The organism is Oceanobacter sp. 4_MG-2023 (assembly GCF_030689165.1).
In the GTDB taxonomy this organism is placed as follows: domain Bacteria; phylum Pseudomonadota; class Gammaproteobacteria; order Pseudomonadales; family Oceanobacteraceae; genus Oceanobacter.
Map to the genome: position 1 here is coordinate 57672 of NZ_JAUYVV010000010.1, position 57671 is coordinate 115342.

Consider the following 57671-nt stretch of genomic DNA (forward strand, 5'->3'; position numbering starts at 1 on the left):
TCTTTTTGTATTTTAGTGGCATCAATCGCATAACGCTGATCATGTCCAGGCCGGTCTTTTACAAAAGTAATCAGGTCTCGGTAATATTGCACTTCTGCTGGTTTTTCAGGTGCCAGCTCTTCCAGCAAACTGCAGATTGTTTCCACTACAGTCAGATTGGATTTTTCGTTATGACCACCAATATTATAGGTTTCATTAATTTCCCCCTGGGTCGCAACGGTTATTAGAGCTCTCGCATGATCTTCCACATAAAGCCAATCTCTAATTTGAGCCCCTGTTCCATATACAGGCAATGATTTCCCTTGCAATGCATTTAAAATTACATGTGGAATTAATTTTTCAGGAAAATGAAAAGGTCCATAATTATTAGAGCAATTGGTGACAACTACTGGCAAGTTATAGGTACGGCCCCACGCTCTCACCAAATGATCAGATGATGCCTTACTGGCTGAGTATGGAGAGCTGGGAGAGTATGGTGTATTTTCGGTAAACAGGTCATCCGTACCTTCCAGGTCACCATATACTTCATCAGTGGATATGTGATGGAACCGGAACTGTTGCTGCCGTTCCTCTGGGAGTGTTGAATAAAGCTTTCGAGCGGCTTCAAGTAAGTTGAATGTTCCAATAACATTGGTTTGAATAAAGTCATCGGGGCTGTCGATTGAACGATCGACATGACTTTCAGCAGCCAGGTGCATGATGATGTCTGGCTGGTATTTTTCGAGTGTGTCTTTTACCGCGTCGGCATTTCTCAAGTCTACTTTTGTGAATGTGTAACGTTCATTCTGAGATATTGAATCCAGTGAATTCAGATTGCCAGCATAAGTGAGGCAGTCCAGATTAATGACAGTGTGGTCTGTTGCATTGATCAGGTGTCGGACGACGGCACTTCCGATAAAACCGGCTCCGCCAGTGACTAGAAATTTCATTGTGCTTGACTCAAGTTAGGTATATATTTTGCTGTTTTAAGGCGTTGTCTTTTTTGATCTTCTCTGCTTTCCATTATCCGAAAACAATCATACAAGTTAAAGATACTGCATCGGCTAGTCAATTTCATCTTGATTGGTCTGCCAATAAATGTAGCATACATGCTCATAAAATACATTTGGAGAGAAAATGAGTTCATATAAAGGCATTATCTTGGCTGGAGGTTCCGGGACACGATTGCACCCCATCACACGAGGTGTCTCCAAACAATTGTTACCAATCTATGACAAACCAATGATTTTTTACCCCATCTCTGTACTTATGTTGGCAGGTATCAGAGAGATTCTTATTATTTCCACCCCAGAAGATATGCCATCTTTCCAGCGCATGCTAGGGTCTGGTGAAGCATACGGAGTGCGTTTTAGCTACGCGGTGCAGCCATCCCCTGATGGATTGGCCCAGGCATTCCTGATCGGGGAAGAATTTCTGGCTGGAGCACCGGCTGCATTGGTGTTGGGCGACAACATTTTTTATGGTCAGCACTTTAGTGATAATCTTATCAATGCCGCCAAGCGTAAAGATGGAGCCACTGTTTTTGGCTACCACGTAAGTGATCCTGAGCGCTTTGGGGTGGTCGAGTTTGATAGTAATGGCAAGGCACTTTCCATTGAAGAAAAACCAATCAAGCCAAAGTCCAGCTATGCCGTTACCGGTTTGTATTTCTACGATAACAATATCGTCGATGTCGCCAAAGCCGTGAAACCTTCTCCTCGTGGTGAGCTTGAGATCACAGATATCAATAACATGTATCTGGAAGCCGGCAAGCTGAATGTTGAAGTATTGGGCCGAGGCTTTGCCTGGCTGGATACTGGTACTCATGACTCCTTGATTGAAGCTGGTATGTTTGTGAATACCATTGAACAGCGCCAAGGCTTCAAAATAGCATGCCTGGAAGAAATTGCATTTGATCATGGCTGGATCACCGCAGAACAACTGGAAGCCGAAGCTACTGCTTTGAAAAAAACAGGTTATGGTCAATACCTATTCAAAATTCTGAAGGAGGCACAAGCCTGATGAATGTGATTCAAACCTCGATTGACGGTGTTGTTGTGATTGAGCCTAAAGTTTTTGGGGATGAGAGAGGCTTTTTCCTGGAGACATTTCAGGACAATCGTTACCGTGATATGGCAGGTATCAATGCAACCTTTGTACAGGACAATCATTCCCGGTCCCGAAAAGGGGTATTACGAGGGCTTCATTTTCAGAAGTCAAAGCCTCAAGGCAAGCTCGTACGGGTTATTCGCGGATCAGTCTTCGATGTAGCCGTTGATATACGCCCAGGTTCTCCCACGTTTGGGCGGTGGGAAGGCGTTATTTTGAGCGAGGAAAACAAGCGCCAATTCTGGGTTCCACCTGGATTGGCTCATGGCTTTCTGGTGCTTTCAGACGCTGCAGACTTTGAATACAAATGCACCGACTACTATGATCCTGCCGATGAAGGCAGTCTTATATGGAACGACCCGGAGGTCGCTATTGAATGGCCTTTGAGCGAGCTGGGTGATGTAGAAGTCCAGCTGTCTGGTAAAGATGCAGTTGCCCCTACGCTGGCTCAGCTAGCAGCAACAAGGAGTGTTTGATGCGCTGGTTGATTACTGGAGCCAATGGTCAATTGGGGCAGAGTATGTCCCGCTTATTGACAAGCCATGGTGAAGAGTTTCATGCCTTGTCATCGTCAGAACTGGATATATCCGATGAGGCAGCTGTCAATAACGTACTAAGTGCTATAAAGCCCGATGTTGTTGTTAATGCCGCGGCCTATACCGCAGTTGATAAAGCAGAATCAGAACATGATTCAGCCTACAAGGTTAATGAAACCGGCCCTGCTTTATTGGCTTCCTGGTGTGCCGGCAATACTGCTCATTTTATACATGTGTCCACCGATTATGTGTTTTCTGGCGAAGGACGCATTGCATGGAAAGAGACTGACGCAGTCGACCCTCAGTCTGTCTATGGCGCATCCAAGCTAGCTGGCGAGCAGGCGGTGTTCAAGATTTGTCCGGAAGCGATCATTCTCAGAACAGCTTGGGTATTCAGTGAGTACGGAAATAACTTTGTCAAAACCATGGTCAAGTTAGCCCAGCAACGAGACCAATTGTCGGTGGTGGCAGATCAAATAGGTTGCCCTACCTATGCCGGTGATATAGCCCGGGCAATTTACTCACTGATGCAACAACGTGAGAAAAAAGGGAAGGTTGAAGTGAAAGGCCTTTATCATTTTGCCGGTGATATCGCAGTGTCATGGTGGGCATTTGCCAGAGAAATTCATCAACAGGCTTTGGCTGTCGGCTTGATTGAGCGATGCCCTACCTTGGGAGCGATTCCCTCTTCCGAATACCCGACTCCGGCGACCAGACCCGTATTTTCGGTACTTGATTGCTCTAAAGTGGTGGCAGCAGGCGTCGAGCCGTCAAACTGGAAAGCTGGGTTACAAGCAGTGCTTGAAAGTATTAAAGCGGAAGGGGTGAGATAACATCTTGTTACTCAATCAGTACCGTTAGACCCAATTACTTTTTCGGCATCAGCGTACCCTACGTTTGAAACTCGCCGTATGCAGACCAAAGCTCAGGCGTCTTTAGCCTCTTTGCGGATCGGATCATAAAGCCTTTTATGATCCGTTCGGTCTCGCTCAGGAAGCATCAACAACCAGCACAGCTGACCCAAGGCCAGCGTAACAGTACACTCATCTAGAAAGCAACGCTGTGTACCCATTGCAGCTGCGTTCTTGGTAATGCCAAAGCATCCGCCAGCGGCACGTTATATTGCAAACGCAGCTTGCTGCCAGGCAAGGGCAGATGCCAGGCCACCAGCATATTCAGGTAACTTGGGCTACGGTCTTCGTGATTCAGAATCGAGTCTTCAAGGTCATCACTGGATAATTCGCTCAGCGCAACATCACTGCCTATCATCTGCCAACGCAGGCCCGCTTCCAATGTGCGTTGTTGCCATGACAAATCCAGATAGGCCCCCCAACTGCGTAAATCCAGCGCCGCACTGGCATCCGTGGTTTGTCCGTCAGCACTACTGAGATCACCTTCTTCCTGTCGCTGCTGATACTCGCCCTGCAACTGCCACACACCCAAGGTGTTTTTCCATTCACTGCTCCAGCCAAGAGCAATATGGCTCACTTGACCATCAAAGTATTCGGTCGCCGTTGAGTCATGAGTATGGCTTTCCGAACTGGTGGCAAATAGCTGCATGCCTCGCTGACCAACCTCAGCACCATAGACATCCAGCTTGAACAGGTGTTGCCATTGGCCGTAACGCGTACCGACTTGAGCGGTGATCATGGCAGCACCACCATCATCGGTGGTAGCCATCTGGCTGGTACCCAACACACTGGCGGTAGTTCGCCACTGCCAATGCTCCGACCACTGCCCCTGATAAGCCAACCGGGCTTCGCCTTCTGACCACTCACCACCCCACAATGCCTGATACACCAGAGGTAATTCCGTAAAACGACGAGCATGACTGTGCTGTCGGTTCAACCAACCGATATCCACCAGCTGCTGCCCTGCCCGCATCTCCCAGTTACCATCTTGATGACCAAGCCAGGCTTCATGCACCTCGGTACTGCTGCTGTGATATGACAACACTGCTCGCCCATACAGATGCTGATCCGGCAATTGGAAAGACCGACCAATATCCACATGCTGCAAGCTGATCCCAGCACTGAGATAATGTGTGTCATAGGGCAAAAAACCGGCAATGACTGGAGAAGACATATTCTGATAGCCCATCATCACATCCAGCTGCCACGGCGTAGCATTATCCCCGCTCTCGCTGGCAGCAGCATGTCCGTGCTGATGACCGCTGTCGGCGACTGCCGGGAGAACCACCAGACCGGTAGCTGCCATAACGCAGCAGATATTATTCAAACGGGTTGGAAAAACGCTCATCGCTAATAAATTCCTGGTCAGTCAGGCTGTGAAGAAAATTGATCAGATCTGTTTTGTCATCGTCCGACAGGTCAAATCCGCTGACAAAACTGCTTTTATACGGGTTATCACGTCCATCTCCGCTGTACTCACCAGAGGTGATATTACGTCCACCATCAGCATAAAATTCCAGAACTTCTTCCAGTGTTTCCATGGAACCGTCGTGCATATAAGGCGCTGTCAGCTCGATATTGCGTAGCGTCGGTGGCCGGAAAGCACCCATATCATTCCAGTCCCCGGTAACCTGATATTTGCCGGTATTGTCCTCAGGGTAACTGCCCTGATTATCGATATTGTACAAACCGGTATTAAAAAATGGTCGTTCCGGGAAGCGGGTATTGGTGGTAATGGTTGAACTGGAGAAATTGAAACCATTATGGCAGTGGAAACATTCCAGCTCTTCCGAGAAGAACAGGGTCTCTCCCCGACGAGCCGAATCGGACAGCTCATTATTGTCGTAAGGTGAGCGGTCAGACACCATCGTCCGGGTAAAAGAAGCCAATGCGTAGGTTATATTGGTCAGGGTAAAGGGGTCACTTTCCGATGGAAAGGCATCGGTAAACAGGGTCTGGTAGTCTTCATCATTACGGAAGCGATCCAGCACTTCCGTCAGATTGGCGTCGTTAATCCCCAACTCTTCCGGTGTATCACCCGTCAGAGGAATAGCCAGTTGCAGCTCGATACTGGTAAAAATCGAGTTCCACCAGGTGTAGGTGCCGTTGTACGCCACGTTCGTCAAGGTCTGGGAATTACGCACCAGATCATCACCGGTCGATCCGGTCGGCACGACCTTGCCATCCGTAAAGGCCAGTTCCTGAAAGTGACAGCTTTCACAACTCTGGGTCTGGTTGCCCGACAGTCGGGTATCGTAAAACAAATAACGTCCAAGGGTGATCTTGGCATCCGTCAGTGGGTTGTCATCCGGAATCGCGGGCAGCACAAAGCCACCCTCACTGCTGAGTTGCAGCAGGGTGACCCCTTCGGCTTCCTGCTCCAGCTGCAGATCAAAATCGGATGACTGGCAACCCACCAGAAGTAGCCCACAGGCTCCCAGCACCCCGGCATACCAATGACTCAGTGCCATTTATTCAACCGTAACCCAGGTTTGTGAATCACAGTCATCATCCAGGCATTGGCCCGTGGTGACATCCAGCCCCAGATTGGTGAAGATCTCGGCACACTCAGGGTCGGTAGCGCTCGACATACAGCCCGTTGCACCACCTTCATCGGTTGTGATATCCGAGTCAGCAACCAGCGCAGCATAATCAAAGTTGATGGTGCTGCTTGCCAGCGTCACATTCGAAAAGGTGTAGGTCGGGCGGTTGGGACGTGAGTCGGTACAATCCAGATTGTCGTTATTTTCATCCAGTGTGCAACCGGTGGTACCCAGGTGAATATTCCAGTCAACCACATCCAGGCGGGCATGTTTGTAGCCGCCAGCCCAACTCCAGTGCAGGCCGCTGATATTCAGTGGTGAAACCGCTGTGTCACTATCCAGGTGGTTCAAGTCTTCTGGTACACCCACGGTAAAGCGCACCCGGCTATAGTCGGCTTCAGGAGCTGTCCCTGTGATCACACTGTTCATGGCAGTGGTGGATGAAGTACAGGTATCACTACCATCCTCAAAGTCCAGCAGAGCTACGTTTTCATACTGCCAGTCACTGCTATCCAGCGTCAGGCTGACAAACTCACCATCGTCAGTCGCGACTTGAACATCCGAGACATACAAACGGAAATCCTTGATTGAAGGCAGGCTGCCGTTGCCATCGTCTGCGGTACCAACCAGAGTTGTATGCTCCCCACACGCCATCTCTTCAGCACCGACTGACGCCGAAAACTGCAAGCTGTAGCTGACGGTCTCAGCACTGGCGTCCGAGTCGCTATCACTGCTGCTGTCGCTACCGCAACTGGCCAGTAGTACGCTGGTAGCCATAACGCTTAGAGTGGTTAGTAGTCTGGTGCCAGGAGTTGTGGAGATAATGCGCATAAATGTGTCCTTACCGGATAAGATTTATAATTTGGTGCTGGTATGCTCCAGCTGGCAAGCGATAATGCCGGGAGCATCCAAGCAAATCCATACCGTGCGACACTGTGTCACAGCAAGGGAACTTGTGAGCCAAAATGGAATACAGCGCTTTTCACTCGCATAACGCCATGGGTTATATTCACAATCTCCGGCGATATTGAAACATCATGACTTGATGATACCCATATCTCCTTCTACCCTTATTTACAGAGTCGTCAGCGGGCTGATCAATATCGTGCGCCTCTGCTTTGATATAAACTGTTTTGGTGGCTTTTGCTCGTATTCCAGATTCAATATTTTTTATTTATAAATCGATCAATATATCCGACACCTGGCATCGTACAAGATACAAGCAGCAAGAATTCTGTCGAGATAAAATCAAGCCGTATGTATCTTCGATCGGCAATGGCAAATTGATGCTGTTATCCAGCCTCCGGGCTCACACTGGATTATCAATATCGATAAATGTGACCTTGATACCCAACTCGGCTTCCAGCTGCTGCCCCAGCGCCAGCACACCATAACGCTCGGTGGCATGATGACCGGCACTGTAGAAATGGGTACCGGTTTCCCGTGCCAGATGCACCGCCGGTTCGTTGATTTCACCGGTAATATAAGCGTCAACTCCGGCATCGATGGCCAGCTGCAAATACCCCTCGGCACCACCGGTACACCAGGCAACGGTTTCGATGATGTCTTCATCTTCGCCAATATGTAACGGTGTCCGATCCAGACATTCGCCAATCCACTGGGAAAATTCACTGGCAGTCATCGGCTTGGGTAGATGGCCAATCAGACCCGGCGTGGCGGCATCCAGCGGATCAATGGGGCCAGTAATGGTCAGTTCCAGTATATCGGCCAGCTGAGTGTTATTACCCAGTTCCGGGTGAATATCCAGCGGCAAGTGATAAGCCAGCAGGTTGATATCATGGGCCAGCAAGGCTTTCAGTCGTTCGCGTTTGATACCGGTTATGCAGGCATTTTCGCCTTTCCAGAAGTAACCATGATGCACCAGCAAGGTATCTGCACCGAGAGCAATGGCCTCATCGATCAACGCCTGATTGGCCGTTACGCCGGTAACGATATGTCGGATACGATCCCGGCCTTCGACTTGCAGACCGTTTGGGCAATAATCCCGAATGTGGCGGTTTTGCAACAATTGGTTCAGATACGTCAGCAGTTGCTGGCGTTCAATTGCGCCATCGAACATGATGCACCTCACTTATTTCTGTTAAATTTGTTAGCCAGCAATAATAGCGCTGATTGTTTGAACCTGCGGCTTGCTCGCAACCCCGTGGAGACTTGCTTACATGCCTCGATATTCTTTTGTCCACACCATGCTGGTGCCATCACTGGTCGGCCTGTGTGTTGCCCTGATGATTCTGCTTTGGGCCCCACAATGGGTAACCAGTACAGCGCGTGAGTCAGGACAACCAGCCGCCGCCATTCAACACAGTGCCCAATCATCCACCGGCATGGTCACCAGTTATGCCGATGCCGTGGAGCGAGCAGCCCCCGCTGTCGTCAACATTTACACCAGCAAGGTAGTCAAACGCAAACAGCACCCTTTGTTTGATGATCCGCTGTTCCAGCGTTTTTTTAATACGACGCCGGAACCTGACGAACGCTTGCAGTCCAGCCTGGGTTCTGGCGTGATCATGACCACCGAGGGTCATATTCTCACCAATAATCATGTTATCAAGGACGCCGACCAGATTGTGGTCGCCCTGCACGATGGCCGCGAAGCCAGTGCCACCCTGATCGGCTCTGATCCAGAAGCCGATCTGGCGATTCTGAAAATCGACATGCCAGATTTACCGATTATCCCGGTCGCTCATGATGAACACCTGCGGGTCGGCGATGTGGTGCTCGCCATTGGTAATCCGTTTGGTGTCGGCCAGACCGTGACACTGGGCATTGTCTCGGCAACCGGTCGTAACCAGCTGGGGCTGAATACCTACGAAAACTATATCCAAACCGATGCCGCCATCAACCCGGGCAACTCCGGTGGTGCACTGATCAATGCCAAAGGTGAGCTGGTCGGTATCAATACCGCGATTTATTCCCAAAGCGGTGGCAGCGAAGGCATTGGTTTTGCAATCCCTGTTGCCGTTGCCCAGCGAGCACTGACGGATATCTCGCAGCACGGTATCGCGATTCGGGGCTGGCTCGGTATCGAAGTCCAGGAAGCAACACCGAAGCTGCTGGATGCCCTGGCATTACCGGAGGCGTTGGAAGGCTTGATAGTGACGGGGATCTATCAGGATGGCCCGGCGGATCTTTCCGGGCTGACGGTCGGCGATATCATCGTCAAGATCAACCAGATGGATACCAAGGACGCCCGCAAGGCGATGAACCAGATTGCCATTCTGCACCCCGGGGACAAAATCCTGCTGGACTTTATTCGTGATGGCAAACTGGCTCAAACCGAAGCGATTGCCGGTCAGCGTGGTACCCAGAACAGCGACGCCATACCGGCTGCTGACTGAGTACCGACCACTGCAACGGCATCAATCCTTGATGCGGTATTCCGCTGAGCGGGCATGGGCAGTAAGAAACTCCCCACGCGCCAGGGTAGAAGCCACTTGACCCAATTCTGAAGCGCCGTCAGCTGAGCACATGATCAGCGAAGAGCGCTTCTGGAAGTCGTACACACCCAGTGGGGATGAAAAGCGCGCCGTGCCCGAAGTCGGCAAGACGTGGTTTGGCCCTGCGCAATAATCCCCCAGCGCTTCTGCGGTGTAACGACCCATAAAGATAGCCCCCGCATGCCGAACTGACGGCAGCCAGGCTTCCGGGTCAGCCACCGACAATTCCAGATGCTCTGGTGCAATGCGGTTGATAATGGCCACGGCATCGTCTTCGGAGCTGGCATGAATCAGTGCGCCACGGTTGGTCAGAGAGGTACGGATAATATCGGCCCGCTCCATGGTCGGCAGCAACGTGTTGATGCTGGCAGTCACCTGATCAAGGAAATCGCTATCGGTAGATACCAGAATCGATTGGGCATCTTCGTCGTGCTCTGCCTGCGAGAACAGATCCATGGCAATCCAGTCCGGATTGGTTCCACCATCACAGACCACCAGGATTTCTGACGGCCCGGCAATCATGTCGATACCGACCTGACCAAACACCATACGTTTGGCGGTGGCGACATAAATATTGCCCGGCCCAACAATCTTGTCCACGCCAGGGACGGTCTCAGTGCCATAGGCCAACGCAGCGACAGCCTGGGCGCCACCAATGGTAAAGACACGGGACACACCCGCCGCCGCCGCCGCCGCCAGCACCAGCTGGTTCAGTTCACCGTCGGGAGTTGGTACCACCATGATGATTTCCTGCACTTCCGCCACGTGGGCCGGAATCGCATTCATCAACACCGAAGACGGATAGGCTGCCTTGCCGCCGGGAACGTAGATACCAACACGATCCATCGGAGTGATTTTCTGACCCAGTACCGTGCCGTCGGTTTCGCTGTAACGCCAGGAATCCTGCTTCTGGTGTTCGTGGTAAGCCCGGACACGTTCCGCGGCGGCCAACAAGGCACTGCGCTGATCGTCGGGCAGGCCGTCCAGAGCGGTTTGCAACTGCTCCTGGCTCAATTCCAGATCAGCCATGGCGGTAACGTCCATGCGATCAAACTTGTTGGTGTATTCAATGACGGCGGCATCACCACGACGACGCACATCGTTAACGATGTCGGTAACAGCCTGCTGGACGCCGGTATCGGATACCGATTCCCACGACAACAGCGCATCCATCTGGCTGGCAAAATCGTCCTGCGCAGAGCTGAATCGACGAATAGATAAGGTCATGCGGTTCTCCCCGGTTATTTGGCTTGCTGCTGTTGACGCTCAACCGCTGCGCCAATCAAATCGATAATGGGTTGAATCTGGGCATGTTTTACTTTCATCGCCGCACGGCTGGCAACCAGTCGTGAACTGACCGGTGCAATCAGATCACGTGCTTCCAGACCATTGGCCTTGAGGGTGTTACCCGTATCAACAATATCCACAATCAGATCGGCCAGCCCCATAATCGGAGCCAGCTCCATACCACCATACAGCTTGATAATATCGACCTGGCGCCCTTGCTCAGCAAAATAACGCTTGGTGACATTAACAAATTTGGTCGCTACCTTGAGTCGCCCTTCGGGTAGCTCGGTTCCCTTGATGGCGGCGGTCATCAAGCGACAAGTCGCAATATTCAAATCCAGCGGCTCACACAGATTGTCGCTGTTGTATTCCATCAGCACATCCTTGCCGGAGACACCCAGATCCGCGGCACCGTATTCCACATAAGTCGGCACGTCCGTCGCACGAATAACCACCAGCTTGATATGCGGATGATTGGTATCAAAGATCAGCTTGCGGCTTTTTTGAATATCTTCCGCCGGATGAATACCTGCCTCGGCCAGCAATGGCAGAGTGTCATCCAGAATGCGTCCCTTGGAGAGTGCAATGGTAAGCGGTTGGGTCATGATGTCCTCAATCTAGTGTGATGTGCCTGTCAGCCGGAAATTCGACGGATATGGGCACCCAGCTGCTGAAATTTTTCTTCGATGCATTCGTAACCACGGTCGATGTGGTAGATGCTGTTGACGTCGGTGGTGCCGTGAGCGACCAGTGCCGCCAGTACCAGCGAGGCCGACGCCCGCAAGTCGGTGGCCATCACCGGAGCACCACTCAGGGTTTCACGGCCGGTAATCGTTGCGGTATTGCCTTCGACATGAATGTCCGCCCCCATGCGCACCAGCTCCTGGGCATGCATAAAGCGGTTTTCAAAGACAGTTTCAACAACAGTGCCGACCCCTTCGGCCACGGCATTCAAAACCACAAACTGGGCTTGCATATCGGTGGGGAAAGCCGGGTGTGGTGCGGTACGGATATTCACCGCCTTGGGGCGACGGCCAGTCATATCCAGTTGGATCCAGTCCTCACCCGTAGTGATCTCGGCACCGGCTTCCTGCAGTTTCAGCAGTACCGCATCCAGTAATAACGGATCGGTATGGTGGGTTCTGACACAACCACCAGTAACCGCTGCCGCGACCAGATAGGTGCCGGTTTCGATACGGTCTGGCAAGACATCGAAGCTGCAGCCATGCAAGGTTTCTACACCATCGACAATCAATGTCTCACTGCCTGCACCCTGAATCCTGGCCCCCATGGCAATCAGGCAGTTGGCCAGATCCACCACTTCCGGTTCCCGGGCCGCGTTTGTAATGACGGAGCGCCCGTCTGCCAATACTGCCGCCATCAGGATGTTTTCTGTGCCGGTAACGGTCGGCATATCCAGAAAAATATTCGCTCCGTGCAAGCGGCCACCGGGCACGTGGGCCTTGATGTAACCATCCATCACGTCCACGTGGGCACCCATTGCTTCCATACCGCGCAAATGCAGGTCGACCGGGCGGCTGCCAATCGCACAGCCTCCGGGTAATGACACCTCAGCTTCCCCATAACGGGCCAACAATGGCCCAAGTACCAGAATCGATGCTCGCATGGTACGCACCAGGTCGTAGGGAGCGACGCAGCTTTTGATATTGCGACAGTTGGTTTCTACCGACATGTCTTCGTTGATTGCGACCTCAACGCCCATGCAGCCCAATAGCTCCAGCATGGTCGTGATATCGTGCAGATGAGGCAGGTTGCCAACCCGCATGACGCCTTCGGCTAACAGGGTAGCCGCCAGAATCGGCAGTGCGGAGTTCTTGGCTCCGGAAATCCGGACATCGCCAGACAGCCGATTACCGCCAACAATTTGCAATTTTTCCATGTATTTTCCAAAAATCAGCGCGCAGCATACTCAGCGCTGGTGAAAGTACGGATGGTCACTGCGTGCAGTGAGCCAGCGGCGATCAGAGGGTTCAACACCTGGTAAACCACTTGTTGGCGTTTGACTGCGTTAAGGCCTTCAAAATGATCACCGACTCCTTCAACCAGATATTGATAGCCATCGCCATCAACATGCCATTGAATATCGGGCAATTGGGTATTCAACAAGGTCAGAATCTCGGATATTGCAGACGGCGCCATAACACTCCACCAGTCAGGGAATTGGAAAGCGGGGAATGATAGCGGATTTAGAGGGCCAGAATAAGTGGAAGGGGGAACCTCCAGCGATATTCGGCCATAGTTCGTGTGCCGTGTTCACTATTTCTGGCGGACTTTGTAACCCAGCCCACCGCTCCAGACACGTTCACCAGGATGCCGTCGTTATGCTTCGGCCACCAGAATCTCAGCAAACAGCCCTTCGAGATCACTGATTCGCAGAATCGGCAATAAACGTTCCGGTACCGCACGGACAGTCATGCTGACATCCACCTGCTGTGCCGTTCTCATCCAATCGAGCAATAACGCCACCGCGGCACTGGAAACCCGATCGACATCGGCCATATCCAGACACCACTCACCACCGCTACGGCGGATCATGTCACGCCCTGGCTCCATCAGCTCGACCACGGTGGAGGCTAGCAAGTCTCCACCAATACAGGCCAGGCTGGCTGATACTGCGTCAAGTCGGGTCATGATTGCGTACCATTTATCACGGCGCGTTTACGCAGCTCGCGGCCCTGTTCTTGTAAATCATCAATCCACTGTTCAATCGCGGCACCGATATTGCCGTTTTTATCATCAACCAACTGGGTGAACTGTTCATTGAATAACTGGCCGATATTAATGCCATTCACAATCACGTTTTGCGCTTTCCAGGAGTAGGCGGAAAGGTCGTAATACATGCTTTGGGTAATCGGGAATATCCGACCACTGGGAGTGATTACTTCAAGATCGACCAGGGTGTTGGAAGAAGTATGTTCAAAATCCTTGCGCGGAGGCAACATACGCACTTCATAATCGGTAAATTCAATCAGCCCCGTCGCATAAGAACTCAGCAAACTGCGCTTGAAGGCACGGGCAAAACGCTGACGCTGCGCCTTGCTGGCATCGAAGTAATGCCGTCCCATAATCTTGCGAGTCAAACGACGAAAATCCACCATTGGACCCAGTACGTCTTCCAATTCCCAGTAGAACCTGGCGTTGTCACTTTCGTACAAGTCGCGATTGGTGTTGATATTTTCCATAACCCGGGTTGTTACTCTGCGTACCACTTCATGCGCGTGTTCACCCAGTGCTTCCGATTCCAGAGCCTGTACTCCAGACACAGGGGACAGCAAAACCATAGCCATTAATAGCCACCGAATCATGATATTTCCCTCTCTTCATGTAGTGCCAGTTTATTGTTATGTCATGACCTGAAAATGACAGCGACCATCAGATCAAAGCATTTGTCAGCCTTCTTCCGCCTTGCTGAACAGGAAACGTCCGATCAGCTCTTCAAGCACCAGAGCTGACTGGGTATCTTCTATCCAATCGTTTTCTTGCAGATAATCGTCTTCAGCCCCAACAGTCAGGCCAATATACTTCTCGCCCAGCAAACCCGCGGTCAGAATGGCTGCGGAGGTGTCGCTGGTCAGGGTACTCATATCCTTGGTGATTTCCATTTCAACCACTGCAGAGTACCATTCCTTATCCAGATAAACCCGGGTAACCCGGCCAATGGTCACACCGGCCATGGATACCTTGGCTCGCTCATTCAGCCCGCCCAGATTTTCAAAACGGGCCTTGATGGTATAGGTATCTCCGGCATCGCTCATCGACAAGCCACTGACGCGGAGAGCCATCAGTACCAGCGCCAGAATACCAATCACCACAAAAGCCCCAACGGTGAGTTCTATAGAACGCTTTTGCATAATTAAACGCCTCCAAACATGACTGCTGTCAGTACAAAATCCAGTCCCAATACCGCCAGCGAGGAAATCACCACCGTCTGGGTTGTTGCCTTACCAATACCTTCAGACGTCGGCATTGATGCGTAGCCTTGATAGACTGCAATCCAGGTCACCACCCAGCCAAATGCAATTGACTTGATCACTCCCTTGATCACATCGTTATAAAATTCAACCGATGCCTGCATATTGCCCCAATAGGCACCTTCATCAATGCCCAGCATATCGATTGCGACAAACGCCCCGCCCCAGATGCCGACGGTGCTGAAAATCACCGCCAACAATGGCATAGAGATAATACCGGCCCACAAACGTGGTGTGATCACGCGTTTCAGTGGGTCAACCCCCATCATTTCCATCGCCGACAGCTGCTCGGTGGCTTTCATCAAGCCGATTTCCGCCGTCAGGGCAGAACCTGCTCGCCCGGCAAACAACAGAGCGGTCACTACCGGTCCCAGCTCGCGTAACAGGGTCAGCGATACCATCGTCCCCAGTGCGGCTTCGGAGCCGAAATCAACCAGAATGGTGTAACCCTGTAGCCCCAGCACCATGCCGACAAAAAAACCGGCCACGGCGATAATGCTCAGCGAGCGTACACCAACAGCAAAAAGCTGACGTATAAGATCGGAAAAATTAGCACTGCCCGGCCCACCCCAGGACAGGGAGTGCCATAACAGCAGCGAAGCGGAACCGAGGGCTTCAATTGAAGACAAGCCTTTGCGGCCCAGCAACTGCAATCGCTCAAGCATGCTCAGTTACCTCCTGCCAAAATATCCTCACGATAATCATTTGCCGGATAATGAAACGGCACAGGCCCATCCGGGTCGCCGCTGAGAAACTGCCGAACTTCATCGGAGCCTTCATGTAACAGCTCATTTGGTGAACCGAAGCCAATTACTTTGCCTCCGGATACCAGGCAGAGGTAATCGGCAATGCCACAGCATTCCTCTACATCGTGGGAGACCAGCAAGCTGGTCAAGCCAAGGGCTTTGTTCAGTCCCCTGATCAATTTGACAATCATACCCATCGAAATAGGATCGAGGCCGGTAAAAGGCTCATCGTACATGATCAGTTCCGGATCCATGGCGATGGAACGGGCCAATGCCACACGACGCGCCATACCACCGGACAATTCAGCAGGATTCAAATTACGGGCACCGCGTAAACCAACGGCTTCCAATTTCATCAGTACCAGATCCCGAATCATGGATTCCGGCAAATCAGTGTGAACACGCAAAGGAAATGCGACGTTGTCGAAAACGTTCAGGTCGGTAAACAGGGCACCGGTCTGGAACAACATCCCCATCTTCTGTTTGCGTAATTCGAACAATTGCGGGCGCTTGAGCGTGGTGATTTCCTCCCCCGCCAGCACGATCGAGCCCTGGTCTGGGGTCAATTGTCCACCGATCAAACGTAACAGGGTTGTTTTCCCGGTACCGCTCGGGCCCATAATAGCCGTCACCTTGCCACGGGGGAAATCAACAGACAGGCCGTCATAGATCAGCCGGTCGCCGCGTGTAAAGACCAGATCACGCACCGAAATGTAGGGTTGCTCAACCACCATGAAAGCGTCCTTTCCCGGGCCGGAAATACGGGATTTAAAGTGAGCGCTAGCATAGCGGATTGATCCTTCAGAACCAACGCCGCTTTTGTGATGTCTTTCACCTGCAACAAAACGCATTGTTCCAATTGCGCCTCTGCGCCCCTCCGGTACAATGCGGCCTCTTCTATCATCAAGTACGTCTGAGCAGAGTCTGTCTGCAGGAGCATCATGATCACAGCACTGGTTGCCGTCTTAATCGGCTTGGTTGTCCTGGTATGGAGTGCCGACAAATTTGTCCTTGGAGCTGCAGCAACAGCTCGCCGCCTTGGCATGTCACCGCTAATGGTGGGGCTGACGATTGTTTCCATTGGCACATCCGCTCCTGAATTGTTTGTCTCTGCCGTCGCAACCCTGGATGGTGTTGGCAACCTGGCTGTGGGTAATGCCCTCGGCTCCAACATCACCAACATTGGCCTGGTACTGGGGATTACGGCGCTGGTCAGCCCGATTCCGCTGAAAAAGAAATTACTGCGCAAAGAACTGCCACTGTTGTTGCTGGTCAGTATTCTGGCGGGCTTGACACTGGCCGACCTGGAATTGAGTTATGTTGATTCCCTCCTTCTGCTGGCCGGTCTGGTCGCCACCATGTACATCCTGTTTCAGGAGTCCGATGAGAGTGGTGAACCCATTGTCGACGAAGATGAAGCCGCAGAAATTGAATCGCTGCCCACCAAAATGGCTGTTTTCTGGCTCGTCTCCGGACTGGTCTGCCTGATGGCCAGCTCCAAGGCTCTGGTCTGGGGCGCAACCATCATTGCCCATAACTTTGGGGTCAGTGACCTGGTGATTGGTCTGACCATCGTCGCCATTGGCACCAGCCTGCCAGAACTGGCGGCCTCTGTTGCCAGCGCATTGAAAGGACATCACGACATTGCCATCGGTAACGTGATTGGCTCCAACATTTTCAACCTGCTCGCGGTAATGCCAGTGCCTGGCCTGATCGCTACCGTAGCGGTCGAGCCGATGGCTCTGCATCGCGATCTGCCTGTTATGCTGTCATTAACGCTGGCATTGCTGGTGCTGTTTGTACTCAATCGCCGCAGTGGCGTGATGGGACGATTCAGTGGCAGCCTGTTAGGACTGAGTTACCTTGGCTACCTGGCCACTCTGTTTGTAATGACAAGTAATGGATAACAATGAACACTGAATTTGATTTCCTGTCGTCGGCGCTACGTACCATAGAACTGGAACAACGTGCGATTCGTAACCTGTCCCCCATGCTGGACAACAATTTCAAAACTGCTTGTCAGCTGATGCTGTCCTGCAAAGGCCGGGTTGTTGTGTCAGGCATGGGCAAATCCGGCCATATTGGTCGCAAAATTGCGGCTACACTGGCCAGTACAGGAACCCCGGCATTTTTTGTCCACCCTGGCGAAGCCAGCCATGGGGATATGGGGATGATCACATCCGTCGATGTGGTGATTGCCCTGAGTAACTCCGGCGAAACCGCCGAAGTAACCAGCTTGTTGCCCCTGTTGAAGCGCCTGGCAGTGCCCCTGATCAGTATCACCGGCAACCCGCAATCCACCCTGGGCCTTGCCTCGGCCGCTCATTTGAACGCCAGTGTGGATTCTGAAGCCTGTCCGCTGGGCCTGGCGCCTACCTCATCAACCACCAGTGCCCTGGTACTGGGAGACGCCCTGGCAATTGCGTTACTGGAAGCCCGTGGGTTCACGGCAGAGGACTTCGCCTTTTCCCACCCCGGTGGCAGCCTGGGTCGACGCTTGTTATTAAAAGTCGAAGACATCATGCATAGCGGCCGGGAAATCCCGGTCGTCAGGCCCGAATCCAGCCTGTCACGCTCCCTGTTGGAAATGACCACCAAGGGTCTCGGTATGACCACCGTACAAACGGCAGCGGGTGAATTGGTGGGTATTTTCACCGATGGCGACCTGCGCCGTACCATTGATCATGGTGTCGATATCCACTCCGCCCTGATTTCAGACCTGATGACCCGCCAGGCCAAAACCATCATCCCGGGTATGCTGGCTGCCGAAGCGTTAAAAATCATGGAAGACGGCAAGATCAATGCCCTGGTCGTTACCGACGGTCAGAATATTTGTGGTGTTGTCACCATGCACGACTTGCTGCGTGCTGGAGTTATCTGATGCGCAAGCGCTATGTGCTGCTGGTCTTGGCAGTGGCCGTTGGCCTCGCCTTGCTGGCGGTAGAGCGCTATACCACTGAGCTGGTCACGGCAGCAACGCCGGTGACCAGTCTTGAACCGAATTATTACGGCAAACAATTACAACACCGTCGTTACGATGCGGATGGCCAGCTACAACAGATGTTATCGGCCGATGGCTCTCGCCATATTCCGTCATTATCGGAAACCCGGCTGGAAAACCCGGTGATTACGACACAAACAGACCCGCAGCAACACTGGCAAGTCAGCGCTCAATCAGGCCGCATTATGGATACCGACAGCCAGGTTGAACTCAGCCAGCAGGTGGAAGTACGCTCTCTGGCCACGGCAGCAGAAAACGCTGATACATTCAGCATCACCACCAGCCTGTTGCTTTACCAGCCCGCATCAGCCACCGCTTCAACCTCTGAACCTGTCATCATTCGTCATGGCAATAACATCACCCATGCAACTGGTATGACGCTGGATATCAAGCGCCAACATCTCGACCTTCAAGCACACGTGAGTACCCGGTATGTACAATAAACTGACCGCCCTGCTGTTTTTTGGCAGTGTCTTGGCGACCACGGTCGAGGCTTTGCCTGAAGACTGGCAACAAGAAATGATCATCGAATCCGACCGCGCCGAACTCGATCGCAAGACCGGTATGGTCGTCTACGAAGGCGATGTCGTACTGAAGCAAGGCACACTGACCATCGAGTCCGATCGTCTGACACTGATACTGGATGGCAAGGCGCTCAAGCAAGCGATTGCCGAAGGTCAACCGGCTCGCTACCAGCAACAGGTCAGCAGCGACAAACCGATCACCAGAGCGACGGCCAAACGTATTGATTTTTACGCCGACCGCAAGGAAATTGCCTTCAAGGGAGACGCCGCCTTGCGTCAGGAAAACAACCTATTCAGTGGCGAATTGATCCGTTATGACATTGAACAGGAAACCGTCTCAGCCAGTGGCTCAGAAACATCCGGCAGTGGCACTGGCGGCGCTGACGACAACCAGCGTATTCAAGTGATTATCCAACCCCAGCCCAACACGGACGTACAACCATGAAAACGCTCAAGGCTGAACATCTAGCCAAAAGCTATAACGGCCGCGAAGTCGTCAAGGACGTTTCCCTGGCGGTCAGCAGCGGACAGATTGTCGGCTTGCTGGGCCCTAACGGCGCAGGTAAAACCACTTGTTTCTATATGATTGTCAACTTGGTACAGGCCGACAAGGGGCGTGTCAGTATCGATGACGACGATATCAGCCATCTGCCCATGCACGGCCGCGCCCAGAAAGGCATTGGCTACTTGCCACAAGAAGCGTCGATCTTCCGCAAACTCAGCGTCGAAGACAATATCATGGCCATCATGGAAACCCGGTCAGACCTGAACAAACCCCAACGTCAGCAACAGCTGGAACAGCTACTGGATGAATTTCACATTCAGCACATTCGTACCAGCCTCGGCATGGCCCTGTCTGGTGGCGAACGACGACGGGTCGAAATAGCCCGCGCCCTGGCCGCCGAACCCTCCTTTATTTTGCTGGATGAACCCTTTGCCGGTGTTGATCCGATCTCGGTCGCTGACATTATGGATATCATTCGTCAACTCAAGGCACGTGGCATCGGCGTACTGATTACTGACCACAACGTCCGCGAAACTCTCGCAATTTGTGAAAAAGCCTATATCGTAGGCGGTGGACACATAATTGCCGAAGGCAGCGCTGATGATGTACTCGCCAACGAACAGGTTCGGGCTATCTACCTTGGTCATGACTTCCATCTTTGAATCTTATCGGCTTGCAGGGCTATGATGCCCAGCGCTGTTTCATTCGCCACCATGAAAAGCATTCCCTGTCTCACAGGCTGGCGTATAATGCACAGACCATGCCGACAACCGATGAATAATAACGCTGTATGAAAGCATCGCTTCAGTTAAAAATGGGTCAGCAGCTGACCATGACCCCTCAGCTGCAACAGGCAATTCGACTGCTGCAATTGTCTACCCTCGATCTGCAACAGGAAATCCAGGAAGCCCTGGACTCCAACCCCATGCTGGAATTCGAAGAGTCCGAGCACGACGACTTTCCGGATGCACAGCAAACCAATGCAGATCAGGAAAGGGAAGTCACCGCAACAGCGGCCACGACCGATGCCGACACCCAGGAACTGGGTGAGCAATGGTCTGATGACAAGATGCCAGATGATCTGCCAGTCGATAGCAACTGGGATGATACGTTCCAGACCACGGCCGGGGTTTCCTCAGGCTCTGGCCCGGTTGGCGATGACGACTTTGATTATGACTCCCGTCATGCCACCACAGACGACCTGCAAGATCATCTTGAATGGCAGCTGAACCTGACTCCCATGAGTGACACCGATCGCGAGATCGCCACCATGCTGATCGACGGGGTTGATGACGATGGCTATCTGCACACCACCATCGACGACATACTCGGTTCAATTGACCCGGAACTGGGTGTTGAAGAAGATGAAATCCAGGCCGTCCTCAAACGCTTGCAACAGTTTGACCCCGCCGGTGTTTTTGCCCGCGACCTGCGTGAATGCCTGATTCTTCAGCTCAACCAGCTACCTGCCGAAACACCCTGGCTGGCAGAAGCCAAATTGGTGATCGGCGACTACATCGCCCTGCTGGGCAGTAAAGATTACCCCACCCTGATGCGCAAAACCCGGCTCAAGGAAGAAGACCTCAAAGCCGTCCTGCGTCTGGTTAAAGAACTCAACCCCAAGCCGGGCGCTGATATCAGCTCCGAGCAGTCAGAATACGTCGTACCGGACGTGATTGTTCGTAATATCCGTGATGAATGGCGTGTTGAGCTTAACCCGGATATCGCCCCCAAGCTGCGCGTCAACTCCGACTACGCCTCACTGGTGCGACGTTCCGACAGCAGTGCCGACAACGCCTTCCTCAAAGACCATTTGCAAGAAGCGCGCTGGTTTATCAAAAGCCTGCAAAGCCGCAACGAAACCCTGCTGAAAGTCGCCACCAAAATTGTCGAGTACCAAATCGACTTCTTTGAACAGGGTGAAGAAGCCATGAAACCTCTGGTATTGCATGATATTGCCGATGCCGTTGGTATGCATGAATCAACCATTTCACGGGTCACTACGCAAAAATTCATGCACACTCCTCGTGGTATTTTCGAGCTGAAGTATTTCTTCTCCAGCCACGTCAGTACTGACGCCGGTGGCGAATGTTCATCCACCGCCATTCGCGCCATGATCAAAAAACTGATCAGCGAAGAAAATCCGCGTAAACCCCTGAGTGATAACAAAATTGCCATTGTGCTGGGCGACAAGGGCATTCAGGTTGCACGCCGCACGGTGGCCAAATACCGTGAAGCCATGATGATTCCGCCTTCCAATGAGCGGAAACAATTGATCTGATCGATAGCGTCGATCTCTGTTCGATACAAGCGAGCGATAAGGAGCCGTTTATGAGCATCAATATCAGTGGACACCATGTTGAAGTGACCGAAGCCATGGAAGCATACGTCAAGGAAAAACTGGTTCGTCTTGAGCGTCATGTCGACCCGATTACTTCTGGCCAGATCACACTGACCCTGGAAAAAGGCCGACAACAGGCAGAAGCCACCCTGCATGCCAGTGGTGCTGACTTTCACGCCACCTCAACTCACGACGATATGTATGCCGCCATTGATCTGCTGGCCGACAAACTGGACCGTCAACTCCTGAAACACAAAGAAAAACTGATTGCCCGACAGCACGGGCAAGGTTGACCTATGAGCATTGCGATTGCCGATATTCTACTGCCAGAATGCACCCGTACCGACGTCGCCATTACCAGCAAAAAAAAATTGCTGGAGTTTCTTGCCGGACTGATTGCCGAAAAAGTTGACGGCAGCAGTTCGGACGAAGTGTTTGAACGCCTGCTTGGACGTGAACGTCTGGGCAGTACTGGCATTGGTGAAGGCATCGCAATCCCCCATTGTCGTTTACGGCAATGCGAACAAGCCGTCGGCGTGTTACTTCACTTGCAAGAGGCCATCGATTTTGATGCCATTGACCATCAACCGGTTGACCTCGTATTTGCTTTATTAGTCCCTGAAGAAGCAACGGACGATCATCTGCAAATTCTCGCCACACTGGCGCAAAATTTCAGTCAGAATGATTACCGTCAGCAATTGCGTAGTGCCAGCAGCGATCAGGAACTGTACCAACGAGCGTTGGCCAACCACTAACCAGACCAATACGGAGACCGCATCATGCGCCTGGTTGTGATCAGTGGCCGCTCTGGCTCAGGCAAGTCCAGCGCTTTGGCCGTGCTCGAAGATCTCGGTTTTTATTGCATCGACAACCTGCCGGTTGATCTGTTGCCCGCACTGGCGGATTTACCCTACAGCGCCGAAAAACGCGCCAATGTCGCTGTCAGTGTCGATGTGCGTAATTTGCCCGACGCCATGGAACAGCTGACCCAGGTACTGACCTGCTTACCCGGACAGTATCGCCAGGTCGATATTGTATTTCTGGATGCCACCGAAGAAGTCCTGCTACAACGCTTCAGCTCCACCCGTCGCAAACACCCCCTCACCAATGACAATATCTCATTGGCAGAAGCCATCGAGCGCGAAACCGAATTGCTCGAACCTGTTGCCAACCTGGCTGACTTGACGCTGGATACCACCCGCATGTCAGTCCATGAGCTGCGCAGCCTGATCAAGATGCGAGTAGCCGAGAAAGTCACCCCGGATATGGCCATTCTGTTCCAGTCCTTTGGCTTCAAGCAGGGGATTCCTCTGGATGCCGATTTTGTATTTGATGTCCGCAACCTGCCCAACCCCTACTGGCAACATGAATTACGTCCTCTGACCGGACAGGATCAGGCGATTATCGATTTTTTATCCAGCCAGCCGGAAGTCACCGAACTGTTTGATGACATCCGTACTTACCTGTTGCGCTGGTTACCCCGTTTTGCCGAAAATAACCGCAGCTACCTGACCATTGCCATTGGCTGCACTGGCGGTCAACATCGCTCAGTGTATTTATCAGAACGCCTGACTGCAGCCTTCAAACAAGAATTTGGCAATGTACAGGTACGTCACCGCGAGCTCAGGTCTGCTGCCCATCACAGCCACTGATGCTTATTACCCACAATCCAATCGTTTCGGGAGCCTGGATGGTTAACACGCAAATCACCATCATCAACAAGCTGGGTTTACACGCACGGGCAGCCGCCAAACTGGTATCAACCGCGGCCAGCTACGGCGCAACCATCAAGGTGGGTTATCCAAACCGCATGGTCGATGCCAAAAGTATCATGGCCGTAATGATGCTCGCCGCCAGCAAGGGTACCGATCTTTATATCGAAGCAGAGGGCCAGGATGCCCAGGCAGCACTGGACGCACTCTGCGACCTGATCAATCGTCGCTTTGATGAGGGTGAATAAAAACACCTGACAGCCGTTCGATAGCCGACTTGTTCTTGTCTCCAACAACGGCGGTCAACGACCGCCATATCCCCCAAAACACCTTCTCCAACAATCAAAGTTTCCTATAAAATCAAATCACTAGCGATATCAATGCGAGTAGTTTCAGTATTCCCCGGATAGCCACACTCGGTGATTCAGGCTAGAATCAATCATTCACTCCGTACCGGGGCTTCCATGGCAGAACTCAGCGAAAAGGCCAGATCCAAACTCAACAGCCTGAACGAAGCGCTCGAGTCCGGTGCCATGGCACGCGTACGCCGGATCATCAACTCCGGCCTGGCCCCTGTTGATGTCGCCCACCTGATCGAATCCTCCCCGCCCAAAGCCCGGAAAGTCATCTGGGAGCTGGTCGACAAAGGCATCGAAGGTGAGGTACTGCAATACCTGTCGATCGATATCCAGAGTCAGTTCCTCAGCGACATGAGCGCAGAGCAGGTGGTCGATGCCACCGCTGACCTCGATTCCGATGACATCGCCGATATGCTCCAGCAACTTCCTGAGCAAGTGACCCAGGAAATTCTGAGCTCGATGGACCACCAGGATCGCGCCCGGGTTGAGGCCATTCTGGGCTACCCGGAAGACAGTGCCGGTGGTCTGATGAACACCGACACCATCACGATTCGTCCGGATATTACTCTGGATGTTGTGCTGCGCTATCTGCGTCGTCACCAGTCGCTGCCAGACATGACCGACAACCTTCTGGTGGTGAACCGGCAAAACGAATTTATCGGTGCCTTGCCTATCCGCAAACTGTTGGTGAGTGACCCCCAACAAACCGTGCGCGAAGTAATGTCTACCGGCAGGATCATGGTGATCCAGGCAACCCAGCATGAAACGGAAGTCGCCAAGCTGTTTGAACGCCATGATCTGGTATCGGCCCCGGTGGTGGATGCCAATGGCATGCTGCTTGGCCGTATCACCATTGATGACGTGGTGGATGTGATCCGGGAAACCGCCGACCACTCATTAATGAGCATGGCCGGTCTCGACGATGATGAAGACACCTTCGCCCCGGTGCTCAAAACCGCCCGCCGGCGCGCGGTCTGGCTGGGCATCAATCTGATTACCGCCTTTATTGCTTCTGCGGTTATCGGTCTGTTTGACAAGGCCATTGAAGCCGTTGTTGCTTTGGCGGTACTGATGCCGATTGTCGCCAGCATGGGCGGTATTGCCGGCAGCCAGGTACTGACACTGGTGATTCGCGGCCAGGCACTCGGGCATCTCAGTGGTGCCAACTTCCGCTGGCTTTTTCATCGTGAATTACTGGTCGCAGCCCTCAACGGCGGGTTGTGGGCCATCATTATTGCGATTATGGCCTGGGTATGGTTCAACGACATCAAGCTGTCACTGATCATGTCCGCCGCGATTATTATCAATCTGATGGCTGCTGCTGTGGTGGGTGCCGCATTGCCGCAAATTCTCAAGGCCCGTGGTATTGATCCTGCCTTGGCCGGTGGTGTTATCCTGACGACGGTCACCGATGTGGTTGGCTTTATGTCATTCCTCGGACTGGCTACCCTGATTTATATCTAGATGTGCCGGGTATCCTTATGGATCATCCCTTGCACACCACTTTAGCGACTACGGTCGGAACCATAATGAGCAACCTTGTATGAGCGACTTTGACTCCCAGCCAGATGAAGAATACGAGCTGGTCAGCAAATCTGAAATGAAACGGGAAGCCGAGCGCTGGCAAGCACTCGGAGAACGACTGACCGAACTGAACCCATCACTATGGAACGATATGCCCATCAGTGATGTGCTGCATGCCGCTCTGGAAGAAAGCCGCCGCATCAAACAACATGGTGCCAAACGCCGTCACTTGCAGTACATCGGCCGCGTGATGCGAGATGAAGACATCGCCGGCATTCAGGAAAAAATCGACCTGATGGACCCATCCAGCGATGCCTACGGCCGACGCCAGCGCCAGTATGAAATGTGGCGTACCCGGCTACTGCAAGACAACAGCGGCCTGAATGACTTTATCGATCAGTACCCGCAGATTGATCGCCAGCAACTGCGTAACCTGGTGCGTAATGCCCAAAAGGAGATGGCTGGAGACAATGCCCAGCCCGGCAAGGCCTATAAAAGCCTGTTCCAATTTATCAAAACCGAAACGGAATAGCCCTCTCTGATCAGAACCGCCGGTGCTCTGCCACTGGCATGTTCTGACGCAAGCGCCGCAATTCCTCCAGATCAATCGTCTGACAGACAACGCCCGGCTCTTCCTCAAGCACCGCTAACGGCGTACCCCACGGATCAACAATCTGACTGTGCCCCCAGGTCTGGCGCTTGCGATCGTGCCAGCCACACTGATTGGCGGCAATCAGATAACATTGCTGCTCAATCGCACGAGCGCGTAGCAAGACATCCCAATGAGCCGCTCCGGTTTTCCAGGTAAAGGCCGCTGGTACTGCCAGCAACTCTGCCCCTTGTTCCCGTAACAGCCGGTATAACTCGGCAAACCGCAGGTCATAGCAGATACTCAGCCCCAAACGGCCTGCTGGTGTATCCACCACCACCACCGCGTCGCCGGGGCAAAAGCGTTCAGATTCTCGATACTGGCCCTGAGAGTCACCCACCGCCACATCAAACAAATGCACTTTGTCGTAACGAGCGACCAGCTCTCCCTGATCGTCAAATACCAGACAGGCAGAGCGGAGCCGAGGCTCCGCAGGATCAGGTGCCGGTTGCGGGATGGCACCAGCCACCAGCCACAGCCCTAGATCACGCGCCACGTCACCCAGCCGATCCACCCAGCTCAGCTCCCGAGCCAGATCCTGATAACATTTACCGTCCATACTGAGAAACATTTCTGGCAGTAATGCCAGCACTGCTCCTTCTTCTTTGGCTTGCCTCAACAGAGTCACGGCTTGTTGAAAATTATCTTCTGGTGCTGCCAGACTGTTCATCTGGATTGCTGCCACTTTCGTCATCGGGATTCCTCCAGTCCAAAAATACTCAGGAAACGCTGTTTGAAACTGCGACTTTTTTTGCCATCCACATCATTGTCAAAGGCCTGACGGATTTTCATTTTCGGGGTGCTCCAGCGCCCGGTAATGTCGTAGCTGGCACTGGTGAATTTTTCCAATTCGTCACCAATCAGTTTTTCCGTGACATAAATCGCTCCGGCAATTTGAGGCGCAAACCCAGCCAACACCGCCACCAGCGGCAAGGAGCCGGTCACCGGGAAGGTGACGGCCAATTTCATATCCAGAGTCTCTGTCACCAGATTGGTATTGCCCGATACAAGAAACTTGGCTCCAGGGCCATCCACCACCAATGGCTCAGAGAAAGTCAAGGTGCCATCCACGATATCAGCCTTGGCTTTCATCACATCAAACGCCATACCGGACTGATACAAATCGGAAAAATCCAGTTGCAAGCGGCGGGAAATGGAATTGAAGTTCAGGATACCAAATGCTTTTAATGCGCCGGTTCCTTCGGTTTTCCAGACGCCGTCATTAATACGCAAGCTCACCAGCCCCTGAAGACTCACCGGGTTAAACGCCAGTGGCGATCCTCGCCATTCCAGGCTGGCTGAGGCCGTCAACTCCTTGCCATCAATGATGGGCTCTTGCCGGAAGGCTTGCTGCACCTTGCCAATATCCTTGCCGCGCACTTTAAGCATATCGACATAAGTATGGTGGCCATCCTTTTCCTGCAGCCAACGAATATCTCCATTGAATTTCAGACCTTTCATATCGCTATCATTGATCGTCAATGCCAGCCCTTTTTCAATGGGACGACTGCTCAGAGACCAGCGGCCCAAATTACGGCTCCCGATAATCATCTCGGCAATCTGGATATCCATTGGTAACAAGTCTGCCGGTACCATATCCAGCAAGGTATCGTCGGCCAATACCGCTGTCAGCTGCTGATCAAGCGGTACTTCACCCAGCAGTGAACCCCGCTGGCCAGGCTCTTTCACCACGTCATCAGTTTGTGGCATATGCAGATATTCCAGTGTCATCTGCACAGGATCACTCCCGGCACTCAGCACCACATCACCGGCCATCAGTTCACTATCGATACGGGTTTGCCATTCCCCCCAGTTCTGCTGGGCAATAACATGAGTTGGGCCGGGTGCCATATCCCAGACATCCAACCGGGTAAAGATCAAATCCACCAGCCGTAACGGATTCTCCGAGGTGCTGCTGCGTGTACCGGCGTTGGTATCACTGTCTGGTTGCTCTGCTGCCGGGCCAGAACCCGCGGCCGCTGTACTGCTTGCTGCTTCTTCGGCCAGTGCCAATGGCTCCAGCCGCAGCCACATATCCCACCACTCTTCGGCATTGACCGGCGTATCCAGCTGTCCACGAATTTCAACCCCGCTGTCACTGGGCAAAAACGGTTCGCTCTTGCCCAGATACACCTGCCCCCGATTAAGCCCCTGATCGTCGAGTGCAAACACCCCCCGGATACGATCATCGTAATTCATACTGATACGGGTTTCGCGACCGGGTCGAACGGTAACATGCAAGGGATGCGAGGCATCGGCAGCCGCTTTGCCCAGTGGCGCCGGATAGTCGATGAGAGTGCCATCCAGATTGGTATCCAGGGCAAAACGTACATCACCAGAGGTGGTATTCAGATCCAGCGTGGCCTGATAGCCCAGATCACCCGTTACCGGGTCCAGTAAAAACATTGGCAGCCACTGCTTAAAGGCCGCCATGGTCGCTCGACCATCGGCGCGAAGCTGGGTGGAAAATCCATTGGGCAGTGGTTTGGAGGTCATTTTCGCTACCATATCTCCTCCCATTACATGCCCTTCCATACGAGGCGAAGACAGGCCGGCAATCGAATCATAAACCAGCGCACCGGTCAGTCCGGTAATCTCCAGATTCAGGTCATCCAGACGCAGTTGGTTATCGTCGAGTTGAGCCTCGATACGCATTTCCGGATCGCCGCTATCGTCCCCCAAAGCCATATCCATCGCCATGACCGCCTGCAGGCTCCCTTGTCCTTGCCAGTGATCAAAGGCGTGTCCCACCACCTCTTGTAGTGGTGTGTCGGTAAAATAGCGCAGTGCGGCACCGCTATCCCCGTTCAGGCGACCATTGAGCAACAGCCGGGTTGAATGATCGGCACCACTGCGCAAACGGATATGCGCACCTTTCTCGATATGCCCTCCCAGCGTATCGGCACCATCAACCCAGGCATCTACTGACGGTGTATCCAGCAAGACCCGCCCGGTCACGTTACCAACCACTGGCCAGCCTTCGAGATATTTCAGCTCGCCGCGCTGGACGTCCATATAGAGCTGGGTTGTCAGGCTGTTATCCGGACGCTCTTCGTCCAGTACGCCATCCAGCAAAAAAGCCCCGTTGGAAAGCTTGCCACTCAGGAGTGCGGTATCCAGCCAGTGTCGCACTTCAGGGTCAAGCAAATCAGGTAACAGGCGGCTGCGGTCTGTCATGGTGGCTCGGGGCATTCCCAACAGCAGACTGAACCGACTGTCGCGCCCGGAAGCACGGGATGGCAGGGTCATCGACAACTCACTGCGGAGTTGCAAATGTTGCCAGCGAGCCTGTAACCCTGTCAGCCAGATACGGGACTCCTCTGGCTGGATACGCCAGTGAAACGCACCGGAAAGTCCACTCAGAGACCATGGTTCATCGTATACGCCTTGCAAATCAATCGTGGCGGTCTGGTCCTTGAAGTCGATACGGCCAACCGTGGGCTGTAAATGCACATGGCCGTTCAGCCCTTTCATGCCTGGAATACCCTGATAGGCGCTGCCGTGGATATTCTGCAACTGCGCCCGGACATCGATAGCGTCATTGGTCTCGGCCTCCGGCAAAAAGGAAATCCGCACATCCTGCGCCTGACCACCAGGCTGGATATTACCCAGATAACGATCGAAAGGATCTGGCAGCAGACCATGCTCCAGCAAATAGCCAATCGCCTGACTGATTTCCAGCTGCGCCAGCCCCAGCTGCCAGCCCCGCGACTGTTCCGGCAAGCTGATCGCACTGATGGTGAAATCATGCACCGGCACGGCATCGCCCAGGTCGGGCATGATGCGCATATGCCAGTCATCACCATGATGCTCCCCACCCAGCTGAATCCGGCCTTCACTCAGGCTCAGTGGCTGTTCACGGGTGGTCAGCTCCAGTTGCTCAATATTGAGATCAGCATAGACTTGGGACAATTCACCATTATGGATTTTTAACCAGACATCCGCTCCGGCGTCCAGCTGGTTGAACATCAGCTCCATCGGCAGGTCATTCGGAATCCAGCGCGTCCAGCTTTGGGGTTCAACATAGGCGAACACTTCGCCGTTCTGTTCACGCCAAGGCCAGACCTGGCCATCCAGCACCGCATTCAGGGTAATATCAGCCAGCTGCTCTCGTCCCCAGGACAGCTTCCCCAGTATCGACTGGCTGCCGCCCTGGTGACGCCACAACAGCTGTTCGATCTGTAGCTGATCGACTTTGCCATTGGCATTCTGGAGCTGGATATGGGAGTCAGTAATTTCCATCCGCTGCTGTAATTCCAGCAACCGCGCCCACAAAGGACGCTGTTCTGACTGGCGAGGACCAAGCGATTGGGAAGTTCCGGAAGCGGCTGGAGAAGCTGCCGTAGAGTCGGTGCCGGTGTTACTGGGCTGCTGCCACGACAACACCCAGTTCTGACCAATAAACCATTGTTGCGGAGCGCGTCGCAGCGGCAGCTCCAGCCCTTCGACTTCGATCCTCTTGAACACCGGCAGCTGGTAAAATGCGCTGGCACTGACGTCCAGTTCCAGCTCCACGCGCCGCAGTGAAACCTGATCCGGTGCGACGCCGACAACAATGTCACGTAGCCGGACAATCGGTGACAAATAACGCCAGTCGCCTTCTACCTTGCCTATCACAACCGGCTGCCCCAGTTGCTGGGTCAGTTGCTGCTCGATATCCGGATGCCAGCTTTCTACCAGCGGGATCAACTGACGCCCGGCACTGGTATACAGTGCCGTCATCACCAGTCCAACCACCAGTGTTATCCATAGTTGCGTCCAGCAGGCACCGAGAAACCTCATGCCGATTCCTATTGCAAGATGATGTCGTAATAATCCTGTGCGTACAGGGATTCAACTTGCAGTTTAATGGTTTTGCCAATAAATGCTTCCAAATCTGCCAGGCCGTCACTATCTTCGTCTTGCAAACGGTCCAACACCGGTTGGCTGGCCAGCACCAGATAGGTATCAGCGCCATAGGCGCGATCTTCGCGCAGGATTTCCCGGAAAATTTCGTAGCAGACGGTCTCGGGGGTTTTCACAGAACCTCGGCCATCACAGGCCTTGCACGGCTCCATCAGCATCTGTTCGAGGCTTTCCCGGGTACGCTTGCGAGTCATTTCCACCAGCCCCAGCTCTGAGACACCACTGATTTTGGTTTTGGCGTGGTCTTTTTCCAGCACTTTTTCCAGCATCCGTAACACCTGACGCTGATGCTCCGGTTCGGTCATATCGATAAAGTCGAGGATGATAATACCGCCGAGATTACGCAGCCGCAGCTGGCGGCCGATTGCATTGGCGGCTTCCAGATTGGTTTTGTAGATGGTTTCTTCAAGATTGCGGCGGCCAACAAAACCACCGGTATTAACATCAATAGTGGTCATGGCTTCGGTCTGGTCAATGACCAGATAACCGCCACTTTTCAGCGGTACTTTACGTTCCAGCGCTCGCTGGATCTCGTCTTCCACGCTATACAGCTCAAACACCGGCCGCGGGCCATGATAATAATTCAGGTGGTCTTCTATTTCTGGAACGTACTGCTGGGAGAATTGCAGGATTTTTTCAAAAGTCTCACGGGAGTCCACCAGAATCTTGTCGACTTCCGGGCGGGCGTAATCCCGCAGGGTACGTAAATACAGGGGCAGCTCATCATATACCACCGCAGGGGATGAGAATTCATTGATCCGCTCTTCCAGTTTGCGCCACAAACGTCGCAAATAACGGGTATCGGCGAGGATTTCTTCTTCTCCGACGCCTTCTGCCGCCGTGCGTAGAATAAATCCGGCTTCTCCGGTGAGGCCTTCGGCGTCCATGCAGTCCTGCACCATATGCTTGAGACGGTCACGCTCACCTCCGTCATCGATACGCTGGGAAACCCCCACGTGATCTGCACCCGGCATATACACCAGATAGCGGGAAGGAATCGTCAACTGGGTCGTCAATCGTGCACCCTTGGTACCGATCGGATCCTTGGTCACTTGCACCACCAGCGACTGGCCTTCATGCAACAGCTGGTTAATCGGCGTCTGGCTATCAGGGTGGCCCAATTCAGCGGCATGAATAAAAGCCGCTCGTTCCAGGCCGATATTCACAAAAGCGGCCTGCATGCCGGGTAATACCCGCACCACCTTGCCTTTATAAATATTGCCAACCAGGCCACGATGATTGGTGCGCTCAATGACTATTTCTTGCAATACACCGTTTTCTACCACGGCAACCCGCGTCTCGGTTGGTGTAATATTCATCAAGATTTCTGCGTTCATTACCAGATCCTTTTATTGTTTTGACGGGTCAATAATGGCGCAGCAAAACCAGAAACTATCTGGATGCAGGACAGTCACTCCAGGGGACAGGACGCCCCCATCATGTCTGCCAATATGAAATGCCATGTTGTTCGAGCAAGACGGCTGTTTCTGCCAGCGGCAAGCCAACCACATTACTGTAGCTGCCATGAATATCTGCAACCAAGACAGCCCCTTTCCCCTGAATACCGTAGCCGCCCGCCTTGTCTTTCCCTTCACCACATTCAAGATAGCGCTTGATCAGTACCTCATCCAGCTGGCGAAAGGTCACATGGGTGGTCACCAGCCGGGTATCACAGCGATCCCCGGTCACAACAGCGATGGCCGACAGCACTTGCTGGGTATTGCCCGACAGTTGTTCCAGCATTGCTCGGTGGTGCTCAGGCGACTCTGGTTTGCCCAGAATCTGCCCGTTCAGAATCACACTGGTATCTGCGGCCAGCACCGTGGCCGGTATCGTCAGTGATGACGCCACCACCAGCCCCTTGCTCCGTGCCATTCTGACGACATAATCCTCAGGATGTTCATTCGCAGCGGGGGTTTCATCAATATCAGCCGGCTGAACGGTATGCGGCACCCCGATCTGGGTTAACAATTCGCGGCGACGTGGTGACGCCGAAGCCAGAATAATCATACCGACATCCGCCGCAGGGTCAGACGCGTCAGGGCAAACACCCACGGCCAGACAAACATCGAGCTGAACGCCGGCCCCCACATTTCAACCGGATGCGGAAGGTCCAGCATTACTTGCGCCAGCCAGAAACTCAGCAACTGATGCAGCAAGGCCAGCACCAGCACCAGCGCCATTTGCTGGAACAGGTTAAAGACTTCAATACGCCGGAAAAAATACTGCACCAGAAAGATATGCACCGACAGTGTGAAAACATGGGTTCCCAACAATGTCCCTTGTTCCGCATCCATCATCAAACCGGCAGGAATCGCCAACCACAACCCGAACGTTTGTGGCGACTGGAATACCAACAAGGTAATCACCACCAAAATCCATAACGGCTGGAACCAGATCAATAACTCTGGCAGCGGCAAGTGTTCAAAGACAAACCCAACAAACAGCGACAGCATACCGATAACAAACGACTGTACAGAGGTCATCGATTTTTCCTCCACAGTTCATCCGATGGTACTTTGCCGGCCCCCTGGCTGAATACCAGCAGCAATAACCGACTGCGGTCCATCAGGGCACTGGGGCGCGCCGTCACACTGGCAAACAATTCACCGGCCTGATGTTCGACCTTTTCGACCGTCGCCACGGGATAACCACGGGGATAACGGCCCCCAAGCCCGGAGCTGACCAGCAAGTCGCCCTCCTGAATATCTGCCGTGTTCGGCACATAAATCAGCTCCAGCCGATCCAGCGCCCCGGTGCCGGTGGCAATCGCCCGGACACCGTTACGATTGATCTGTACCGGAATGGCATGATTGGAATCAGCAATCATCATGACATGGGAAATATGCGGCAAGACATCCACCACCTGGCCCAGCAAACCATGGGCATCCAGCACTGGCTGACCGACAAACACACCGTCATCGCCGCCTTTGTTGATCAGGATCTGCTTGGTATAAGGATCGGGATCAACCGCAATCACCGTCGTTACCAGCACCTTGTCGTCGACCTGCTCAGAAGCACTGAGCAGCTCACGCAGCTCAATATTTTCCGCTTCCAGTGAAGCCAGCCGCTGGGCTTTTAACTCCAGGACCAGATTACGGGCCGACAACTGCTTGTTCTGATCAAGCAGATCCCGCCGAGAGGTAGTGGATTCATCCATCCAGTTAGCTAAAGAAGAAGGCAAGACAGCCAGTTGCTGTGCCGGATACAAAACGTATCCGGCAATATTGCGCAACGACTGAAACGCCGGGTAGCGTTGATCCGCCCACATCAGCGCAAGCGCTATCAGGCAGACCAGCAGAGTACGCTGGCCCTGATACGGGGGGATCTGAAATTGCAGTCTGATAACCCGACTCCCGAACGACTAGGCAAGCTGCCAAAGTAATAAAAAGGACAAACGACACCGCCGCCCAAACAGGCGGCAATGTCATCCATTAACCTGAATTATTCCTGAGACAGTATATCCAGCGCTTGTTCCGATGCGGTTTCAAGGAAACGACCGCCCCCTCGCGCCACACAGGTCAGCGGATCATCGGCAACCAGCACCGGCAGGCCGGTCTCTTCGCTCAGCAGTTTATCCAGATCGCGCAACAGGGCACCACCACCGGTCAGCACCATGCCGCGTTCGGCCACGTCAGAAGCCAGCTCAGGAGGAGCCTGTTCCAATGCACTTTTGACCGCCTGGACAATCGCGGCCAGTGATTCTTGCAGGGCTTCCAGAATCTCGTTGGAATTCAGCGTAAAGCTGCGTGGAATCCCTTCGGCCAGGTTTCGGCCCCGCACATCAATTTCGCGAATTTCAGCGCCGGGGTAAGCCGTGCCGATTTCTTCCTTGATTCGTTCGGCGGTTGCTTCACCGATCAGGCTGCCATAGTGACGACGCACGTAAGCCACGATCGATTCATCAAAGCGGTCGCCGCCTATTTTCACGGATTCAGCGTAGACCACGCCACTCAGTGAAATAATGGCAATTTCAGTTGTACCACCACCGACATCAACCACCATCGAACCACGAGCCTCATCGACGGGCAAACCGGCACCGATCGCAGCGGCCATCGGCTCATGTATCAGATAAGCCTTGCTGGCACCGGCATTCAGTACCGATTCGCGAATCGCCCGACGTTCAACCTTGGTGGCCTGATACGGCACACACACCACAACCCGTGGGCTGGGCGGCATAAAACTGGACTCATGCACCCGTTTGATAAAATACTGCAGCATTTTTTCAGTAACTTCGAAGTCGGCAATCACACCGTCCTTCATCGGCCGAATGGCCTGAATATTGGCCGGAGTACGCCCAAGCATTTGCTTGGCTTCCATCCCAACCGCAGCGACACTTTTCTGGTGTCCCTGAAGACGAATGGCAACGACTGATGGTTCGTTAAGAACAATACCCTTGTCGCGCATGTAAATTAGGGTATTTGCGGTTCCCAGGTCGATCGACAGATCGCTGGAGAACATGCCTCTAAGAGCTTTGAACATCCCGCCGTTTCCTGTTTGCATCTGGCATAAAAAAGTGCGCTAACTCTAGCAATGGCAGGGATTTAGAGCAAGGCGCATTTGTGCTAGTCTCGAGCGCTTTCACAGACAGAGATACTGGAGAAGCTGTATGGCTCTGGAACAAGATCAGGTGCGCAATATTGCCGAATTGTGCCGTCTGCAAATCGATGACGCCCAAATTGCCGCATACCAGAACAACCTCAGCAACATACTGGAGCTGGTGGATCAGCTATCCGCGGTCGACACCAGCGATGTTGCGCCCATGGCTCACCCTCTCGATGCCGTGCAGCGTTTACGTGCTGATCAGGTCACCGAAAGCAACCAGCGGGAGCACTTCCAGCAAATTGCTCCGGCAACGGAACGCGGACACTACCTCGTCCCTCGCGTCGTAGAATAAACCGTGGTCGCATAAACACAGCAGATCATCCCGTCCGGCCGTTTCAGCTTGCCGGATTATTTCAGGCACCTTCCGAATTCGGGATCAGCTTCACAGGACAGAGACCCCATGCACAACAAAACCATCGCCCAGATAGCCCGCGACCTGGCCGCGGGCGAATATTCCAGCGTTGAAGTGACCCAGTCGTACCTGGATCGCATCCAACAACTGGATCATAACTACAACAGCTTTATTACCGTGACGGCCGAACAAGCACTGGCACAGGCCGCCGCCGCCGATGCCATGCGGGCAGCGGGCAACGCTACCCCCTGGACAGGCGTTCCCATGGCCCACAAGGATATTTTTTGTACCAACGGCGTACTGACCAGCTGCGGCTCCAGAATGCTCAGCAACTTTGTCGCTCCTTACGATGCCACCGTGGTCGCCAACTTCAACAACGCCGGTGCCGTCAGCCTGGGCAAACTCAATATGGATGAGTTTGCCATGGGGTCATCCAACGAAAGCTCCTTCTACGGCGCAGTGCACAACCCCTGGCAGCTGGATCACGTTCCCGGTGGTTCTTCCGGTGGTTCTGCAGCCGCGGTTGCGGCGCGTCTGGTGCCCGGTGCCACGGCCACCGATACCGGCGGTTCGATTCGCCAACCTGCTGCGTTTTGTGGCGTCACCGGGATCAAGCCAACCTATGGCCGGGTTTCCCGCTGGGGCATGATTGCCTTTGCCTCCAGCCTCGACCAGGGCGGCACCATTACCCGCACCGCAGAAGATTCCGCCATGATGCTCAACGTAATGGCCGGATTCGACCCCAAAGATTCCACCTCGATGCAGCAGGATGTACCGGACTACACCGCCAACCTGAACGACAGCATTGCCGGTCTGACCATTGGTTTACCCAAAGAATATTTCCGCGATGACCTCAGCAGCGACATGCAACAGCAAGTCCGTAACGCCATTGCCGAATACGAAAAACTGGGTGCTACGGTCAAAGAAATCAGCCTCCCCAACACACATTTGGCGATTCCGGTGTACTACGTGATTGCACCCTCTGAGTGCTCCGCCAACCTGTCTCGCATGGACGGTGTACGCTTCGGCCATCGCTGTGATGACCCACAAGACGTCAATGATCTGTTCAAGCGGTCACGGGGCGAAGGCTTTGGTGAAGAAGTCAAACGCCGCATCATGGTGGGTACCTACGCACTGTCGGCCGGTTTCTACGATGCTTATTACAAAAAAGCCCAGCAGGTACGCCGCCTGATCAAAAATGACTTTGTCGAAGCCTTCAAACAGGTCGATGTCATCATGAGCCCGACCACCCCCAGCCCGGCGTTCAAGGCCGGTGAAAAAACCAGCGACCCGGTGGCCATGTACCTGGAAGATATTTTCACCATTGCCATCAACCTGGCCGGTTTGCCAGCCATGTCGATTCCTTGTGGCCAGGTCGACAACCTGCCCGTCGGCCTGCAGCTGATTGGCAACTACTTTGATGAAAGCCGTCTGCTCAACCTTGGCCATCAATTCCAACAAGTCACCGACTGGCATCAGCAAACGCCAGCGGATCTGGTATAAGGAGCCTGATTATGGAATGGGAAGTTGTTATCGGCCTTGAGATTCACGCTCAGCTGGCCACCAAATCAAAGATTTTCTCCGGTGCCTCCACCGCCTACGGTGCCGACGCCAATACCCAGGCTTGCGCAGTTGACCTCGGATTACCCGGTGTTTTGCCCGTATTCAACGAAGAAGCCCTGCGCATGGCGGTGAAGTTTGGCCTTGCCATCGACGCCGAAATTGGCAAACGCTCGGTCTTCGACCGCAAGAACTACTTTTACCCGGATTCACCCAAGGGGTATCAGACTACCCAGCTGCACCACCCCATCGTCGGCATGGGTCATATTGATATCGAACTCGACAACGGCAGCAGCAAACGCATTAACGTCACCCGCGCCCATCTCGAAGAAGACGCCGGTAAATCCGTGCACGAAGGTTTTGGCGGCATGTCCGGCATTGACCTCAACCGGGCCGGAACACCGCTGGTCGAAATCGTCTCCGAACCGGAATTACGCAGCGCCAAAGAAGCATCGGCCTACTTCCGCAAAATGCACAGCATCGTCACATATCTGGGCATTTGCGATGGCGATTTGTCCCAGGGCTCCATGCGCTGCGACTGTAACGTTTCCTTGCGCCCCAAGGGCCAACAGGAATTTGGCACCCGTACCGAAATCAAAAACGTCAACTCCTTCCGTAACGTCGAACGGGCGATCGATGTCGAAATCGAACGTCAGATGGACGTATTGGAAGACGGCGGTACCATCACTCAGGAAACCCGCCTCTACGACGCCGACAAAAACGAAACCCGCTCCATGCGCTCCAAGGAAGTGGAAAATGACTACCGCTACTTCCCTTGCCCCGATCTGTTACCCATCATTATTGATGATGACTACATCGAAGCCGTACGCAGCACTCTGCCCGAACTGCCCGACGCCAAGCGCAAGCGTTTTATCGAAAGCCACCAGCTGTCAGCCAACGACGCAGCGGTTCTGGCTTCCAGTCGTACACTGGCCGATTATTTTGAAATCGCAGCACAAGCAGCCAACGACTACCAACTCGCCTCCAACTGGGTGCAAGGTGATGTCTCCGCCACCCTCAACCGGCTGGAAATCGACATCAGCGAACTGCCTGTCAACGCCGAGCAACTGGGCCGTATCCTGCAACTGATCAAGGACAACACCCTCAACAACGGCGGCGCCAAAGAAGTATTCAACGCACTGGTGGCACTCGGAGAAGCAGGCAAAGCCGACAGCACAGTGGAAAAAGTCGACGCGCTGGTTGACTCCATGGGCCTGAAACAGGTGTCCGATACTGGTGCCATTGAAGCCATCGTTGCCGATGTACTGGCCAACAACCCGAAACTGGTGGAAGGCTACCTCAATACCCCGGTGGAAAAACGTGGCAAGGCCATGGGACCCTTTATTGGCCTGACCCGTAAAGCTGCCAAGGGGGTCAACCCGCAAGTGGTGATGGAAGTACTGAAGAAAAAGCTGGAAGAGTTGGGGTAACGTTTTGATGCACCAGACGTTCGGATACGGACGTCTGGGCTGTTTGAATAACAGAGCAACCTTAGATATCAGAAAGAATATCAACAAATTAAGTGAATCAATTCAGACCCCATCTGGCAGTGCTCATTAAGAAGGAGCGAGTTGCCGGTTGAGATTAAAGGCGACCAAACCTTTGATCGACACCAACAAGGTAACTCGCATAATCCATCGTAACGAACGAATCATTCGACACAAAGTCGGCTTGCTTACCCTGGCCACAGAACTCGGCAACGTCACCGAAGCTTACCAAACAACCATGGACGTATCCCGGGATTACGGCACTGGAAGGGCTACCGACGGGTCTGGACGAATGATGGTATCAGCCCTCTCGCAGCAGAAGAAAAACTTAAAACCGTGTCCGAAATCAGTTGGCCACTACACGGCCTCAACCTTCAAACCATCGCAGCCACCAGAGTATTTCACGTTACATGGTCCCGGTTTTGGCTTCACCCACAACGCACTGTCTTTCAAATCCGAACAATCCAGACCATCCAATTGATATACAATTCGTATATGTTTTGTAGTGTCAGAGGCTGATCTCAATTTTCGGCCAGGAGGATGTCAACGTTATGGGTATCGTTAAAATATCGGAAGAACTGCATGAGGAAATCCGTGAGACCAGTGCTGTGATGGCGCGGTCGATCAATTCGCAGGCGGAGTACTGGATCAAGATAGGGATGCTGGCGGAATTTTACCCCGATCTCACTTACGCCCAGCTAACCCGCAAGTTATTGGCCACAAATGAGTTGCCGTTGGCGACTCTGAAATCTGAATGCAAGGCCGACATCCAGCGTCAGCAAGAGGCCTGCTAATGAACGCCATGGTAAAAACCCCGGCAGAAATCGGGCTGATGCGTGAGTCCGGCCACTTGCTGGCACAGGTGTTTGCGATGCTGGATACCTTTGTGGTGGCTGGCATCAGCACCATGGATATCAATCTGAAGGTCGAGTCCTTTATTGAGAACGAGTTGAACGCTCGTCCAGCCAGCCGGGGGCAGTATGATTTCCCCTACTGCCTGAATACGTCGATCAATCATGTGGTGTGCCACGGGGTACCGAAGGCCAGCCAGATTTTACGTAACGGCGATATCATCAACTGCGATATTACACTGGAGAAAAATGGCTTTATCGCTGACTCCAGCAAGATGTATTGCATTGGCAAGATTACGCCAATGGCGCGTCGTCTGGTTGAGACAACTTACGAAGCGATGTGGGCCGGTATCCGGACCGTAAAACCCGGAGTGACGCTAGGCGATATTGGCCATGCGGTTCAGCAAGTGGCTGAAAAAGCCGGTTACAGTGTGGTGCGGGAATATTGTGGTCACGGCATTGGCCGCGAGATGCACGAAGAGCCTCAGGTCACACATTATGGCAAGCCCGGCATAGGGATGGCGCTGGCCGCCGGGATGACCTTCACCATTGAGCCGATGATCAATCAGGGTAGTCATAAACTGAAGCATATGAAAGACGGCTGGACGGTAATTACCCGCGACAAGAAGCTGTCGGCCCAGTGGGAGCACACCATTGCCGTGACTACCGATGGTTACGAAGTACTGACGCTGAGGGAAGAAGAAAAAACACTTCATACCACAGAATAGCTGGAATACCCTGCTGGCCCTATCATCAGCCACCCATAAAAAAACCGCCCGAAGGCGGTTTTTTTATGCATCCGATGTTTCACTTCAAACATCTCGAACACGCGTCAGATCACTTCACTACTTTTAGCGAAGGACGGCCAGCACCGGCTTTTTTCTCTGGCTCGACTTGCTTCGGTTTGGGCGGCTCTGGTGGATTATTCGGATCAGGAGCACCCGCTTCTGAACCAAATACCATACCTTGACCGTTTTCCTTGGCGTATATCGCCAGAATGGCCACGGTGGGCACGTATACCGACATGGGTACACCGCCAAAGCGGGCATTAAAGGACAATCCCTGATCATCGATCAACAGGTTCTGAACTGCCGTCATACTGATATTCAGTACGATTTGGCCTTTATTCACATAATCCTGAGGCACCTGAACCCCAGCCAGTGAGGCATCTACCAATACATAGGGTGTGCACTGATTATCGAGGATCCACTCGTTCAGGGCGCGTACCAGGTAAGGTCGGCTTGGGGTCATTGTTTCCATTATTCGTGCATTTCCCGTTCGGCTTCGGTCAGGCTGGCCTGGAACGATTCACGATCGAACAGGCGTTCCATGTATTGCAGCAGTGGCTTGCACTGACGCTCTGGCAGTTCTATGCCCAACACCGGCAAACGCCACAGGATAGGGGCAACGCAGCAATCCACAATGGAGAAGTCGTCACTCATGAAATATGACATTTCGGCAAAAATGGGGGCCGTGCTGACCAGGCTTTCGGTCAATGCCTTGCGCGCTTCTTCAACGCCATCGCCTCCAGCCAGGATCGTGCCGACCAGGCCACACCAATCTTTCTCGATGCGTTTGATCCACAACCGGCTTTCTGCACGTGCGACGGGGTAAACAGGCAACAGTGGAGGATGAGGAAAACGCTCGTCGAGGTATTCCATCATGATGTTCGGGTCTTCGTAGAGAGTCAGCTCCCGATCCACCAGAGTTGGCAGGGTGTTGTAAGGATTCAGGGATGTCAGATCTTCGGGCAGGTTGTCCGGGTCCACATCCATAATTTCGACGGCGACACCTTTTTCAGCCAGTACGATACGTACACGATGGCTGAAATGATCCTTGGCATCGGAATAAAACGTCATGGTAGAGCGTTTCGCTACAACCCCCATAATTTCCTCACTCGCTAAAAAATTCAATTACCTAAAAACAAAGATAGCCCGGCCGCATAAACGGCCAGGCTAGCGTCAAAATACCGGGCGATTAATGCACGTCGCGCCAGTATTCCTTGTTCAACATGTACACAGGTACAAAGAAGATTGCCAGGAACAACAGTACCCACCAACCCAGTCTTTCACGCTCAACCGCAATCGGCTCAGCGGAGTAAGTCATGAAGTTCACCAGATCAAAGATCAGATCATCATACTCAGCAACACTCAGAGTGCCTGGCTCTGCCAGATATAACACATCTTCGTGCTCTTCGGTGATTTCCTGACCCGTCAATGTGTCATAACCCACAGCAACCGGAGCAGTACCTTTGTGCTGGAGACCTTGCAGATCAGCCAGCACATGAGGCATACCCACATCTTTGAAGACCGTGTTATTCACACCCCATGGACGGCTTGGATCGACATAAAAGCTGCGTAAGTAGGTATACAGCCAATCTGGACGACGTACCCGAGCGACCAGAGTCAGATCCGGTGGCGCTGCACCAAACCAGACTTTGGAATCTTCCGTACGCATGGCGATAGTCGCCAGCGCACCGAATTTCTTGTCGGTATCAAATACCAGGTTTTCCATCATCAGCTCTTCTGGAATATCCAGGTCACTGGCTATGCGGTTAAACCGGGCATGTTCCATCGAGTGACAACCCATGCAGTAGTTCATGAAGGTCTGGGCACCACGTTGAAGTGATGCCTTGTCCGTCAGATCGGTCAGGTGCTTGTCCAGATGCACACCTTCACTGGACGCCATTGCAACTGCAGGAAGCAGTGCAGCAATCAATGCAAATAACGTTTTCATTAGTGGCCTCCTGTTACGCGTTCTGGCACTGGTTTGGTTTTTTCCATACGAGTATAGAAAGGCATCAACAAGAAGAAACCGAAGTAGATAAACGATGAAGCACGAGCCAGGAAGGTATTCAGTTCATTGGTTGGTTGAGTACCCAGCCAGGTCAACAGAATAAAGGCGACGGCAAACACCAGAATAAAGGTTCTGCTCATCCAGCCTTTATAGCGCCAGCTGCGCACAGGACTGCGATCCAGCCACGGCAGTACAAACAGTACTGCAATGGCAGCACCCATCGCGGCAACACCCAGCAGCTTGTCGGGTACAGCACGCAAAATCGCGTAGAAGGCACCAAAGTACCAGACAGGGGCAATATGCTCCGGTGTTTTCAGACCGTTAGCCGGTTCAAAGTTGGCATACTCCAACATGAAACCGCCGCCTTCCGGGAAGAAGAACATGACCGTACAGAACACCATCAGGAAGACCACAATACCGACCAGGTCGTGTACTGAGTAATAAGGGTGGAATGGCACGCCATCCAGAGGAACCCCGTTTTCGTCTTTCAGTTTTTTGATATCGATGCCGTCAGGGTTGTTGGAACCCACTTCGTGCAGGGCCAGCAAGTGCATCACCACCAGACCAACAATCACCAGTGGCACAGCCACTACGTGCAAGGCAAAGAAACGGTTCAGCGTTGCACCAGAGATCAGGAAGTCACCACGAATCCATTCAGTCAGTTCGTTACCGTAAGGCAGAACAGAGAACAGCGAGATAATGACCTGAGCACCCCAGTAAGACATTTGTCCCCATGGCAGTACATAACCCATAAAGGCTTCTGCCATCAGAGCCAGATAGATGGCCATACCGAAGATCCAGATCAATTCACGTGGTTTCTGGTAGGAACCATACAGAATCGCCCGCATCATATGCAGATACACCGCGATAAAGAAGAAAGTTGCACCGGTCGAATGCATATAACGAATCAACCAACCCCACTCGACATCACGCATGATGTATTCAACTGAGGCGAATGCGGCATCGGCACTTGGGGTGAAGTTCATGGTCAGCCAGACACCGGTCAGAATCTGGTTAACCAGCATCAGCATCGACAGTACGCCGAAGAAATACCAGAAGTTGAAGTTCTTCGGAGCATAGTACTTCGACATATGCTTTTCATAGGTGCTGGTAACCGGCAAGCGGTCATCAACCCAACCCATCAGGGTGTTTTGCTTGTTACTCATCAGGCGTTCTCCTCATCCACACCGACTACAACCACATTGGCACTTTCATAGCTGTGCGGTGGAATTTCCAGGTTGGACGCAGCCGGAGATCCCTGAAAAACACGACCAGACAGATCAAAACGAGAACCGTGACATGGGCAGAACCAACCGCCAGGCCAGTTTGCATCAAACTGTTGGGGTTGAACTTCGCCAAAGTACTTGGGAGCACACCCCAAGTGGGTACAAACACCCAGCACAACCAGTACTTCCGGTTTGCGTGAGCGATTGATGTTATCAGCGTAGGCTGGTTGCTGAGCCTTGTTGCTGTTATCCGGATCTTTCAGTCGGTCATTGTGCTCTGGAAGATTTTCCAGCATGTCGTCTGTACGACGCACAACGTATACCGGCTTACCACGCCATTCGGCTGTCAGCATCGAACCTGGTTCGATCTTGCTGACATCGATCTTGGCCGGAGCGCCTGCCGCTTTCGCCTTTTCACTTGGAACCCAAGATTTGACGAAGGGTACAGCGACGAAGCCAGCACCAACCGCGCCGACAGCAGAAGTCACGCCCACCAGCAGGGTGCGCCGACCTTTATTAACGCCGTCTTGACTCATTACCATCTTCTCCCATCATTAAAATTCTTTTCTGCCGCGAGGTCGTTTGCCTGAGAGGGACTACGGTCGGCAGACCCGGCGTAGAATGCAGAGCGGCGCACATAGTAAAGAAATTGAGGATTTGAAACAACCGGGAAGACATACCCACTGTAGGGATATAAAAACAAAAAAAGCGTCCATTGACATAAGCCAAGGGACGCTTTTTTTTGTAAGCAATAAATCGCTTAACGTTTGGAGAACTGCGGCTTCTTACGTGCTTTACGCAGGCCGACTTTCTTACGTTCAACCTCACGAGCATCACGAGTAACGTAACCCGCGGCACGAAGTGATGGACGTAGCGTTTCGTCGTATTGCATCAGGGCACGAGTAATGCCGTGACGGATAGCACCCGCCTGACCATTACCACCACCGCCATTAACATTCACGACAATGTCAAACTTCTCCAGACTTTCAGTCAATTCCAGAGGCTGACGGACAACCATACGAGCAGTTTCACGACCGAAGTATTCTTCCAGTGTGCGCTTGTTGATTACGATAGAGCCAGTACCTGGACGCAAGAAAACGCGAGCAGTAGACGTCTTGCGACGACCGGTACCGTAGTATTGAGTTACGGCCATATTATTCTCCCAGCTTCAGTTCTTGAGGCTGCTGAGCGGTGTGTGGATGCTCGCTACCTGCGTAAACTTTCATTTTCTTGAACATGGCGCGTCCAAGAGGATTCTTGGGCAGCATGCCTTTAACTGCCAGTTCGATTACGTCCTGAGGCTTGTAGTCGATCAGCTTTTCAAAAGAGATCGATTTCAGACCACCAGGATAACCGGTGTGGCGGTAATACATTTTATCGCTGGTTTTTTTACCAGTGACTTTTACTTTTTCAGCATTGATCACGACGATATAATCGCCGGTATCAACGTGTGGTGTGTATTCTGGCTTGTGCTTGCCTCTCAAACGGCGAGCAACCTCGGTGGCCAGGCGACCCAGCGTCTGATCAGCTGCATCAACAACAAACCATTCACGTTTTACGGCTTCGGGTTTTGCGCTGTAAGTTTTCATCAAATTCTCGCCTTCAAGGGCATGTTGATCAGAAAAGAGGGCGGCATTCTACAGGACGGTTATTACCCACGCAACCACCTGTGTATTTTTAACACAGTCAATCGCGGATCAGCCGTCACGACACGAGTGCCAGAATGAGCCGTCTTTTCATAAAGGGGCGCGGATTGTATCTTTAGTGCAGAAAACAGTCCACTTAAAAATGGATTATCTACGGATTTTTATTGTCCACAGCACAGATTGGCTTCGTCCATACAAGACCGGCATGGCCTTGTCTATCCATCGCCCAAGAACCGACTCCGTGCCGTTATGAGCGGCGACGGAGAACATGGGCGGTTACAGAGGGCATCCCTGCGCACAATGAATTAATGCTCACGGGTTGAGCGGAATTCAACATCGGGCCAGCGATCCTGAATAAGACTTAGGTTCACCCGTGTCGGAGCGATATACGTCAGATAGCCGCCACCATCAATAGCCAGATTATCGACGGCCTTGCGTTTAAAGTCTTCCAGCATTTTACTGTCGTTGCAGTACACCCAGCGGGCGGTATTCACACTGACCGGCTCGTAAATACATTCAACCTTGTATTCGTCCCGCAAGCGCTGCTGTACAACATCAAACTGCAGCACCCCGACAGCCCCCAGAATCAGGTCATTGTTGTTGATTGGCATAAACAGCTGGGTCGCCCCTTCTTCCGATAACTGCTGCAGGCCTTTTTGCAGCTGCTTCATCTTCAGAGGGTCTTTCAGTCGTACGCGCTTGAACAACTCCGGAGCAAAATGCGGGATACCGGTAAACCGCATGTCATGGCCTTGCGTAAAGGTATCACCAATCTGGATGGTGCCATGATTGTGCAGACCGATAATATCGCCAGAAATAGCCTCTTCGACCTGGCTGCGGTCCCCGGCCAGGAAGGTGACCGCATCCGCGACCTTGATGTCCTTGCCGATGCGGGTATGGCGCATCTTCATGCCTTTGCTGTAAGTCCCGGAGCACACTCGCATAAAAGCAATGCGGTCACGGTGTTTCGGGTCCATATTCGCCTGGATTTTGAAAATAAAGCCGGAAAAGGCTTCTTCTGTTGGCTCGACAGTGCGCTCGTTGGTTTCCCGTGCAATCGGGGCCGGTGCCCACTCAACAAAATAGTTGAGCATTTCCCGCACACCGAAGTTTGACAGCGCCGTACCAAAAAACACCGGTGTCATTTTGCCTTCGCGGTATTCATCCAGATCAAATTCATAACTGGCACCCCGCACCAGCTCGATTTCATCAATCAGCTCCGTTACCAGTTCTTCACCCAACAAGGCCAGCGCTTCAGCCGACTCAATCCCCTGAATCCGGGTATCATCCGGGACAATGCTCGCTTGCCCTGGCTGGAACACATGAATGGTGTCGGTGACCAGGTTGTACACCCCCTTGAACGCCTTACCCATGCCGATTGGCCAGGTAACGGGGGCACACTTGATCTTCAGAATGGTTTCGATTTCGTCCAGCACTTCAATGTGATCGCGAACTTCGCGATCCATTTTGTTGATAAAGGTAAAAATCGGGGTATCCCGCAAACGGCATACTTCCATCAGCTTGATGGTCCGATCCTCCACACCTTTCGCGCCGTCGATCACCATTAAGACTGAATCCACGGCGGTCAGGGTACGGTAGGTATCTTCCGAGAAATCTTCGTGCCCTGGAGTATCCAGCAGGTTGACCATGCAGTCCCGATAAGGAAACTGCATCACCGACGTGGTGATCGAGATGCCCCGGTCTTGCTCCATCTGCATCCAGTCCGATGTGGCCATACGGCCCGTCTTTTTGCCTTTTACAGTACCGGCCAACTGAATGGCGTTTCCGAACAGCAACAGCTTTTCAGTAATCGTGGTTTTACCCGCATCCGGGTGGGAGATAATGGCGAAAGTACGACGTGTCGAGACTTCCTGAGAGATACTAGACATAGACATCCGGTTATTGTGGCTACAGCCCTGGCACAGCACGCCACAGCGACTTGAAAATAGAACAGGCGCTATTTTCACCAATCAATGGAAAATCCACAACCGAAAGCTATTAACCTGGACAAGATTCCTGGACCGCCGACCGGCGACACGGATGCTCTCCCCTCTCCACGACCCCACCCGCGATACAGAATAATGAGGTAATACTTCAAAGTGGATTACCGGGATTGCTGTCAGCATCACTCAACCCCTTGGCCGATCTTGGGCCAGGTTGGTGCCGTGGCCGGATAATGGAATTCTTTATATTAACCCAAACTTCAAACCAAGCGACACGTATCAAGAAACACTCAGCAAGAAATCCCAACCTCACAATAAATCCAAAGCACAAAATAACTTCAAATTACAAAACGGATATTATTCTGAAAATAACACCCATTAAACGTCAACCAACACTCTAATTTGGATATAAAAAACAACTAACATCATCTTATGTAAGAAAGTGCAAATATATGAAAACAAGTTTATCAAAAAACCTGACACTTCAAACTTGTGTATAAAATCCGTTTTCAAAAATCCATAGCCGCCTCTTCTCCAAAAAACAAATCGATCAAAAATGATTAACGATACAACTTGTAAATACTTATAAAAATATCTGACCAACCGAACAGGTAATTACATTGCCAGCAACATGCAAGATTTAAAAATATAAATTTTAAGACGACTCAACTGCGAGGAAAATTCACTGACAGAATAAAATAAAAAACATCTGAATACAGTCGAAGGGAAATTCAGGACTTATAATGCAAGCAAACTTGCATCAGCCCAGGATATTCACTTCTTCCATATTCAGACGTTCTTTTCAAGCGGACTCTATGAGTTATTATTATTGAATCAGTCTATTCTTATTGCTCAGTCGTCAGCTCTGGCGTATTGACAGGAGCCTGGCGAGGGTTAACCTGTTCCTGATAGCTGTATGCCAGTTTAATCAGAGTGGCCTCATCAAATTCCCGACCCAACATTTCCATACCAATAGGCATTGCAGGATCATCATCCGTCATACCAGCAGGCATGCTCAACGCAGGGAACAAAGAGAACGGGCTCAGACGGTTATTTCGTCCGGCACTCGGTGAACCACCCAGGTCTCCGGCTTCACCGGTCAAGCTTGGGTACAGTAATACGTCATACGCTTCGCCCAGGCTGTTACCTTCGTCATCCACATTGTTCAATGCTTTTAACAAGCTGGTACGGACAACAACAGGCCGCTCAACTGTGTTCAGGGTATACACTTCTTGCTGTTCGTCTGTCAGGTTATCCAGATCAATCGTGCCACGGTATTCCAGTGAGGACTTGTAGTTCTCAAGGTAGCCATTGCTGTCGATCAGTCCTTGATAGGTTGTAATGTGCCCATCAACCGACGTGGTCCAGCTGTTCAGGTAGCTGACCAGGTCGTGCTGGAACTCATAGCTGGACATGGAGGCGTAGTCATAAAGAATCGACTCCAGGTTATCAATGGTCACTTCTTCAACCGTGGCTCCAGCCGCTTCCATCGCTGCAATCGCACTGTCCATCAGAGCGTTGACGTTTTCGTTATCGCCGAACAAGTCACGATCGATGGCAATACGAGCGCCATTCAGACCATCAGCATCCAGGTAGTCGGTATAGGTTTCCGGCACACCCGTCACTGACAGGTATTCTTCTTCACTGCTAATGGCAGCCGCATCAATTTCAAAGCTGACGCGCTGATTGGCATATTCAGAATCATCAAACCCAACCATGACATCCATCATCAAGGCACAATCTTCAACAGTACGGCAGATCGGGCCACCGGTATCCTGCCAGGAAGCCAATGGCATGATGCCGTCCTGGCTGACCAAGCGCATGGATGGGCGAATACCGACCAGGCCACCCAGGCTGGCAGGTACCCGGATAGACCCTCCCGTATCACTGCCTGTCCCTACCATTGCCAAGCTGGATGCAATGGCAGCTCCGGTACCACTGGATGAGCCACCCGCACCTTTGGTTTGGTCATACGCGTTTTTAACCAGGCCTCGGACCGAGCTTTCGCCCGTATATCCAAAGGCAAACTCATCCATATTGGCCTTGCCCAGAACAATAGCACCGGCGTCACGCATCTTGCCAATGGTGTAAGCATCACTGACGGGACGGTTATACTGGAATGCCAATGCGCCACCAGTGGTTGGCATTTCAGCAGTATTAAAGTTGTCTTTTGGCAAAACAGGAACACAATAAAGGGAGCCATCAATACCATCGTCTTCAAATGCCAGATCTTTTGCACGAGCTTCATCAAGAGCAGATGAGTTAATCGCAATGACACTGTTCAATTCAACATCGGTACCTTCATCGTCATAGGTATTAATACGTTCAATATACCCTTCAACGACTTCTTCACAGGTAATACCGCCAGTAGCAAGAGAAGTATGCAAACTTTCGATGGTCGCTTCAGTAAATGAAAAAGCAACCGGAACCACCTCATCATCATCGCTGTCAGATCCATCACAGCCGCTGAGAATTACTGAAAAGGTAAGTACCGCACCAGCCAATTTTTTCATTTGGAACATAAATATCTCCGCAATTGTTTTTGTATTCCCTTCTGTATTGGCACTCGCCAATAATATCCTTCTGGCCGATCTATAATCATTTATCGTGCCACACCGATCATCTCTAAAAAAAATGTCGATTTTGTCGAAAATAAAATGGCGAACGTAATTTGAATAACAAAAAAACCACAGAAAAAACTATTTTCACAAATAAAAACATGGCCCCGCATTTGAAATCATGATGCTTATACGTTATCAGGGCCGTCGTTTACTATAATGCTTGACTCAATATACCCATACTTTATTTGATGACTTTATTTTGGTGCGATAAAAATTCTATCGCACATTATTATGGCACCTCCCGGCACCTGTTTTTGGAAAGTTGAAATCACTACCATCACCTCGAGTCATGACCCCAACAGCCAGGCAGTCACAGAAACCAAAGTGAATATGTAACCGAGCATCCAATTCAGTTGTCAGGAATAAATAGAGGGAGGAGGGGAAGAAAAGGAAAAGGGTGAGAAAGGGGAAAAGGTAAGAAAGGGAGAACTCGATGAATCTTGAGGCGCCGCTGGCGGCGCTCTTTCACTGAGCACTATAAAAAGAGGGAGTCTCATCCAATGAGACAGCGCCCTCCAGGGCCGGGGCAACACCAAAGGCAACATACAGCTCGACCAAAGCCTGTATATGTTTCTGGCGCTGCACCACCAAGCTGTCTCTGGCGTTGAAGAAAGTGCGCTGGGCATTAAGCAAATCGGAAAAGTCCGTATCGCCATATTGGTAACGAATGTCAGCCAGTGCCAGCAACTCCTGATTATTTTCCAGGGTATCAACCGCAAGTTCAGTCTGCTGACGCTCATAATCAACCGCTTCCATGGCATCCAGTGTTTCTTGCATGGCATCGATAACAATACGGCGGTATTCCAGCCGGGCAACGGCTTCTTCTACTTCGGCCTCAGCTACCGCCGCAGCCTTGCTGCCTGCATCAAACAGCGTGACCGACAAGGCTTCTGTCAGACTCAAGGTCCAGTTCCCGGCCAGGGACATTAAATCCGCTGGTGACAACCCGGCACTGAGGCTAAGACTGGGCCAGCGATCACTTTCGGCCAGATAGATATTTTGATGACGTTGGCGCAATGCCAACTCCGACGCGACGATATCCGGCCTTTGGGTTAACAGGTCAGCGGGCTGCACACTCGCCACCCGTGGAATCTGCAATTGATCAAAATGTTCGTCACCCAGATGGATTTGCAGATTGGATCGGCCCAGCAAAGCTGCCAACGCTCGTTGATTGGCCGCCAGCTGTTGCTGTAACGACACCGCACTACCCAGTAATGACAAGGTGGTATTACGTTGTTGCGCCATTTCGATGCCACTGGCATCACCGGCATCAAAACGGATCTGTACCAGTGACTCCATTTCCCGGCTGGCTTGCAGATTCTGCTGTGCCAGCTGTAAGCGAGCCTTGGTTGATAGCCAGTCCAGGTATTGCGTTACCAGATTACTCTGTAGCGTGATGCGGGCACTGGCCAGGTCCACTTCTGCGGCCACTACGTCCAGCTCTGCCTGTTCGATCAATGTCCCCCGCCGCTGCCATAAGTCAACGGTGTAGCTGGCTGACAAATTCAATCCCGTACTGTTACTTCGTCCACTGGCATCATTCAATGCCTGCTTCTGACTGGCAGAGGCGCTGGCAGACAGTGTCGGCCAGCGATCGGCATTTTCGCCATCCAGTGCAGCGCTGGCTTTGCTTATACGCAGCAAGGCCTGACGCACATCGATATTATCCAGTTGCGCTTCAGCCATCAGCCGGTTCAGCTGCGGTGAACCTAACTGTGCCCACCACTGATGTTGTAATTGCCCGACGTGCAAGGCCTGCTTGGTCTGTTGTTCATTGGCTGCCATATCAGGTAATGCCACGACTTCCGGCTCAAACCGCTGTGGCCCGGCGCAACCACCAGCCGCCAGCATCGCAGCCAGAGCGGTAATTTTCATGGCCATCATGTATGACCCCGAATGCAATCTACTCACTTAATCCTCCGCCAATGCGTCAATCGGGTTCAAACGGGAAGCCTTGCGTGCCGGAGCATGACCAAACACCAGCCCGACCAGCAGCGCCGACGCAAATGCCATCAATGGCGGTGCCCAGGAAAAGGCCACAGCAACATTCATTTGTCCCATGATCAAAGCGATAGAGCCGCCCAGCATCAACCCCACAACCCCGCCCAGACAGCAGACCACCAATGCTTCAATATTGAACTGTTGCAGAATGTCACTGGGTTTGGCCCCGGTAGCGATCCGCAAGCCGATTTCCCGTCGACGTTCCGACACACTGACCAGCATGATATTCATCACCCCGATACCACCAACAAATAACGAAATAGCCGCAACAGAGCCTAACAACCAGGTCAGGGTATCCTGGGTTTCTGAAATGGCTTCAATCAGGGAGGCGGTGTTACGTACGGTGAAATCTTCACTGCCATGCCGGGCAGTCAGGAGTTGGGTGACTTCGGCTTCGACCTGATCAATGCTGTCGGTGTCCTCAACCTTGACGGTAATGGAGCTCAGGTATTCACGGCCAAAAATCCGCACCATACCGGTCGAGAGCGGCACCAGCACCTCTTCATCCATGTCATTACCTCCGGCCGTAGCCCCTTTGGCCTCCAGCACGCCGACAATCAGATACATGCCATTTTTCATAAACACGTATTGGCCAATCGGGTTTTCGCCATTCACAAACAGTTGATCCACAATGGTTTGCCCAACCACCAGCAGTGGAGCCAGTGAATCCATATCCGCACTGGTAAAGAAGGTGCCTTGCGATAACTGCCAATCTTTCACCCGCAGGTAGTCTTCCGTGGTTGCCCGGATACGCCCGGAATAATCACGATTGCCAAAACGGATGGTGGCATTGGAATTACGCTCTGGAGAGACTACTTCGACACCGGGCAATTCAGCCAATAGCGCAGCATCCTCACGGCTCAGCGTGGCAGTAGCACCCGAGTTGCGATTATTGGCACCGCCGGGGCGAATCAGTAACAGATTGGTGCCCATCGATTCAATACGATCCAGCACTTGCTGTTTGCCCCCTTCACCAATGGCCATCATGGCCACTACGGCAGCGACGCCAATCACAATGCCCAACAAGGTCAGCAGCGTACGAAACCAGTTGTTTTTTAATGATTGTAACGCCGTCATCACCGATACCAGTGCACTGACCGAAGGGTATGACTGCAGAGGTGGTGGATTGACGGTCTCAGGGACTGGTGTTGGTGAATGACTCTCTTCATCACTGTCTGACAGAATGCGGCCATCGTGGATCTGGATCTGACGTCTGGCCGCTGCGGCAACCTCGGCATCATGGGTAATCAGAATCACTGTCACCCCTTCAGCATTCAGCTGACGGAGCATGTCCAGCACCTGGACACCGGTTGCACTATCCAGAGCACCGGTGGGTTCATCTGCCAGAATCACATCTGCGCCGTTGATCATCGCCCGGGCGATGGAAACTCGCTGTTGCTGTCCGCCCGATAGCTCCGCCGGGGTGTGCTGCATACGCTCGGCCACGCCAAGCTTATCGAGTAATGCTGCCGCGCGCTGGTGACGGGCCTCTTTCGGGGTGTGGGCATACACGGACGGCAAGGCGACGTTTTCCTGGGCAGTCAGGTTGGCCAACAACTGATAACGCTGAAAAACAAAGCCAAAGGTTTTGAGTCGCAATGCAGCCAGTTGATCGGGAGACAGACTGTTTACATCATGTCCATTCACCCGATATTCACCCGAGGTTGGATGATCAAGGCAGCCGAGAATATTCATCAGTGTTGATTTGCCCGATCCGGATTGCCCCATCACCGCAACAAATTCACCACGCCGAATGGTCAGACTGACGTTATCCAATGCTTTGACGACAACATCTCCAGCCTGGTAATAGCGGCATACGCCACGCAATGAGATCAATTCATGCTGTGGTCCGGTATTGGGTTCAGCCACCACGTCGGCCTCCCATGCCGCCACCCATACCACCACCGGGAGGGCCTGGACGGTCATTACCAGTCATGCTTCTCGCCTCTGTGGTGGTCTGTTTTTGTTGGCTGCCGGTAATTAACAGCGCGCCTTCGTCCAGACCAGAACGAATTTCGGCATGAGTACGGCTCTGAACCCCTAATTCAACCGGCACACGTTCGACACCATTGGCACCGGCAACCCGGGCAAATGCGCCATTACGGCCGTTACGAATGGCCGCTACAGGCGCAACCAGCACATGACTGGCCGCCCCTTCAACAAAAAACACCTTGGTGGTCATCGAGTCCATCAAACGGCCATTATCATTAGCCACATCCACCAGCACCTGATACAGCACAACATCATTCACTTCTTCCGGTGTTGGCAAGATCTGCCGGACGGTCGACCAGCGGTAGCGATTGGGATTCCCCAGGGTGGCAAATTTGACGTCCATACCACGACGAAGCTTGGGAACGTCTGCTTCCGATACTTCAGCGCGTAGTGTCATCACTGACAGATCCGATATTTGCAGTACGGTCGGGGCACTGTTCGTGGCATTCAAGGTCTGGCCTTCGCGCACATCAATACTGGCGATGGTGCCATCGATCGGGGCATAGATCCGGGTGTAACCCAGCGAAACCTTATCAGCTTCCAGTGCCGCGGCATTTGCTTTGATTTCGGCTTTCTGGGCGGTTATTTTGGCTTTGAGTATTTTCACATTGGTGCGGCTTTCAAACAGCGCGTCTTCGCTGATCGCCTTGCGGGCGTACAGCCCTTCGTTACGCTTCAGCCGTAACATTTCCAATTCCAGCTCGGCTTCCTGTTGCGTCAACTGGGCTTTCAGGTTTTCCAGCCCGGCTTCCGCCGTTTGTACATTCAGCTCAAATACCGAGGCGTCAATTTCTGCCAATAACTGGCCTTTCTTGACCACTTCACCTTCTTCAACCATCAAGTGTTTGATCTGGCCGGATACCTGGGCACCAACTTCAACGTAATTTTTGGGTTCCAGCGTGCCGGTAGCTGCGACACTCTGCTCAATATCACCATAACGCAGCGGTTCAACCAACCAGTCTTGTGATTCATCGTTTTCGACCAGTAGCCACCAGTAGGCAGCAGCCCCCAGCAAACAGCCCAGAACAACGACCCACAGCAACAGAGAGAGCCAACGCCGGGGGCGTGAGGTGGTGGTGAATTGCGTCATCCGTTGCGATTTCCTTAACTGTTTATGTATTCATAAGTCCGACAATCTTGCACCTGATACCGGGCTACGCGATTAAACACAAAATAATAATTAAATTGATTGTTATTTGCATTAATTTGCACTTCATTATTTTACCGAACATTCGAAAAAACAATGCACTGCACCGGCCCTCCGTAGTGACTCACTGGTCTTGCCAGTCAGGCAAAGGTATAGTCTGGGTTCTTCGCCGATGTCGTAAAATAACAACCGATCCATACCATTGCGCGTCCCTGTGTCCTTGCTACGAGGTTGGCTATGAGTCTTCTTGATCAAATCGGCGAGCAGTTGGAAAGCCTAAACAAGTCCGAACGCAAGGTCGCTGAAGTCATTCTTCAGGACCCCAAAAGCGCGACTCGCATGAGCATTTCAACACTGGCCAATGCATCGCTGGTCAGTGAACCTACCGTGAACCGCTTTTGCCGTAATTTCGAAACGTCCGGTTTCCCGGATTTCAAAATCCAGCTGGCTCAAAGCCTGGCAACCGGTACACCGTACGTCAGTCGCGATGTCGAGCAAGACGACAATACCGAGGAATACACCGATAAAATATTCACCTCGACCATTGCTGCGATGGAAAATGCGCGCAAGCATGTGAATTTGATGGCGATCGAAAAAGCCGTGGACATACTGATCCAGGCCAAGCAGATTGCATTTTTTGGTCTCGGTGCCTCAGGCCCGGTCGCGATGGATGCACAGCACAAGTTTTTCCGCTTCAATTTACCGGTGATGGCTTACGATGATGTGATGATGATGCGTATGGTCGCCGCAGCGGCTCATACTGGTGATGTGATTGTGGCGATTTCCTATACCGGCCGTACCCGTGACATGGTGGATATCGCCCGCATTGCCCGCAGTAATGGTGCCAGCGTGATTGGCCTCACTGCCGACCAGTCGCCACTGGCGGCTTCCAGTAGTGTGCACCTGTCCTTCCCGACCCCGGAAGACACGGATAAATACATGCCCATGACGTCACGGATTGTACAACTGGTGTTACTGGATGTGCTGGCTACTGGCGTTACCTTGCGCCGGGGCGTCGACTTCCATGCGCACTTGAAGAAGATCAAGGATAGCCTGAAAGCAACCCGCTACCCCGACCTGCCCACTCAACCCTGACACCTGTCCAGCGAATAATCCCCTTGCCGTATCCTTTAACTAACGCAGTACCGGTTTGATAAATTTCAGTGTCATGCGGTCGCTTTCCCCTATCTCCTGATAACGGTCGCGATCCTGATCACCCAGCCGGTATGACGGTGGCAAGGTCCAGACACCTTTGGGGTGACGGGTCGTATCGGCCGGATTGGCGTTGACTTCGCTGCTGGCAGCCAGTGTAAAGCCAACCTGTTGCGCCATACGAATTACATACGCCTGGTTCATATAGCCGCTGCTCTGCTGATCAGCCAGTGGCCGGTCGGCAGCCAATCGATGCTCGACAACTCCCAGAATACCACCGGGTTTCAGCGCCCGATAAAACGTCTCGAAAGCCGCCAGTACCTGTTCATCACCACCCCGCATATACCAGTTGTGTACATTCCGGAAACTCAGCACCCGATCAGCGCTGCCATCGGGTGCAATGGCGTGGTCACTGCCCGGGGCAAAGACCGTCAGGGTTGTGCTGCCAAATGACCCCGGCTGGCTGGCCATTTTGGCCTCAAATCGCTCCCGGCTGTTGCGAAAATAGCCCACCGGGGAATCCGGATCAAAATGCGCCGCATAATACTGTCCTTGCTGAGCCAGAAATGGCCCCAGAATATCGGCATACCAGCCACCACCGGGCCATATTTCCACAACCGTCATATCGGCTTGTAGATCAAAAAAAGCCAGCGTCTCGGCAGGATGACGAAAGGCATCCCGCGGGCGATCATGCTGACGCACATCACTGGCCAGCACGGTGGCAAAATCCGCAGCGGACGCTGCTTTTACACCAGCCTGACTGACGGACACAACACTCGCCAGACTCACAACGATCAAACCATCCAGGCACCGGCGGCCCAACCTGAAAAACTGCTTTGCGTGATCCCGGACGGTATTGGCTTCTGACTGCATCGGTCGACATCCCTTGCTATCTATTATCTGTTGTTGGCCAATCGAGGTTATCCTGGCACAACGGTGCGCATGCCACGGCGTCATGGCGGCAGTATGATATCAGGGAGTTTACGGTTCACCCACACCCTGCCAGATCGCCCGCCGTCACCCGCTGAAATCATGCCTGGAGCACAGAGTCGGTCACTCGCAACCCGCTCTGACAGGTACCAGCTTTTTGGCCATCTGGATCAGGTAACGCCACCGACTCACCAGCAAGGCCGTGAAAATCAGCCCGCAGCCCAACATTTGTATCGGCGACATACGTTCGGCAAACCAGAAAGCCGCCAGAAATGCTGTCC

At 52.6% G+C, this 57671-nt stretch carries 58 protein-coding genes (2 of these 58 cut by a window edge); 23 read left to right on the top strand and 35 right to left on the bottom strand.

Annotated elements, in window-relative coordinates; genetic code table 11:
* A protein-coding gene (gene rfbB / locus Q8W24_RS09170) for a dTDP-glucose 4,6-dehydratase (protein ID WP_303432660.1) crosses the window boundary here: on the bottom strand, positions 1-929 show its 5' portion. It extends 130 nt beyond the left edge of the window; only the first 929 of its 1059 coding nucleotides appear in the window; the start codon lies at positions 927-929; the stop codon falls past the left edge of the window.
* Between the two features lie 187 nt (positions 930-1116).
* Between rfbB and rfbA the strand changes: the two genes are divergently transcribed.
* Genes rfbA through rfbD form a run of 3 tightly spaced genes read left to right on the top strand, consistent with a single transcriptional unit; the run spans position 1117 to position 3457 of the window.
* The gene (gene rfbA / locus Q8W24_RS09175) at positions 1117-2001 is read left to right on the top strand and encodes a glucose-1-phosphate thymidylyltransferase RfbA (protein WP_303432662.1); all 885 of its coding nucleotides are present in this window, start codon (positions 1117-1119) and stop codon (positions 1999-2001) included.
* Positions 2001-2564: a dTDP-4-dehydrorhamnose 3,5-epimerase gene (gene rfbC / locus Q8W24_RS09180; protein WP_305475102.1), complete on the top strand. Its 564-nt coding sequence runs from the start codon at positions 2001-2003 to the stop codon at positions 2562-2564. The genes rfbA and rfbC overlap by 1 nt, the downstream gene beginning before the upstream one ends.
* Positions 2564-3457, top strand: a complete 894-nt coding sequence (gene rfbD / locus Q8W24_RS09185) for a dTDP-4-dehydrorhamnose reductase (RefSeq protein ID WP_305475103.1) — start codon at positions 2564-2566, stop codon at positions 3455-3457. The genes rfbC and rfbD overlap by 1 nt, the downstream gene beginning before the upstream one ends.
* A gap of 214 nt (positions 3458-3671) precedes the next feature.
* On the opposite strand, the gene Q8W24_RS09190 is transcribed toward rfbD, so the two are convergent.
* From Q8W24_RS09190 to Q8W24_RS09205, 4 genes are all read right to left on the bottom strand, one after another.
* The gene (locus Q8W24_RS09190) at positions 3672-4883 is read right to left on the bottom strand and encodes a hypothetical protein (RefSeq protein ID WP_305475104.1); all 1212 of its coding nucleotides are present in this window, start codon (positions 4881-4883) and stop codon (positions 3672-3674) included.
* Positions 4855-6006, bottom strand: a complete 1152-nt coding sequence (locus Q8W24_RS09195; RefSeq protein WP_305475106.1) for a methanobactin export MATE transporter MbnM — start codon at positions 6004-6006, stop codon at positions 4855-4857. The genes Q8W24_RS09190 and Q8W24_RS09195 overlap by 29 nt, the downstream gene beginning before the upstream one ends.
* Entirely contained in the window at positions 6007-6909 is a 903-nt protein-coding gene (locus Q8W24_RS09200; RefSeq protein ID WP_305414195.1) for an MbnP family copper-binding protein, read from the bottom strand. It abuts the gene before it with no gap.
* Between the two features lie 478 nt (positions 6910-7387).
* The gene (locus Q8W24_RS09205; RefSeq protein WP_305475108.1) at positions 7388-8158 is read right to left on the bottom strand and encodes a Nif3-like dinuclear metal center hexameric protein; all 771 of its coding nucleotides are present in this window, start codon (positions 8156-8158) and stop codon (positions 7388-7390) included.
* Between the two features lie 100 nt (positions 8159-8258).
* Between Q8W24_RS09205 and Q8W24_RS09210 the strand changes: the two genes are divergently transcribed.
* Positions 8259-9437: a trypsin-like peptidase domain-containing protein gene (locus tag Q8W24_RS09210; protein ID WP_303432673.1), complete on the top strand. Its 1179-nt coding sequence runs from the start codon at positions 8259-8261 to the stop codon at positions 9435-9437.
* 21 nt (positions 9438-9458) lie between these two features.
* Here the strand turns inward: Q8W24_RS09210 and hisD are convergent, their stop codons facing one another.
* From hisD to Q8W24_RS09255, 9 genes are all read right to left on the bottom strand, one after another.
* Positions 9459-10763 (bottom strand): histidinol dehydrogenase, encoded by a 1305-nt coding sequence (gene hisD / locus Q8W24_RS09215; RefSeq protein WP_303432674.1) that lies wholly within the window; start codon positions 10761-10763, stop codon positions 9459-9461.
* A 14-nt stretch (positions 10764-10777) separates the two neighbouring features.
* The gene (hisG, locus tag Q8W24_RS09220) at positions 10778-11428 is read right to left on the bottom strand and encodes an ATP phosphoribosyltransferase (protein ID WP_303432675.1); all 651 of its coding nucleotides are present in this window, start codon (positions 11426-11428) and stop codon (positions 10778-10780) included.
* 29 nt (positions 11429-11457) lie between these two features.
* Entirely contained in the window at positions 11458-12723 is a 1266-nt protein-coding gene (gene murA / locus Q8W24_RS09225; protein ID WP_303432677.1) for a UDP-N-acetylglucosamine 1-carboxyvinyltransferase, read from the bottom strand.
* Between the two features lie 14 nt (positions 12724-12737).
* Positions 12738-12983: a BolA family protein gene (locus Q8W24_RS09230; RefSeq protein ID WP_303432678.1), complete on the bottom strand. Its 246-nt coding sequence runs from the start codon at positions 12981-12983 to the stop codon at positions 12738-12740.
* 180 nt (positions 12984-13163) lie between these two features.
* Complete coding sequence (locus Q8W24_RS09235) at positions 13164-13475, bottom strand: lipid asymmetry maintenance protein MlaB (RefSeq protein ID WP_305475110.1); 312 nt, start codon at positions 13473-13475, stop codon at positions 13164-13166.
* Positions 13472-14131 carry a phospholipid-binding protein MlaC gene (locus Q8W24_RS09240; RefSeq protein ID WP_303432680.1) on the bottom strand — a complete coding sequence of 220 codons (660 nt, stop codon included), beginning with the start codon at positions 14129-14131 and terminating at the stop codon, positions 13472-13474. Before Q8W24_RS09240 ends, Q8W24_RS09235 begins: the two co-directional genes overlap by 4 nt.
* Before the next feature lie 102 nt (positions 14132-14233).
* Entirely contained in the window at positions 14234-14695 is a 462-nt protein-coding gene (mlaD, locus tag Q8W24_RS09245; RefSeq protein WP_303432681.1) for an outer membrane lipid asymmetry maintenance protein MlaD, read from the bottom strand.
* Between the two features lie 2 nt (positions 14696-14697).
* Entirely contained in the window at positions 14698-15480 is a 783-nt protein-coding gene (mlaE, locus tag Q8W24_RS09250; protein ID WP_305414198.1) for a lipid asymmetry maintenance ABC transporter permease subunit MlaE, read from the bottom strand.
* Between the two features lie 2 nt (positions 15481-15482).
* The gene (locus Q8W24_RS09255; RefSeq protein WP_303432683.1) at positions 15483-16295 is read right to left on the bottom strand and encodes an ATP-binding cassette domain-containing protein; all 813 of its coding nucleotides are present in this window, start codon (positions 16293-16295) and stop codon (positions 15483-15485) included.
* Positions 16296-16502: 207 nt separating this feature from the next.
* On the opposite strand from Q8W24_RS09255, the gene Q8W24_RS09260 reads away from it, so the two are divergent.
* From Q8W24_RS09260 to yjgA, 12 genes are all read left to right on the top strand, one after another.
* A complete protein-coding gene (locus Q8W24_RS09260; RefSeq protein ID WP_303432684.1) occupies positions 16503-17468 on the top strand; it encodes a calcium/sodium antiporter in 966 nt (321 codons plus the stop codon).
* A gap of 2 nt (positions 17469-17470) precedes the next feature.
* Positions 17471-18442 (top strand): KpsF/GutQ family sugar-phosphate isomerase, encoded by a 972-nt coding sequence (locus Q8W24_RS09265; protein WP_305475113.1) that lies wholly within the window; start codon positions 17471-17473, stop codon positions 18440-18442.
* Positions 18442-19005: an LPS export ABC transporter periplasmic protein LptC gene (gene lptC, locus Q8W24_RS09270; RefSeq protein ID WP_305475114.1), complete on the top strand. Its 564-nt coding sequence runs from the start codon at positions 18442-18444 to the stop codon at positions 19003-19005. Before Q8W24_RS09265 ends, lptC begins: the two co-directional genes overlap by 1 nt.
* Complete coding sequence (lptA, locus tag Q8W24_RS09275) at positions 18995-19531, top strand: lipopolysaccharide transport periplasmic protein LptA (protein ID WP_305452753.1); 537 nt, start codon at positions 18995-18997, stop codon at positions 19529-19531. Before lptC ends, lptA begins: the two co-directional genes overlap by 11 nt.
* On the top strand, positions 19528-20253 hold the full coding sequence (gene lptB, locus Q8W24_RS09280; RefSeq protein WP_303432690.1) for an LPS export ABC transporter ATP-binding protein: 726 nt from the start codon (positions 19528-19530) through the stop codon (positions 20251-20253). Before lptA ends, lptB begins: the two co-directional genes overlap by 4 nt.
* Positions 20254-20381: 128 nt before the next feature.
* Positions 20382-21872 (top strand): RNA polymerase factor sigma-54, encoded by a 1491-nt coding sequence (locus tag Q8W24_RS09285; RefSeq protein ID WP_303432692.1) that lies wholly within the window; start codon positions 20382-20384, stop codon positions 21870-21872.
* A gap of 50 nt (positions 21873-21922) precedes the next feature.
* Complete coding sequence (gene hpf / locus Q8W24_RS09290) at positions 21923-22225, top strand: ribosome hibernation-promoting factor, HPF/YfiA family (RefSeq protein WP_303432694.1); 303 nt, start codon at positions 21923-21925, stop codon at positions 22223-22225.
* A 3-nt stretch (positions 22226-22228) separates the two neighbouring features.
* On the top strand, positions 22229-22687 hold the full coding sequence (ptsN, locus tag Q8W24_RS09295; protein ID WP_303432695.1) for a PTS IIA-like nitrogen regulatory protein PtsN: 459 nt from the start codon (positions 22229-22231) through the stop codon (positions 22685-22687).
* Positions 22688-22711: 24 nt separating this feature from the next.
* Positions 22712-23584, top strand: coding sequence for an RNase adapter RapZ (gene rapZ / locus Q8W24_RS09300; RefSeq protein ID WP_303432696.1), 873 nt, complete (start codon positions 22712-22714; stop codon positions 23582-23584).
* A gap of 38 nt (positions 23585-23622) precedes the next feature.
* Complete coding sequence (locus tag Q8W24_RS09305) at positions 23623-23892, top strand: HPr family phosphocarrier protein (protein WP_303432697.1); 270 nt, start codon at positions 23623-23625, stop codon at positions 23890-23892.
* Between the two features lie 216 nt (positions 23893-24108).
* The gene (gene mgtE, locus Q8W24_RS09310) at positions 24109-25467 is read left to right on the top strand and encodes a magnesium transporter (RefSeq protein ID WP_303432698.1); all 1359 of its coding nucleotides are present in this window, start codon (positions 24109-24111) and stop codon (positions 25465-25467) included.
* Between the two features lie 79 nt (positions 25468-25546).
* Entirely contained in the window at positions 25547-26059 is a 513-nt protein-coding gene (yjgA, locus tag Q8W24_RS09315; protein WP_303432699.1) for a ribosome biogenesis factor YjgA, read from the top strand.
* Positions 26060-26069: 10 nt separating this feature from the next.
* Here yjgA and Q8W24_RS09320 read toward each other — a convergent pair whose 3' ends face one another.
* The 7 genes from Q8W24_RS09320 to Q8W24_RS09350 form a co-directional block, all read right to left on the bottom strand.
* Positions 26070-26870 carry a carbon-nitrogen hydrolase family protein gene (locus tag Q8W24_RS09320; RefSeq protein WP_305452748.1) on the bottom strand — a complete coding sequence of 267 codons (801 nt, stop codon included), beginning with the start codon at positions 26868-26870 and terminating at the stop codon, positions 26070-26072.
* The gene (locus Q8W24_RS09325; protein ID WP_305475116.1) at positions 26867-30958 is read right to left on the bottom strand and encodes a YhdP family protein; all 4092 of its coding nucleotides are present in this window, start codon (positions 30956-30958) and stop codon (positions 26867-26869) included. The genes Q8W24_RS09320 and Q8W24_RS09325 overlap by 4 nt, the downstream gene beginning before the upstream one ends.
* Positions 30959-30966: 8 nt before the next feature.
* Positions 30967-32418 carry a ribonuclease G gene (gene rng, locus Q8W24_RS09330; RefSeq protein WP_303432702.1) on the bottom strand — a complete coding sequence of 484 codons (1452 nt, stop codon included), beginning with the start codon at positions 32416-32418 and terminating at the stop codon, positions 30967-30969.
* 100 nt (positions 32419-32518) lie between these two features.
* Entirely contained in the window at positions 32519-33091 is a 573-nt protein-coding gene (locus Q8W24_RS09335) for a nucleoside triphosphate pyrophosphatase (RefSeq protein ID WP_305475118.1), read from the bottom strand.
* Positions 33088-33567, bottom strand: coding sequence for a rod shape-determining protein MreD (gene mreD / locus Q8W24_RS09340; protein ID WP_303432704.1), 480 nt, complete (start codon positions 33565-33567; stop codon positions 33088-33090). Before mreD ends, Q8W24_RS09335 begins: the two co-directional genes overlap by 4 nt.
* The gene (gene mreC, locus Q8W24_RS09345) at positions 33564-34427 is read right to left on the bottom strand and encodes a rod shape-determining protein MreC (RefSeq protein WP_368501373.1); all 864 of its coding nucleotides are present in this window, start codon (positions 34425-34427) and stop codon (positions 33564-33566) included. The genes mreD and mreC overlap by 4 nt, the downstream gene beginning before the upstream one ends.
* A gap of 98 nt (positions 34428-34525) precedes the next feature.
* Entirely contained in the window at positions 34526-35563 is a 1038-nt protein-coding gene (locus Q8W24_RS09350) for a rod shape-determining protein (protein ID WP_303432705.1), read from the bottom strand.
* 127 nt (positions 35564-35690) lie between these two features.
* On the opposite strand from Q8W24_RS09350, the gene gatC reads away from it, so the two are divergent.
* The 6 genes from gatC to map all read left to right on the top strand — a co-directional run bounded on the left by gatC (position 35691) and on the right by map (position 40664).
* Positions 35691-35978: an Asp-tRNA(Asn)/Glu-tRNA(Gln) amidotransferase subunit GatC gene (gene gatC, locus Q8W24_RS09355; protein WP_303432706.1), complete on the top strand. Its 288-nt coding sequence runs from the start codon at positions 35691-35693 to the stop codon at positions 35976-35978.
* A gap of 108 nt (positions 35979-36086) precedes the next feature.
* Positions 36087-37541 (top strand): Asp-tRNA(Asn)/Glu-tRNA(Gln) amidotransferase subunit GatA, encoded by a 1455-nt coding sequence (gatA, locus tag Q8W24_RS09360; RefSeq protein ID WP_305414205.1) that lies wholly within the window; start codon positions 36087-36089, stop codon positions 37539-37541.
* Positions 37542-37552: 11 nt separating this feature from the next.
* Complete coding sequence (gatB, locus tag Q8W24_RS09365; protein ID WP_305475119.1) at positions 37553-39028, top strand: Asp-tRNA(Asn)/Glu-tRNA(Gln) amidotransferase subunit GatB; 1476 nt, start codon at positions 37553-37555, stop codon at positions 39026-39028.
* A 172-nt stretch (positions 39029-39200) separates the two neighbouring features.
* Positions 39201-39566 carry a hypothetical protein gene (locus tag Q8W24_RS16910; protein ID WP_370693318.1) on the top strand — a complete coding sequence of 122 codons (366 nt, stop codon included), beginning with the start codon at positions 39201-39203 and terminating at the stop codon, positions 39564-39566.
* Between the two features lie 70 nt (positions 39567-39636).
* Positions 39637-39879, top strand: coding sequence for a ParD-like family protein (locus tag Q8W24_RS09375; protein ID WP_305475121.1), 243 nt, complete (start codon positions 39637-39639; stop codon positions 39877-39879).
* An 8-nt stretch (positions 39880-39887) separates the two neighbouring features.
* A complete protein-coding gene (gene map, locus Q8W24_RS09380; protein WP_305475131.1) occupies positions 39888-40664 on the top strand; it encodes a type I methionyl aminopeptidase in 777 nt (258 codons plus the stop codon).
* Positions 40665-40773: 109 nt separating this feature from the next.
* Here the strand turns inward: map and Q8W24_RS09385 are convergent, their stop codons facing one another.
* The 12 genes from Q8W24_RS09385 to Q8W24_RS09440 form a co-directional block, all read right to left on the bottom strand.
* Positions 40774-41187 (bottom strand): ClpXP protease specificity-enhancing factor, encoded by a 414-nt coding sequence (locus Q8W24_RS09385; RefSeq protein WP_303432740.1) that lies wholly within the window; start codon positions 41185-41187, stop codon positions 40774-40776.
* A gap of 8 nt (positions 41188-41195) precedes the next feature.
* The gene (sspA, locus tag Q8W24_RS09390; protein ID WP_303432711.1) at positions 41196-41822 is read right to left on the bottom strand and encodes a stringent starvation protein SspA; all 627 of its coding nucleotides are present in this window, start codon (positions 41820-41822) and stop codon (positions 41196-41198) included.
* A gap of 91 nt (positions 41823-41913) precedes the next feature.
* Positions 41914-42672 (bottom strand): cytochrome c1, encoded by a 759-nt coding sequence (locus Q8W24_RS09395; protein ID WP_303432712.1) that lies wholly within the window; start codon positions 42670-42672, stop codon positions 41914-41916.
* A complete protein-coding gene (locus tag Q8W24_RS09400; protein WP_303432713.1) occupies positions 42672-43898 on the bottom strand; it encodes a cytochrome b N-terminal domain-containing protein in 1227 nt (408 codons plus the stop codon). The genes Q8W24_RS09395 and Q8W24_RS09400 overlap by 1 nt, the downstream gene beginning before the upstream one ends.
* Complete coding sequence (petA, locus tag Q8W24_RS09405) at positions 43898-44494, bottom strand: ubiquinol-cytochrome c reductase iron-sulfur subunit (protein WP_303432714.1); 597 nt, start codon at positions 44492-44494, stop codon at positions 43898-43900. Before petA ends, Q8W24_RS09400 begins: the two co-directional genes overlap by 1 nt.
* 224 nt (positions 44495-44718) lie before the next feature.
* On the bottom strand, positions 44719-45111 hold the full coding sequence (gene rpsI, locus Q8W24_RS09410) for a 30S ribosomal protein S9 (RefSeq protein ID WP_303432715.1): 393 nt from the start codon (positions 45109-45111) through the stop codon (positions 44719-44721).
* Position 45112: 1 nt separating this feature from the next.
* Entirely contained in the window at positions 45113-45547 is a 435-nt protein-coding gene (gene rplM / locus Q8W24_RS09415) for a 50S ribosomal protein L13 (protein WP_303432716.1), read from the bottom strand.
* Between the two features lie 362 nt (positions 45548-45909).
* On the bottom strand, positions 45910-47499 hold the full coding sequence (locus Q8W24_RS09420) for a peptide chain release factor 3 (RefSeq protein ID WP_303432717.1): 1590 nt from the start codon (positions 47497-47499) through the stop codon (positions 45910-45912).
* Between the two features lie 893 nt (positions 47500-48392).
* Positions 48393-50069 (bottom strand): amidase, encoded by a 1677-nt coding sequence (locus tag Q8W24_RS09425; protein ID WP_303432719.1) that lies wholly within the window; start codon positions 50067-50069, stop codon positions 48393-48395.
* Positions 50070-50633: 564 nt separating this feature from the next.
* Positions 50634-52079, bottom strand: a complete 1446-nt coding sequence (locus tag Q8W24_RS09430) for an efflux transporter outer membrane subunit (protein WP_305475122.1) — start codon at positions 52077-52079, stop codon at positions 50634-50636.
* Positions 52080-54095: a MacB family efflux pump subunit gene (locus Q8W24_RS09435; RefSeq protein ID WP_305475123.1), complete on the bottom strand. Its 2016-nt coding sequence runs from the start codon at positions 54093-54095 to the stop codon at positions 52080-52082. It lies immediately after the preceding gene.
* Complete coding sequence (locus tag Q8W24_RS09440; RefSeq protein WP_305475124.1) at positions 54031-55251, bottom strand: efflux RND transporter periplasmic adaptor subunit; 1221 nt, start codon at positions 55249-55251, stop codon at positions 54031-54033. The genes Q8W24_RS09435 and Q8W24_RS09440 overlap by 65 nt, the downstream gene beginning before the upstream one ends.
* Positions 55252-55539: 288 nt before the next feature.
* Between Q8W24_RS09440 and hexR the strand changes: the two genes are divergently transcribed.
* Positions 55540-56403 (top strand): transcriptional regulator HexR, encoded by an 864-nt coding sequence (gene hexR, locus Q8W24_RS09445; protein WP_303432725.1) that lies wholly within the window; start codon positions 55540-55542, stop codon positions 56401-56403.
* Between the two features lie 39 nt (positions 56404-56442).
* Here the strand turns inward: hexR and Q8W24_RS09450 are convergent, their stop codons facing one another.
* A complete protein-coding gene (locus tag Q8W24_RS09450; protein ID WP_305475127.1) occupies positions 56443-57249 on the bottom strand; it encodes a class I SAM-dependent methyltransferase in 807 nt (268 codons plus the stop codon).
* A 264-nt stretch (positions 57250-57513) separates the two neighbouring features.
* A protein-coding gene (locus Q8W24_RS09455; RefSeq protein ID WP_303432727.1) for a DMT family transporter crosses the window boundary here: on the bottom strand, positions 57514-57671 show its 3' portion. Its footprint extends 745 nt past the window's final position; only the last 158 of its 903 coding nucleotides appear in the window; its start codon lies beyond the right edge, outside the window; it ends in the stop codon at positions 57514-57516.

What these genes read in the sequence shown, in the direction of transcription:
- rfbA (WP_303432662.1), top strand. Translation starts at nt 1,117, where the DNA reads ATGAGTTCATATAAAGGCATTATCTTGGCTGGAGGTTCCGGGACACGA.
- rfbC (WP_305475102.1), top strand. Translation starts at nt 2,001, where the DNA reads ATGAATGTGATTCAAACCTCGATTGACGGTGTTGTTGTGATTGAGCCT.
- rfbD (WP_305475103.1), top strand. Translation starts at nt 2,564, where the DNA reads ATGCGCTGGTTGATTACTGGAGCCAATGGTCAATTGGGGCAGAGTATG.
- Q8W24_RS09190 (WP_305475104.1), bottom strand. Translation starts at nt 4,883, where the DNA reads ATGAGCGTTTTTCCAACCCGTTTGAATAATATCTGCTGCGTTATGGCA.
- Q8W24_RS09195 (WP_305475106.1), bottom strand. Translation starts at nt 6,006, where the DNA reads ATGGCACTGAGTCATTGGTATGCCGGGGTGCTGGGAGCCTGTGGGCTA.
- Q8W24_RS09200 (WP_305414195.1), bottom strand. Translation starts at nt 6,909, where the DNA reads ATGCGCATTATCTCCACAACTCCTGGCACCAGACTACTAACCACTCTA.
- Q8W24_RS09205 (WP_305475108.1), bottom strand. Translation starts at nt 8,158, where the DNA reads ATGTTCGATGGCGCAATTGAACGCCAGCAACTGCTGACGTATCTGAAC.
- Q8W24_RS09210 (WP_303432673.1), top strand. Translation starts at nt 8,259, where the DNA reads ATGCCTCGATATTCTTTTGTCCACACCATGCTGGTGCCATCACTGGTC.
- hisD (WP_303432674.1), bottom strand. Translation starts at nt 10,763, where the DNA reads ATGACCTTATCTATTCGTCGATTCAGCTCTGCGCAGGACGATTTTGCC.
- hisG (WP_303432675.1), bottom strand. Translation starts at nt 11,428, where the DNA reads ATGACCCAACCGCTTACCATTGCACTCTCCAAGGGACGCATTCTGGAT.
- murA (WP_303432677.1), bottom strand. Translation starts at nt 12,723, where the DNA reads ATGGAAAAATTGCAAATTGTTGGCGGTAATCGGCTGTCTGGCGATGTC.
- Q8W24_RS09230 (WP_303432678.1), bottom strand. Translation starts at nt 12,983, where the DNA reads ATGGCGCCGTCTGCAATATCCGAGATTCTGACCTTGTTGAATACCCAA.
- Q8W24_RS09235 (WP_305475110.1), bottom strand. Translation starts at nt 13,475, where the DNA reads ATGACCCGACTTGACGCAGTATCAGCCAGCCTGGCCTGTATTGGTGGA.
- Q8W24_RS09240 (WP_303432680.1), bottom strand. Translation starts at nt 14,131, where the DNA reads ATGGCTATGGTTTTGCTGTCCCCTGTGTCTGGAGTACAGGCTCTGGAA.
- mlaD (WP_303432681.1), bottom strand. Translation starts at nt 14,695, where the DNA reads ATGCAAAAGCGTTCTATAGAACTCACCGTTGGGGCTTTTGTGGTGATT.
- mlaE (WP_305414198.1), bottom strand. Translation starts at nt 15,480, where the DNA reads ATGCTTGAGCGATTGCAGTTGCTGGGCCGCAAAGGCTTGTCTTCAATT.
- Q8W24_RS09255 (WP_303432683.1), bottom strand. Translation starts at nt 16,295, where the DNA reads ATGGTGGTTGAGCAACCCTACATTTCGGTGCGTGATCTGGTCTTTACA.
- Q8W24_RS09260 (WP_303432684.1), top strand. Translation starts at nt 16,503, where the DNA reads ATGATCACAGCACTGGTTGCCGTCTTAATCGGCTTGGTTGTCCTGGTA.
- Q8W24_RS09265 (WP_305475113.1), top strand. Translation starts at nt 17,471, where the DNA reads ATGAACACTGAATTTGATTTCCTGTCGTCGGCGCTACGTACCATAGAA.
- lptC (WP_305475114.1), top strand. Translation starts at nt 18,442, where the DNA reads ATGCGCAAGCGCTATGTGCTGCTGGTCTTGGCAGTGGCCGTTGGCCTC.
- lptA (WP_305452753.1), top strand. Translation starts at nt 18,995, where the DNA reads ATGTACAATAAACTGACCGCCCTGCTGTTTTTTGGCAGTGTCTTGGCG.
- lptB (WP_303432690.1), top strand. Translation starts at nt 19,528, where the DNA reads ATGAAAACGCTCAAGGCTGAACATCTAGCCAAAAGCTATAACGGCCGC.
- Q8W24_RS09285 (WP_303432692.1), top strand. Translation starts at nt 20,382, where the DNA reads ATGAAAGCATCGCTTCAGTTAAAAATGGGTCAGCAGCTGACCATGACC.
- hpf (WP_303432694.1), top strand. Translation starts at nt 21,923, where the DNA reads ATGAGCATCAATATCAGTGGACACCATGTTGAAGTGACCGAAGCCATG.
- ptsN (WP_303432695.1), top strand. Translation starts at nt 22,229, where the DNA reads ATGAGCATTGCGATTGCCGATATTCTACTGCCAGAATGCACCCGTACC.
- rapZ (WP_303432696.1), top strand. Translation starts at nt 22,712, where the DNA reads ATGCGCCTGGTTGTGATCAGTGGCCGCTCTGGCTCAGGCAAGTCCAGC.
- Q8W24_RS09305 (WP_303432697.1), top strand. Translation starts at nt 23,623, where the DNA reads ATGGTTAACACGCAAATCACCATCATCAACAAGCTGGGTTTACACGCA.
- mgtE (WP_303432698.1), top strand. Translation starts at nt 24,109, where the DNA reads ATGGCAGAACTCAGCGAAAAGGCCAGATCCAAACTCAACAGCCTGAAC.
- yjgA (WP_303432699.1), top strand. Translation starts at nt 25,547, where the DNA reads ATGAGCGACTTTGACTCCCAGCCAGATGAAGAATACGAGCTGGTCAGC.
- Q8W24_RS09320 (WP_305452748.1), bottom strand. Translation starts at nt 26,870, where the DNA reads ATGACGAAAGTGGCAGCAATCCAGATGAACAGTCTGGCAGCACCAGAA.
- Q8W24_RS09325 (WP_305475116.1), bottom strand. Translation starts at nt 30,958, where the DNA reads ATGAGGTTTCTCGGTGCCTGCTGGACGCAACTATGGATAACACTGGTG.
- rng (WP_303432702.1), bottom strand. Translation starts at nt 32,418, where the DNA reads ATGAACGCAGAAATCTTGATGAATATTACACCAACCGAGACGCGGGTT.
- Q8W24_RS09335 (WP_305475118.1), bottom strand. Translation starts at nt 33,091, where the DNA reads ATGATTATTCTGGCTTCGGCGTCACCACGTCGCCGCGAATTGTTAACC.
- mreD (WP_303432704.1), bottom strand. Translation starts at nt 33,567, where the DNA reads ATGACCTCTGTACAGTCGTTTGTTATCGGTATGCTGTCGCTGTTTGTT.
- Q8W24_RS09350 (WP_303432705.1), bottom strand. Translation starts at nt 35,563, where the DNA reads ATGTTCAAAGCTCTTAGAGGCATGTTCTCCAGCGATCTGTCGATCGAC.
- gatC (WP_303432706.1), top strand. Translation starts at nt 35,691, where the DNA reads ATGGCTCTGGAACAAGATCAGGTGCGCAATATTGCCGAATTGTGCCGT.
- gatA (WP_305414205.1), top strand. Translation starts at nt 36,087, where the DNA reads ATGCACAACAAAACCATCGCCCAGATAGCCCGCGACCTGGCCGCGGGC.
- gatB (WP_305475119.1), top strand. Translation starts at nt 37,553, where the DNA reads ATGGAATGGGAAGTTGTTATCGGCCTTGAGATTCACGCTCAGCTGGCC.
- Q8W24_RS09375 (WP_305475121.1), top strand. Translation starts at nt 39,637, where the DNA reads ATGGGTATCGTTAAAATATCGGAAGAACTGCATGAGGAAATCCGTGAG.
- map (WP_305475131.1), top strand. Translation starts at nt 39,888, where the DNA reads ATGGTAAAAACCCCGGCAGAAATCGGGCTGATGCGTGAGTCCGGCCAC.
- Q8W24_RS09385 (WP_303432740.1), bottom strand. Translation starts at nt 41,187, where the DNA reads ATGACCCCAAGCCGACCTTACCTGGTACGCGCCCTGAACGAGTGGATC.
- sspA (WP_303432711.1), bottom strand. Translation starts at nt 41,822, where the DNA reads ATGGGGGTTGTAGCGAAACGCTCTACCATGACGTTTTATTCCGATGCC.
- Q8W24_RS09395 (WP_303432712.1), bottom strand. Translation starts at nt 42,672, where the DNA reads ATGAAAACGTTATTTGCATTGATTGCTGCACTGCTTCCTGCAGTTGCA.
- Q8W24_RS09400 (WP_303432713.1), bottom strand. Translation starts at nt 43,898, where the DNA reads ATGAGTAACAAGCAAAACACCCTGATGGGTTGGGTTGATGACCGCTTG.
- petA (WP_303432714.1), bottom strand. Translation starts at nt 44,494, where the DNA reads ATGAGTCAAGACGGCGTTAATAAAGGTCGGCGCACCCTGCTGGTGGGC.
- rpsI (WP_303432715.1), bottom strand. Translation starts at nt 45,111, where the DNA reads ATGGCCGTAACTCAATACTACGGTACCGGTCGTCGCAAGACGTCTACT.
- rplM (WP_303432716.1), bottom strand. Translation starts at nt 45,547, where the DNA reads ATGAAAACTTACAGCGCAAAACCCGAAGCCGTAAAACGTGAATGGTTT.
- Q8W24_RS09420 (WP_303432717.1), bottom strand. Translation starts at nt 47,499, where the DNA reads ATGTCTATGTCTAGTATCTCTCAGGAAGTCTCGACACGTCGTACTTTC.
- Q8W24_RS09425 (WP_303432719.1), bottom strand. Translation starts at nt 50,069, where the DNA reads ATGTTCCAAATGAAAAAATTGGCTGGTGCGGTACTTACCTTTTCAGTA.
- Q8W24_RS09435 (WP_305475123.1), bottom strand. Translation starts at nt 54,095, where the DNA reads ATGACCGTCCAGGCCCTCCCGGTGGTGGTATGGGTGGCGGCATGGGAG.
- Q8W24_RS09440 (WP_305475124.1), bottom strand. Translation starts at nt 55,251, where the DNA reads ATGACGCAATTCACCACCACCTCACGCCCCCGGCGTTGGCTCTCTCTG.